Source organism: Legionella sp. PATHC035, assembly GCF_026191115.1.
Lineage (GTDB): Bacteria > Pseudomonadota > Gammaproteobacteria > Legionellales > Legionellaceae > Legionella.
The window spans coordinates 2136542-2194212 of record NZ_JAPHOT010000001.1 but is presented as its reverse complement, the minus strand read 5'-3'; the positions used below and the strand labels follow the sequence as shown (position 1 = coordinate 2194212).

The following is a 57671-nucleotide window of genomic DNA, read 5'->3' as shown; positions in this document are numbered from 1 at the left end:
AATATGTGCAAGACCAGTTGCTCGATAAAAAAGATAAAAAAATTGCGATGTTTTGCACCGGTGGGATACGCTGCGAAAAATCCACTGCGTACCTAAAAGATTTAGGGTTTGAAAATGTCTATCATTTGCAGGATGGCATTCTCAACTATATTGAAAAAATGCCCAAAGAAGAATCGCTCTGGGAAGGACATTGCTTTGTTTTTGATAATCGCGTGGCAGTTGATCATCAACTCAATCGGGTCTATCCTCAATTACCTTTGGATTACAAACACGATCGCGTCAAAGAATAAATATGACAAATAAGAAACAATCCGATTCAACCATAGTGTTGAATCGCAAAGCAGGCTTCAATTATTTTCTTGAGGATCAGTACGAAGCCGGGCTTGTACTTGAGGGCTGGGAAGTCAAAAGCCTGCGCGCTGGAAAAATTAATCTATCTGATGCACATATCATTATCAAAAACGGTGAAGCCTTTTTGCTGGGTGCCCAGATCCAACCGCTGATTACTGCCTCAACTCATTCCATTCCTGACCCAATACGTACGCGCAAGCTCTTATTAAATAAAAAAGAATTGAACCACCTCATCGGCAGTGTTGAACGTCAAGGCTATACTATTGTTCCACTTTCTTTATATTGGAAAAAAAATAATATAAAAATAAAAATAGCTTTGGCTAAGGGCAAAAAAGAGCATGATAAGCGAGACTCCATTAAAGACCGTGAATGGGAAAGAGACCGTTCGCGCATCATGAAAAAAACAGGGAGAGAGTAATGAATATAGGTGAATCGATACCCGATTTTGCATTTTCGGCAACGAGTGGAATTAATGCACATCTAAGCGATTACAAAGGACAGTATGTTGTCCTTTATTTTTATCCTAAGGATGCAACACCAGGTTGTACTACAGAGGGACAGGATTTTCGTGATGCCTACCCCCAATTCCAAAAATTAAATGCACAGATATTTGGAATTTCGCGTGACAGCTTAAAATCGCATGAGAATTTTAAAGCCAAACAGAACTTTCCTTTTGAGCTCATTAGCGATCCAGACGAACAATTATGCCAATTGTTTGATGTGATTAAAATGAAATCAATGTATGGAAAACAAGTGCGTGGAATTGAGCGCAGTACGTTCATCATCGATCCGCAGGGAAAATTAAGCAAAGAATGGCGTAAAGTAAGCGTCAAAGGTCATGTAGACGAAGTACTTAGTGCGTTAAAGTAACCATTTTATTCTTGACTGGGTCACATCCCCTAAGCAGAATGAAGGAAGCAATCAAATAAGTGTAGCCTGGTGAAGGATTGATTAACCAACATGAACCTTCGCCCCCTGGGGAAGGTGCCCGCAAGCGCGGATGAGGGGATTGGGAGTTCAAGCATATTAGCCCTCACCCCGCCGCTCCCCTGCTTGCGGGAGAGGGGATATAACTTGATAGCAGTTAGGCACCGCCTTCACCCAGGCTACACGTTTTAATCACAAGGTGAATTTATGGATAATAGCAATACCCGTCAGAAGTTGTTTGTACTTGATACCAATATTTTAATGCATGACCCTACCGCTATCTATCATTTTGAAGAACATGATATCTATTTGCCAATGGTGGTACTGGAAGAACTAGACAATCATAAAATGGGTACATCGGAAGTGGCACGTAACGTTCGCCAAACCAACCGCATGTTGGTAGAACTCATGAGTAACTCCACCCATGAACAAATCGTCTCCGGATTAGCCATACCTAATTATTTGCATTCAGATAAGAAAAAGTGCAGTGGAAAGTTATTTTTTCAAACCGATGAATTCGATCAAGTTGTTCCATCGACTCTTCCTGGACACAAAGTAGATAATACAATTCTTGCCACTGCTTTGGGCTTACAAAAAAAATACACCGGGAAAAAGCAAGTAATTATTGTATCAAAAGACATTAACTTGCGTATTAAAGCCGGGATACTGGGGATTCTTGCTGAAGATTATTACAGCGATCAGGTGCTTGATGACGTTAATCTGTTACACAGAGGCTTACATATTCTTGATACTAATTTCTGGGATTCCCATGCTAAAGATATGGAGTCATGGCAAGAAAGCGGAAAAACCTTTTATAAGGTAACGGGGCCATTAATCCATCAATGGAACCCCAATGATTGCATCAGTACGGAAGATGATCAGTTTCAAGCGATTGTGAAAAAATTGGAACATGATCATGCGGTCATCCAGCTAACCCGCGATTATACAAAGCATTCTGTATGGGGAATCCATGCGAAAAACCGTGAACAAAACTTCACCTTAAACCTGCTGATGGATCCTGAGATCGATTTTGTCAGCTTACAAGGTCCTGCTGGAACAGGAAAAACGCTACTCACGATTGCAGCAGGTTTAACCCAAGTCCTGGATCAAAGCCGTTATACCGAGATTTTAATGACCCGTGTAACCATTCCTGTCGGTGAAGACATTGGTTTCCTTCCTGGTACCGAAGAAGAAAAAATGACCCCGTGGATGGGTGCTTTAATGGATAACTTGGAAGTGCTCCACAGTTCCCAAGTGGGAGGTACTTTTGGGCGCGGCGCAACTCAAGATTTATTGCAAAACAAAATTAAAATTCGCTCCTTAAATTTTATGCGTGGCCGTACTTTTTTGAACCGATACATCATCATCGATGAAGCGCAAAACTTAACTCCAAAACAGATCAAAACTTTAGTAACCCGTGCAGGCCCTGGGTCTAAGATTATTTGTCTGGGTGATATTAAACAAATAGATACCCCCTATTTGAGTGAAACAACTTCGGGTTTAACTTTTGCCGTTGATCGCTTTAAACACTGGGAACATAGCGCGCATATGAGTCTGACACGTGGCGAACGTTCAAGACTTGCATTTTATGCAGCGGAACATTTATAGTATGTACTTTAAGGATTTACCATGACTGATCATGCCATCACTTTTGATGACGTTCTACTCGTTCCCTCATACAACCACCACGAATCAAGAAGAGTAGTGGAAACTGCCAGTACTGACAGACTGGGCAAACTAACCTTAGAGCTGCCTGTAATCAGTTCCAATATGGATACGATTACTGAAAGTGCCATGGCCAATTTCATGGGCTCTAAAGGCGCTATGGGAGCTTTACATCGCTTTATGAGCATTGAAGACAACATTGCCGAGTTTAAAAAGTGCCAAAATCGAGTTTTTGTTTCAGTAGGTTGTACTGCCGCTGAATTAGAAAGAGCCGCGGCATTACGTGATGCAGGCGCTGACTATTTCTGTGTGGATGTGGCCCATGCTCATGCCAAATATGTCGGGAAGACCCTCAAAAGCTTGCGTCAAATACTTGCTGATCGGTGTATCATGGCAGGGAATGTTGCCACCTACGCTGGAGCGGATTATCTTGCCTCATGCGGTGCGGATATCATCAAAGCAGGTATTGGCGGCGGCTCGGTATGCAGTACTCGAATTAAAACAGGTTTTGGTGTTCCCATGTTAACCTGTATTCAAGACTGTTCTCGCTCTGATCGCTCTATTGTTGCTGATGGCGGCATTAGAACCTCGGGAGATATTGTCAAAGCGTTAGCTTTTGGCGCTGATTTTGTCATGATTGGCGGCATGCTAGCGGGTACTTCACCAACCCCTGGGGAGGTCATTCAAAAACCAGACGGCAGCAAGGTAAAGCGTTATCGTGGCATGGCCTCAAAAGAAGCCCAAGAAAACTTCTTAGGACAAATGCATGAATGGAAAACCGCTGAAGGTGTGGCAACTGAGGTACCTTTCAAAGAAAATCCCGATGCCATTATTGCTGATATCGTTGGCGGTTTAAGATCAGGCTTGACCTATGCTGGTGCGGACACAATCAGTGAACTGCAACGCAAATTAAATTATGTAGTGGTCACTCAAGCCGGCCGTATTGAAAGCTTACCGCACAAATTATTAGGCTGAGAAACATTGAAACTGGATGAAGCTGTAAGCTAAAACCGGGGTTCTAGCTTTTCCCCCGGATTTCCCTCGCTTCACTCAGGCTACATCGTATTGCCCATAGTTACAGTTTGCTCTTCTGTCAACTCTTTAGAAGGAGCTGGTGTACTCGATTGAGGTGAAACACTTCCAAAATCTTCGGGCAATGATTGTTTTGCGAACGACATAGGAGACGTAGTGGTATCTGATGGAGAACTAAGTTCCATTACAGTGTCGTTCTCTTCTTCTTCTTCAAACTCATCAACCATTTGCTCATTTTCTTCGTCAACATCTTGCTGCTCTTCTTGCTGTTCGTCTTCTAGGTCTTCATTTTGCTCTATTTCATCTTCTCGTTCATTTTGTACTGTAAACTTTTCATCTGCTTCTACATTTTCAGCTTCCACTACACTACCAAGCTCTTCCTTCTTACCAATGTTATTTACTTTCTCGGTAAGTTTTTCTAAGGCCTTAACCATTGAGTCGTTGGCTTTGTCAGGAAGCGAGGTAATCGTACTCTTAGCCGAACTCAATGCATCGGTAAATTTACCCACTGCTTGCCCCACTGGGGTTTTATTGAACTCTGCAAGCTTCTCGTCTACCTTATCTGAAACTGCTTGTTTTGCTTTATCGATGAGTTCGTCTTTCTTTGCACCTATGGCATCACTTAACCCACCTAGAGCTTTTCCCAACTTAGATTCTGCAGCTTTATCCAAACCCTTACCAGCAGCTTTTTTCAAAGCACCATTGATATCGCCCTGAATTTCGTCAACCATTTGTCCGAGATCATTCAGATACTCCACCATAGGGTCTTTTTTATCCTTACCCGCTTCTTTTCCCTGACCTTCCGCTTTATTAGCTTTGGGCACTTCGGGTTCTTGCTTAGGCTTGTCGTCGTCTTTCTTAGCGGTTTGCTTTGGCCCATCAGAAACATCAGGAGCTATGACCTGTGGTTTTGGAGAAGGTGGTGTATCACTCACGTTTTGACCAGGGGTCTGACTTCCTGGTTTTGGATCGGTAGGTTCAGTTTTTCCAGTACTCATTGTCTTTAACCTCTACAATATCTACCCCTATTATATTAAAGATAGCATATCAAAAGAAACATTGCCTCTAAATAAATAGCGCAGAATCAGTATTTTCAGATACACTTAAGCATATCAGGATTCATTTTATATGAACCATATTTACTCATAATTTACACTTATTTTGCAAAGCAAATGCACTGAAATGGAATAATAAATGATGATGAAGCAAAATGATTTTCGTTATATGAGTCATGGCAAACAATTGCTGGATTTAAAAAAGGAAGATTTAGCACTGCTTAAGCCAATTAATCAACGGGGCCCCAAAAAGGAGCGAGCCCTCCTGCTTTTACATGGGTTTACCTCCACCCCCGCAGTGTATCGTTACCTGATTCCTCAAATAAATCAATACGATGCATTAGTTTGTCCTGCATTGCCTGGACATGCTGAAAGCATCGCTGCTTTTGCACAAGCCAAAGCTGAAGATTGGCTTGATTGTGCCATGCAAGAATGTGAAGCCTTATTTAAGGAATACCCAAAAGTAGACATACTGGGATTATCACTTGGAGGTATTATCGCATGCAAGCTGAGCACCACATTCACATTCAATCATATGTTCCTTTTAGCACCTGCATTAAAACTCCGTATGAACATTAATCAGAACTTGAAACTTCTTGCGGTGCTCAAAAAACTTGGATTCTGTGAACTAAGAGGACAAGCGGGGAATCTGCAAACGGATAAATATGCCGAAATATCCTACAGAAAGCTGCCAATTCCCGCGCTTATTGAACTGTTTACCTTGATTCGTACCCATCATTGGGTAGCACCAAGCTGTCCAATCGATCTTTTTTTAGGTACCCATGATGTGGTTGTTGATTCAAAAGAGATAGAGCGAATGTTTTCCCCTTTAGCGAACACCCAAATCCATTGGCTCTCTAACTCAGCACATGTTTTACCATTGGATAATGATTTGGATCAGATTGTTCAGTGCATCAATCAGCATACTTCTTTGAGGCAGAATGAGAACGCTTCACTTCGTTTGATGGACAATGCGCTGGGTATTAAGGAAATTTAACTTTTACCATTTGCGCGAGAAGCCCCTTCTCGCCCCCTCAGTCATCCTGGGCGTCATGGAACTCATTCAGTGTAACCCTGTACTCCTGCGATGAGCTCCTTGGTTCTAACTAGGCACAAGGAAGAAAGGCAAGATACTCTCTTTGCGCCCTATAGAAAAAATCACCTCTCCCGTTTCGGGTGAGGGTCAAAGAGCCCTTTTAAGGGACTTGCTTATTGTAACGAGTAAAATCCTTCAACTCTGCCTGATTCCACTCACGCATATCCAATACTGATCCATCAAAAGCCATAAAGTCCGCTCGCGTGGTTGGCAGGTTATAATAATAAATATCACTCGCATCCGTAGCTAAATTACTTTGATGTTTCGCCACCGAAATTTCTGCAACAGAATGTCCATGCGTTCTTACAAAACTACGTTGTGCACGTAAATAACGTCCTTTAAATCGAGCATTACCCCAGAGTTCCACATCAAGCCTATTGACTGCTCCCGCTAATTGAAGCGTTGCTTTCTGCTTTGCACGAACTATCAAGTTATCCGTTCTAACCCAATACAAACTAAGCCATGCATTTCCATACATGGACAAATTGGCTAAATTGGCAACCCCTTCAAGCTGAACTTTTGGGTCTCCCTGCAGATGTATCTGTAAATTTTGGCTTGCGATACCGCCAATTTGGACAAGGCCTTTACCCTTGACATCTAAGACGCGTAAACCGATTGTACCGCCTAATCTGACGCTCCCCGTTTTTACCAAATAGACATCCAAGATACTCGTATGTATCTGACTTCCCCTAATTAAAGGAACGCCTTGAGCCATTAAGCGATTAAGAAACTGGCCTCGAACATCGGCATAAACTGGACCATGCACATTACCTACAGACAAATACAGTGTATTTTGTTTGACCTCTGCTTTGACTGTGGCGAGATCACGCGCATCACCAGATAAAATCACTTGCGGCTGTTTATAGCCCGTGTGCAAATTAACACTGAGCGGTCCTTCAATAACCACCTGATTAAAGGCTGGAACTGGTCTGACTTGTTTCGTCTTTACCGCTTGTGGTAAAGGCGGTGTTATTTGTTTTTGGTGCCCATGATGCGCGCATGCGGTTAATAAAAAAACACTTAGAATCAATAAGTAAAACCGCTTTTGCATAGATTTCATTCCTAGTTTCAATAATTCCTCTACATTAGAGCAAGTTCTGGCAATGTGCAAGGTCAATGATGATGCTTCACTCTTTGAACTCACTATTGGCCTAGAAATTCAAATGATAAGACTACTTATGGGGCTAATAAGTCCATCAGCCAGGGTAGAACCGACTCAAGATTGTGTTCTACCTGATTTAGGCCTCACTGGCCTCATAAATACATGATGACTTGCTGCAGAATTTTTTGAGCGCCCATCTTGGCTATTGTGCTTACGAATTAGCTAATTCGTGGAGGGGCGGGGATCCTTGGCGTTGCTGTTTCCAGGAGCAACTAAAACCAGGATCCCTTATTAAAATCGGAAAGCATTACTTGAGCAGGACAAGTATCGTTCACTGGGGCATTAGGAGCCTCATCGATTAGAGATTCTAACGCTTCATTAAAGGGGATTAAAGCCGGCAATTGAATATAAATATCAACCAAAATACCATTTCTACAACCTAAATAAACCTTGCCAGAGTTCTTTTTTCCAAAGGCTTGAGCTACCCTCTCCCGCAAAACAGTTAATGGTACTTTCTGTCCTTGATGTTGGGTAAGATACTGTCCTAAAACTGAATTATCGACCGCTTCCGTCAATCGCATGGCTAAAGAAAAATACTCATCGGCAGACAAAATTTGACAACTGCCATGCTTATTCCATTCATGGCGCTCCAAACAACTTCCATAATTGTAACTGGGCATCAGTTTTTTCAAATTTTCCGATACTTGGGGTGATAAACTCAGTGGAGGATACGCACAATGTCTGGATTTTTGTTCTACCCCGCAGAATCCATAGCTTTGCCCACAAGCATTCTGATTAGGCCATAAGCCATGTAAGGTAAGATGCTTCGCTTGATACGAGTTTTTGGACAAGTGCATGCACTCTGGCTTACCTGCTTCATAGCCATAGGTTTGACAAAAACCAGGCTGTGAACTGAGAGCAAGCACATAGGAGTCAGACATGCCTGCATGCGTGTCACATGCTTCGCCAAATCCTACAGAAGCAACGACGTTGACAGAAAAAACAAGCAACAACAGGGTAGTGAGCTTTTTCATGAAGACACTCCAACCAGCTTCTTTTGAACATTATACATAAGATGAACCTGAAAGCCAGTGTTTCTTTTACATAAAATATTGAATTTAAATGGAAATTTATTGCCTAGAGTGTCTGATTTAAATACCAAGGATAACGCGTCGCCCGGATTATGCGAAGCTAAACTGAGCTACAAGCATTGAGCCAACAATAACCTAACAAAAATCATGCGAGTAAGTACCCGCTGGAGTATCTGTTGAGCCATCTTCACTACCCAATAAGGGTATTTTTTCACTTGCAGGCGATTCTTTACTCCACAAGGAGAAAATGAATGAACGCTCAGGTTTTGGTTGAGGCTTAGGTTCTTCAAGAAGTTTGTTACAAAACTCCGTGTATTCTTTATTATCTTCTATGTCATCGTCATTAAACTTCAACGATTCTTTTTCTTCTGGCTTAAATAAAGCATCCACCAACAACTGAGATGCGATCGCCAACGCTGCTGCCATAACAAGCATAGGTATGCCAATGCCCAGAGGCACAAACATCAAACTGGCAAAAACAACCGCAGGAACCATACACTGTATCAAGATACTGCGCACTAAATTTACAGATTGATAAACCATCATCTCTTTTTGATATTCGGCTTCTGCTTGGCATTTCTTTATTTCTAGGTAAAGTAGCTTTTTTCCATCCTGATTGAGATCTTTACTCTCTTTTAATAACTTAATTAACTCCCCAATCTTTTGAGCAGCATCCTCTTGTTGCTCTTGTCTATTTTTATAGGTTTTATAGATTTCAATGCCTCCTCTGATTGCACTACTAATAATCGTAAATGCAAGGCACAATACCGCTCCAGCAATAGCCATTGAAGCTAAAACTGGAGCTGATATCGGCATGAATGGCATGGTTAAGATCAGAAAAGCCGCCATCAAACCCACAGCGTAGGCGATATTAACAATTAAGGATACCTTTTGTAGCTGCCACTCCCTTTCACATTTTAACTTTTCCCGTTCTAATGTTTTGATTTGCATCTCAATTTGACGCTTTGCTTTTAGCTCTTCATTCTGTAGCTGGCCTAGTTTTTCTCGCTCCTGCAGCAAGTAAAGTTGTCTATCTAATCGTTCTAAATCTTCCTCATATTGCAGCATCGCTTTATTATGTTTTGTACTTTGCTCAATCAAATCCCATGATGCGATGAGAATATCAAAAACTAGTAGTGCAAGAGTAACCGCATCCCCCGCTGTACCTAATAAACCTTTTCCAGTAAGCCAGAAAAAACATACTAAATTGGCGGTTCCCCAAATCGAATCATTCAATAAAGTAAATTTTCTTTGTGACCATTGCGTTAGGAAACGTTCCTGCCAAGGGGTTTTTGCCTCTTCGTCACTCATCCATGGATGTTTTATGGTGTGCTTGAGTAATAAAAACAGATTCAGGGCAAAACGCGCGTAATACAAAATCCAGCTCAGATTTCCTGTATAAGGGTCAGGCATTCTGATCGCATCGGTTGCCTGTTTTTGATAATAAAGATCTTCTGGAACCAGGCTAATCACGGTTTTTAAGAAACTTGAGCCCCATACCCAATAGAGTCGTGCTTCATTTAGGATCCCCATATTATCTCTGATTTCTTTGGCCGTACCACCGGCTAAATCAATAATATCTTTGGCCAATAATTGGCCAATTGGAATGCCTAAATATTTTACCGGCTGCGCTGAATTAAGCTGTTCTTCGAGATGTTTTTGAATTCTAATACGGTTTTGATACTCAGGATCCAGTTCTATCAGGAATTTTGAGCATCTTTTAATGTACTCACCATATTTTTTTGCATTTTCTGTTTTTTGATAGTCAATCTCATGCTTTTGTTGCGCTGCCAAAAGCATTAGGGTGATTTTCAAATTGAATGCCAACTCTTCTTTTTGTTGGTCATTCATATAGGTAAACATCACCGTATCCGTATTATCCAATATTCCTAAATAAAACTCTAAGGAAGGCAGAAAATTATCACTGCGATGTTCCGCATAGGCGCGACCAGTTAGAGAGCGAATAGCGTCTAGCTCTTCTCCATGGGCACGTTGATATTTTTTAGAACATGCCTTTTTTAATTGCTTATATTGCTTTTGAAGGCGAAGAGATTGATGGTACTCAAAAGTCTGTGCGGTCGGATCAAGTTCTTCTGGTTCTTCCAGGAACTGAATACGTACTGTTTTTTGCTCAGCATTAATATCGACATAATAAAGCGCACCTTCCTGCAAAACGATGCCGTTATTGCCATGCAGCAATCGACTGATGGTGTCAAATTCAATGTCTTCTTCAAAATTAACCTGCTCTGGATCGATTTGGATAAGGCCGCACTCTGCTCTGTTGTACTTGAGCAAATCCTCGAAGCTCAAATCAGCAAGTTCCTTATTTTCTTTTAATGCATCTCGAAGAAAGGATTGAAGAATTGCGCTACTTGTTGCCATAGGTGCCACCTCGGTGTTCATGAATTTCGGCGACTAATTCATTTAATCTAAGTAAAAAATTAATCTGTTCTTTTTTATAACATAAAATCAATTTAAAAAACAAGATGTACATACATTGATTTACACATTTGAAACCAAAATTTTATAAAATAATGCGTTTTAAGAGGCACTTAATCCTAGTTTGAGGCGAAATAAGGTAAAACTCGGGGTAAGATGCCCCATGAAGTAAAATTCAGTGTTTGCTCTTTTAGATTGGGACTTGACCCAACAGGGAGGATCAATCTTTTTATTGGGCCAAGACCCAACTTTCTGATGACTCAATTTTTAGGAAAGATCACGGGCATAAATATCATCAAAGCGCTTAATATCATCTTCTCCCAAATAGGCTCCGCTTTGTACCTCAATGACATACAGCGGTTCATCCCCGGGGTTGCTTAATCGATGCAGCGTATTTTGGGCAATATAAGTCGATTGATTTACAGATAAGTGGATTGTTTGCGTATCATTGATTACTTCTGCTTTCCCAGAGACAACAACCCAATGTTCGGCTCGATGCTGATGCATTTGTAAGGATAAACGTGCTCCAGGTTTGACCATCAGTCGCTTTACTTTAAAGGAAGCACCTTCGGCCAAAATCTCATAATATCCCCATGGGCGAGATACCCGTTGATGGTCCTGGGTTACTTGATGATGATCTTTACTTAAAGAACTCACCAAATCCTTAACCTGCTGTGAATATTGCTTGTCTGCGACTAAAACAGCATCTTGGGTTGCTACAATAATTTGATCTTGAACGCCGATTGCAGTGACCAAAATGTCGGTACTATGAATCAAGCAATTCGTACTCTGCTGAGCAATCACTTTTCCAGTCACCGTATTTCCATCTTGATCAGGTATGTTTGCATCGGCAACTGCAGACCAACAACCTAAATCACTCCACTGCATGGAAACAGGGATAACTGCTGCTTTATTAGTCTTTTCCATAATCGCATAATCAATTGATTCTGCTTCACAACGCGAAAAGCACTCGAGATCGAGACGTAAAAAATCATGATGATGCTGGGCTTTTAAAACCGCTTGCTGGCTAAAATAATAAATATCAGGTTGGTATTCAACTAGCTCCTGAAGATAGACATCAGCACGGCATACAAACATGCCGCTATTCCAAAAATAATTGCCGCTGGCGATAAACTCTTTTGCCACCTCAATGGCTGGCTTTTCTCTGAAACTTAAAACCTGCTGCACCTTATCCGTTAGTGGCATGCCCGCTTCTATGTAGCCATATCCTGTTTTAGGGCTATCCGGTTTAATACCAAATGTGACTAAAACCTGATGTTCCAGTGCACATTGCGCCCCGACCAACATCGCCTCTTGCCATGCCTGATCATCCGCTATCCAATGATCTGAAGGAAGTACTAACATCACTGCCTCGGGGCCGGCTATTTGCGATAAATAATGAGCAGCACAGGCAATCGCCGGAGCGGTATTGCGGGCACAAGGCTCCAGCAGATAAGTCATTGACTGGGTAAAGTGATTTAATTGATCCTGGCAAAGAAAATAATGAGCATCATTACTCACTATAAGAGATTGAGTACTCACCAAGTTCTGAGCCCTTTTTACCGTTTGCTGTAATAGGGATAACTCTCCATTTAAGGCCAGAAATTGTTTCGGGTAATTTTTACGAGATAACGGCCATAAACGAGTTCCAGAACCACCAGCGAGGATAACAGGATAAAGAGTAGTCGTCATAAGGTCCCATGTTATGGCATAATTTGCAGCATTCTAACAGCATTTTTGACCTAAAAAAAGGTAACTGCTCGATAAGGCGGGACAGAAACCCTCTCTTTTTCTGAGGTTTATTGTATAGGTTATAAAATAGCTAAATTCTTCACGGAGACATTAATATTATGAAAAAAGCGGTAGTCTTACTGTCTGGTGGTCTGGATTCAACGACCTGTCTGGCTTTAGCCACATCAAAGGGTTTTTCCTGCTATGCACTGAGTTTTGCTTATGGACAAAGGCATTCTGCTGAGTTGCTCGCCGCACAGCGTATTGCGCAACATTATAAAGTGACCAAACATCATATTGTTTCTTTAGATACAGAACTGTTCCGCAATTCCGCTTTGACTGATTCCACAATAGAAGTACCAGCTTTTCAGGGGGGCTCTGAGATTCCCGTCACTTATGTTCCTGCTCGCAATACCATGTTCTTGGCAATGGCCTTAGGCCTTGCTGAATCCATAGGGGCACGAGATATCTTTATCGGGGCAAGCTCTGTGGATTATTCGCATTATCCGGATTGTCGTCCCGAATTTATCGATGCGTTTCAAACTTTAGCTAATTTGGCAACCAAAGCTGGAGTCACTGGGGATCATTTTTCGATTCACGCGCCTTTACAGCATTTGAGTAAGGTACAGACCATTCAATTAGGAACAAGCTTAGGCGTTGATTACAGCTTAACGGTTTCATGCTATCAGGCAAATGATGCTGGCGAAGCGTGCGGTGATTGCGACAGTTGTACGTTTAGACAGCGTGGATTTATCGGAGCTGGGGTTGCTGACCCTACGCTATACCGTAATTCATCAAACCGATAAGGAATATCGGTTAAAACCAGGTATTAATAGTCCCTAACTGATAACTAAAGAATCAATAGATCAATAATTGCTCTTAAAGTTCAATAAGGTAATTATTTGAACTTTTTTTAAACTATTGACTCCAAAAAATCAAATAATTTTACACTTTTGTTACAACAAACTGAGCATTTTTGGTTCACATATTGCAAAAACATTGCTATTATCCGCCGTGATTTATAACCTTGGAGTAAAACATGGCATTATTTTCACAACAAACAAAAAAAAGCATCGGAAATTTCTTCAGTGGGCTTGCCTATGCACCAGCTACTGCTTTTACCGGCATTGCTAAATTCTTACTAGGCTCTACTGAAAAAGATAAAAAAACCGGTCAAGTTACGGTTAATCGTGGTCTAGTTGGCTATTTAGTTGACGCCATCAAGCTTGTAGTTGGCTTGGTAGGGGATGGTATTAAAGCTCTTACTCGTACAGCTGCTGACTTTTTAAGTGCGCACAAGAAAGCGATTGCTGTTGCTGCTTGGGCTTCTTTAGCTGTTGCTGGTGCTGTTGCTCTTACTTTATTCTTGTGGCCTGCTGCTTTAACTGCTGTTGCTGCATTCTCAGTCTACGGTATTTCGATTGCAAGTATCGTTGGCGCTAACGCTCTTGCGCAAATCGGTCTTGCTTCTGCCGTATCTTTTGTAGCTGCTTCTACTGTAGCTTATTTAGGTGCTGCTGTTGGCAACTTTGCTAAATGGGTTTCAGGCTGTTGTAAAGAGTTTCGTGCTAAACGCCAATATTCTTCGCTCGCTTCAACTATTGAAAATGATGAGCAGGAAGAAGCACCTTTCACACCAAATTCTCCTAGCGCACTCAGCACTTTAGGTTCTTCTAAAGGTGAAAAGAAAGAGAAAGATACAACAGTACGTCACTTTCCACCACTTGGTGTAACTACTACTGATGCTCCTAAAAAACGAACAGAAGAAGATTTGCTTGGTGGTCTGGACTTAGATGCTCATCAAACTGGACAAAAGGTTGCAAGCAATATCTAGTCTACTGACTGTAAATTACGCTAAAACGCGGCCTAGGCCGCGTTTTTTTATTGGTACACGCAAAAGGGCGGCAATCCAATTAAAATTCGCCAATGCCGTGCGCATGACGCGCCTGATAGTAAAACATGCCTATCATTAAGACCCCAGCAATAACTCAGTTACCTACAGCATTTATCACTCATATGCGTTATAATCTCTCATTTTATACTAGCAGGTAACTCATTGATGGCAAAACAACGTAAAATGCTGGTAACCAGCGCCTTACCCTATGCAAATGGCCATTTACATCTTGGTCATTTAGTCGAACATATTCAAACGGATATCTGGGTGCGCACCCATAAAATGTCGGGCATCGAGTGCATCAGCATTTGTGGCGATGATGCGCATGGGACCCCAATTATGTTGAAAGCAGAGCAACTGGGGATTACACCAGAAGCGTTGACTGCTGAAATTAAGTTAAGCCATGAACAAGACTTCAAAGCCTTTGCCATTGATTATGATTGCTATCACACCACCCACTCCCCAGAAAACCAGGCATTGGCGTCAGCAATTTACGAGGCATTGCAAGCAAATGGCTCAATAATAAAAAGAACCATACGCCAGGCTTATGACCCCGTAAAACAAATGTTTTTGCCCGATCGTTATGTCAAAGGAACATGCCCCAAATGCAGTGCTAAAGATCAATATGGCGATAACTGTGAAGTATGTGGTGCAACCTACTCCCCGACGGATCTCATCGATGCGGTATCTGCTATCTCTGGTGCCAAACCTATAGAAAAAGATTCAGAGCATTACTTTTTTGATTTGCCTCGTTATGAGCATCTCTTAAAAGAATGGACCCGGAGTGGTCACTTGCAAGCAGAAGTAGCGAACAAGCTGGATGAATGGTTTGCCGCCGGATTAAAACAATGGGATATTTCGCGCGATGCGCCCTATTTTGGATTTCCTATTCCTGGGACTACCGACAAATACTTCTATGTGTGGCTTGATGCCCCTATTGGGTATATGGCCAGTTTTAAGAAATACTGTGACGAGAAGAATATCTCCTTTAGTGAGTTTTGGGATAAGGACTCCGCAACCGAATTGTACCACTTCGTAGGTAAAGACATTGTTTACTTTCATGCGTTATTTTGGCCCGCCATGCTTGCTGCCAGTGGTCATCGCATGCCCACAGCAGTCTATACCCATGGCTTTTTGACTGTTGACGGTCAAAAAATGTCTAAATCACGTGGGACTTTCCTTGAAGCGCGAACTTATTTACACCATTTACATCCTGAATACCTTCGCTATTATTTTGCTGCCAAACTCAATGGCCGTGTTGATGATTTGGATTTAAATTTTGATGATTTTATCAATCGCATCAACGCTGATTTGGTGGGTAAAGTGGTCAACATCGCCAGTCGTTGTGCCGGTTTTATTAATAAACGCTTTGATAATCGTCTCAGTGACCGCTTAAGTGATCCGCAGCTGTATGCAGAACTGCTGGAAATGCGTGCGGAGGTCATCGAATCTTTTATTTCTCGTGATTACGCACGCGCTATTCGCCACATCATGGATTGTGCCGATAAAGTAAATCAGTACATTGATATGAATAAACCCTGGGTTTTGGCCAAAGAGGAAGGACGTTTATCTGAAGTTCAAGACATTTGCACCATGGGAATTAATTTATTTCGCATCCTCATCACTTATTTAAAGCCGGTATTGCCGCTGATGGCAAAAGCCGCGGAAGACTTTTTGAATTGCGCGCCGCTTACTTGGGATGCACTTGATCATCCCTTATTGAATCACCATCTCAATACTTTCCAGCCCTTAATGGTGCGTGTTGAAAAGGAAAAAATACTAGCCATGCTGGAGCAATCCAAACAGGTGTACAATGGCCTCAGTTAAAGAAATTGACGTGCTTTTGCCCCAAACTCAATGCGGTGAATGCGATTTTCCTGGTTGCTTACCCTATGCTGAAGCCTTGGCTCAAGGGACAACCACGATTAATAAATGTCCTCCTGGAGGAGTTGCCACCGTCAAAGCGCTAGGAGCATTATTGCAGGTTGACCCAACTCCTTATTTGCCAGACGCACTTGCAAAGACTCGAGCGCCATCGGTTGCAGTCATTCGTGAAGCAGAGTGTATTGGTTGTACCAAATGCATCAAAGCGTGTCCAGTCGATGCAATCATTGGCAGTGGCAAATTAATGCATGCCGTAATCGAACATGAATGCACCGGCTGTGGTTTGTGTGTCGCACCCTGTCCGGTTGATTGCATTGAGATGGTTACTTTACCTGAGGTGCATTACGATAAAGATTTGGCACGCACACGTTTTCATGCGAAACAAACCCGTTTATTGCGCGAGGAACATGAAAAGCAACAAGCTTATAGAGAAAAACGCCAACTTGCTTTGAAAGCAGATAAAACTCAAGACATACAGGCTAAGCAAGACTACATTCAACAAGCATTGGCACGTGTAAAAGCGAAAAAATTATGAATAAGCTAAAACGTCGAGAAATTTTTGTACGCTTTCGTGAGCAAAATCCTCATCCAACGACTGAATTAGTTTATCATTCTCCCTTTGAGTTATTAATCGCGGTCATTTTATCAGCACAAGCAACGGATGCTGGCGTCAATAAAGCAACCGCTAAATTATTTTCTGTTGCCAACTCGCCTCAAGATATTCTAGATTTGGGACTGGAACAATTAAAGGAATATATTAAATCAATCGGTCTTTATAACAGCAAAGCACAAAATATTATCAAAACCTGTGCTTTGTTGGTTAAAAAGTATGATGGACAAGTTCCCAATGGACGTGAAGAATTGGAGTCTCTACCTGGAGTGGGGCGCAAAACCGCCAATGTCATTCTAAATACAGCCTTTGGTGAACCCACTGTTGCAGTAGACACCCATATTTTTCGAGTAGCAAATCGGACTGGACTTGCTAAAGGGAAAACCCCTTTAGCGGTGGAAAAAGCACTCGTAAAAAACATAGATCCTGAATTTTTAAAAGATGCCCATCATTGGCTGGTTTTGCATGGACGATACGTGTGTACGGCACGAAGCCCTCACTGCAAGACATGCATCATCCAGGAGCTTTGTGAGTACGCGGATAAGAATTTATAAGAGAATTTTTTTTCTCTATAGGGGAAGAAGAACACCCTCACCCCTACCCCTCTCCCACCTGTGGGAGAGGGGATATTGCATCATTGATGGCTGTGAACAATTACGCCACTGTCACTAAGCTAAGAGATATCCCTTCTCCCCAAGGGAGAAGGTGCCCGCAGGCGGATGAGAAATTGAGGGCGCACACCTCAGCTCTGTCCCACAAGGGGTAGAGGGAATATTGCATCATTGATGGCTGTGAACAATTACGCCACTGTCATTAAGCTAAGAGATATCCCTTCTCCCCAAGGGAGAAGGTGCCCGCAGGCGGATGAGAAATTGAGGGCGCACACCTCAGCTCTGTCCCACAAGGGGTAGAGGGAATATTGCATCATTGATGGCTGTGAACAATTACGCCACTGTCATTAAGCTAAGAGATATCCCTTCTCCCCAAGGGAGAAGGTGCCCGCAGGCGGATGAGAAATTGAGGGCGCACACCTCAGCTCTGTCCCACAAGGGGTAGAGGGAATATTGCATCATTGATGGCTGTGAACAATTACGCCACTGCCATTAAGCTAAGAGATATCCCTTCTCCCCCAGGGGAGAAGGTGCCCGCAGGGCGGATGAGGGTTGGATAAAAATATAAGTTACGGACAACAACAATGAAAGAAAGCACTAGAAACACTTTTATAAATTTCATTTTATTAAAATGTTACCAATTTTTATCAAAGGAAGATAACGTAACCAAAAGAACCTATCTGTATGATTTCGAGCAATTCACCCAGGAAATAAAACCTGGAGATGTGCTCTTGGTAGAAAGCCATACCCGTATGGGTAATATTATTCGCCTCATTTCCGAAAGTACCTGGACTCACGCTGCTTTATATATTGGGCGCCTTGAGGACATTACTGATCCGTCTTTACGTGAAATAGTACAAAAAAATTCTCCAAATCTGACTTCAGATCAGCTCATCATAGAGAGTGTCCTTGGCGAAGGAACTCGCATTTCCTGTGTTGATGAATATAAAAATGATCACATCCGCATTTTAAGACCGTCCTTACTTCTCCCCGAGGATAAAGAAAAAGTGATTGCTGCCGCCATTCATAAAATTGGCAAATACTACAGTTTAAGGCATCTTTTTGATCTGGCACGCTTTATTTTTCCTTGGAGTTTTTTTCCACGTAAGTGGCGCTCTTCTTTATTCCAGCACAATATGTTGCAACCCACAGAGGATATATGTTCTTCGATGATTGCTTATGTGTTTCAATCGGTAAACTACCCTATTTTGCCGCTGATAAAAAAAGATAAAACAGGCTATGCCTTAATCCACCGAAATCCCCGTCTTTATACCCCTAGCGACTTTGATCTGTCCCCCTTTTTTGATGTGATCAAATACCCCATCTTACCCCTGCAAAAAGGTCAAACTTATCATGACTTGCCCTGGAAGAGTCAATTAATCAGTAATGACATTGAAATCGTTGAGCTGAAAGATAAAGAATAACCCACTTTGTTTTTAGACAAATTGATCTTAATAGAATCGTAGCAACATGTTATGTTCCTGCGCTTCATGAGAAAAAGACTAGCATTTCTGAATTTTTACCCCTACAATAAAATTTCGTTGTTGCAGGGAGGGCAAACATATGAGCTGGTGGACATCTACCGTTAATGGAGCCAAATCATTTGGCAATGGAGCAACATGGGTTTGGAATAATGCACCGATAAAGCAAACCATAACCTATGCTGCGAATACAGCATTTTATGTAGTTGAGCAAGTTTTAGCTTTACGTGAGGCGATTCCTGCTGTAGTTACGCCGCCAGTGATGAAAATCGTCAATGGAGCAGGAAATATACTTTTCTATGATGTTTTACCCGTAGCTACAGTACATTTTGTCAACAACGGAATACAAAACTACGTTCGCCAGAACTATCAAGAAGATTCAACAACTGGGCTGTCACCCTACTCCTTAGTTTTACCGACTTTGGCTTTAATAAACTATGGAGTTCAGGCATATACCTACAGACAAGCACCTAAATTAATAGCACATACTTTGGCTCTTGATGTATTTGGTTCCTCAGCTTTTAATGAACACAAAGGAAAACAGACTCCTCCGCCTCCAACCCTCTGCGGCGAAACAGAAGAAGATTGTAATTTTAAACGTAAATTTAAAGGTTCTCTGCGTGAGCCTTTAGTATTGATGCTAAATGATCTCTTACTTTGGGGAATTAGCAAATTTCCTTATGGTGGCGAACAAATTTCTTGGGTATTAGCCATCTATTTTTATGGTGAATATATTACGCGTATGGCCACACCAGAACGCTGCGAGCGGCATAAGGCCATGAAGTCAGAATCGATACTGTCTTTGGGTTTAACCTACACCGCCGCGTCAACTTTGATGGATTATGGGCTTGAGTCCACGGTGGGAACTCCTCCTTATCTTTACCTCAGAACCTTACGCCATTTACTCCTTTTGACACATATTAATCTTGCATCGTACATGGCTTTACCCTTAGTTCGATCCGCAAAAGGCGCAATACCTGTCGACCCTTTAGTTATTTTTGATCGTATGAAACGATTTGCTGTTGATGTTGCGTTTGCAGGATTGATGAAAAGAATACCTATTGATTTTAAACAGCCACCAGGCTCAAAACCATTCATCCCTCTATCCACCGTTTTTAAATTCTTGACGAACATACTAGAAAGTGATTTAGAGCAAGTACAAGTCACACAACCCGGTTTTTTCAAGAAAACGGCAAGAGTTCTTTTACCCAATATGTTTCTTAGCCCTAAAAATGCAGTCAATGATCCTGTGATTAAACAATTTTGGCCTGACATACGCAGTGATTTACTCTACATTCTAGAGATAGTGGAAGCGGCAAAACCAGTTAAATCACTTACCACAGCGCATAAGCCTATTGCTGCCACTGTTAAATATACCCTTCCGGTTTTATTAAACTACCGGTTCGGCTTACCTATAAAATTATCTGAATTTCTATTATCCTTGAGTAAAAAGGAAGACTTTTGGACGTTTGTTACTGCACTTAAATTATGGCTAGAACGAAACAATGTAGCTTACGAGGTCATCTTGGCAAAAGGAAATTCGAAAGTGGGTTTACATGAAACAGGCAGGATCATTGAGCTTCCCCCTGAGTCGCTAACTAAAGTTCTGCCTCCTGCAGATGATTTGAAAACAGTAAGAGCACCCTCGGTGACAGATGCGAAACGATTAATTCCCCAAAAAACTGGGACTTTAATCACCGCCAACAGTTTATTTTCTACCAAACAGCGCCCTAAGCTCGTAGGTAATGCTGGTAGCCTACCACCGAAAAATGAAGAACTATCTGCCTCGCAATCATCACAGGAATATGCGTCACTCGAATACAACTAATCAATTAAGGTGATTAAAGAATGCCTGCAGCAATCCTGATTCTTTTCATCACCTTAATTGGAATTGCTATTCGTAGAATGAGTCATGTCATCATTCCCATTTGGCTAATAACTACGGTAGGTGCTGCATTAGCGCTATTATTGCGGCAAATCACTCCAATTCAGGCAATTGCCGCAATTGAACCGGAGGTGATGCTCTATCTGTTTGGGGTTTTTTTCATCGCCCAAGCAGCCGAAGACAGTGGTTATCTAGAACAGCTAACTGATAGAATATTTTTTCATGCCCACACAGGAAAACAGGCTTTAATCGTTATTCTGTTTATTCTGGGCTTAAGTGCTTCTTTGCTTATGAATGATACAATTGCCATCATCGGCACCCCCATTATTCTCCAATTGTGTCAATCACATAAAAAGTTAATTAAACCGCTACTTTTTGCACTGGCCTTTTCAATCACTATTGGCAGTACGCTCACTCCCATCGGTAATCCACAAAATTTATTGATTGCTGTAAAAGGAAACATGCCATCGCCTTTTTTTCAATTCATAAGACTCTTGGCATTACCCACTGTAATAAATCTTATCATTACTTATTTTTTTATTTATTTTTTATATCGAGAAATCCTAAATGAACCTATAGAAAAGCCTATTCCTAAGTCTGTCAATGATCATCATACAATAACCCTAGTTCGATTGAGCCTCATCATTTTCTTTTTTCTAATCAGTCTTAAAATAATTTTTGAATCCATACAATCACCTATCCACTTAAATTTTAGTTACCTGGCACTTATCTCATCCTTGCCAATTTTTTTTAGTAAACTCCGATGGGAACTCCTCAAACGTTTGGATTGGGGCACTTTGATTTTTTTCGCGAGTATTTTTATTCTGATGCAAAGCGTATGGGATAGTGGTTTCTTTCAAACGCGAATCAATCATGCTCAACTTTCGGTTACAGCAGTTCCTGTTATCTTGATAATCAGCATCATTCTAAGTCAATTTATTTCCAATGTGCCGTTAGTCGTCTTATATTTACCACTACTCCTGCACCATTGTGTTTCTGATTCAAGTTTATTGGCTTTAGCGGCAGGAAGTACCATTGCAGGCAATTTATCAATTTTAGGAGCAGCAAGTAATATTATTATCATTCAAAATTGTGAGAAAAGAGGTGTTAGAGGCTTTGGTTTCTTTGAATTCATAAAAATCGGCGCTCCTCTTACTCTCGTGAACATTTTAATTTATGCCTGTTTTCTATAAAAAATTCCGTTTTTAAGCCCACAGAATCCCTGCCTTAAGCAAAACTGGCCAACTATTGCCATATTAAATGCAATGGTGTTATATTTACGCGCGAATTAGTTCATTACAGGGCAATTATCAGCACAGGCCAAGGAACAATTATGGAAATCCGATAAATATGAATCAATCATTGCCTTCACAGCATTCACGCTGTTTTTTGTTTCTGACTGTAGGTGTAATTACCTCCCTGATTTTATTAATCAATGTCTCTTTTAAAATTGTACTTATTCAAGGGCTAATATTTTCTGTAAATGGTTTAATCTGCCCACTTATAGCAGGCTTGTATTTATTAGCATTAAGAAATTGCACGATTAAAGAGCAAAGACACATGCTCAATATGTCTCTAATGACCTTGTATCTCTATTGTATTGGCGTTTATGTCCTAATCAATTTACCCGCAGCGGAGTACATGCATGATAATTCGGTTTATCAAATTATTTTTGAAGACATACCTAAAAAGTTCTTTGCCACCACGATTGCTTTTGCCTTGAGCTTTTACCTGCCCCATCTCTTGGTTTATCCTAAATCCAGTAAATCGTCACCCACTCCCAAGCAATGCATGCTTCTTGCAGTATTAGGTGGCATCAGTTTTTTTGGACTGGACTTTTTTCTCTTATTTTCTGGAACCCATCTTCAAAGTTTCAAACTCATTTTTATTGATTCATTGATGATTACCTCACTGATACTGCTGCTTATCGGTGTTTTCTATCTGACTTTATTATTGAAACACCAAAACTTATTTTTTCCTGACCGCGGCAGAGAGGAGTTACCCTTATATCATTACTTTATTTGTATTGCGATTGTGGTCATGCTTATTTGTTTGGCATGCGAATACAGAATAGTAACCATTATCAATAAATATATGGTGCTCTCGGCAAGCTCATTATTTTTTCCCATTACCCTAGTAATTAGTACCATTCTCGGTGAACTTTGGGGTTATCGAGTCAATCTAAAATTATGCCTGATACTCATTGCCACCCAATTTACCTTCGATGTTTTACTGATGGGGCTTGTAGCCTTGCCCTCTCCAACGTTTTTTAATTTGAATCCTTTTTACAACTACATTATGTTGAAGAGATTACCCACTGCTTCTCTGACCTTGTTTATTGGGTTTATCAGTAATGCTATGCTGCTCCATTATTTGAAACATTCCAAATGGAGCTTTCATCGTCCACTACGTATTTTAATCGCTAATTTTTGTTCTACTTCTTTATTATGTTTGATTGACTATAGTTTACTATTCGGCGGCATCTATCCGTATGATCAAATTATTAATTTAGTAGCAAATGTTTGGCATTATAAATTATTTATGGCCTTGATTTTTTTACCATTTATTTTGTGGTTCTGTGCTTATATGGAAAAAAACAAGTCACTGGCTTTACAGTATGATTGAGGCGCGACCTCGGAGGATTTTGACGTCATCCAAGAGAGTAATCAACGTGCTACAAAGTGGAGCTCCCTCACTACTTCGGGATGACGGGCTTAGGAGTGTCATTGAATTTGGCTGGAAAGTCAGATTTTCGCTTGGGTTGAGCGCAAATCTGACTTTCCAGTCATCCAGCGTGAGCACTTATTTTTTCACCGGTCTCTTCCAGCCATAAACCGTTTTCTGTCTTGATTCAGTGAGTGTCAACTCACCAGGGGGTACGTTTTTACGAATCGTACTGCCGGCGCCTATAGTTGCATAGGCACCAACTGTTACTGGAGCAACGAGCTGAGTATCTGAACCGACAAAAACGCCATCCTCAATAATGGTTTTGTGTTTGTTCACTCCGTCGTAATTGCAGGTAATCGTACCAGCCCCCACATTCACTTGTTTTCCAAGAGTTACATCACCCAAATAGCTTAAATGACTTGCCTTAGAACCCTCATCAAATACAGCCTTTTTGGTTTCCACAAAATTACCTATCTTACAGTGTGGCGCCAATTCGGTGCCTGTTCTTAAGCGCGCAAAAGGGCCGATGGTACAATCATTCGCAATAGTACACCCCTCTAAAACACTGTTAGCATAAATCTCACAACCTGCTCCCAAACTGACATCGGTGAGTACGCAATTAGGACCTATAGAGCAGCCATCGCCAAGCACTACTTTTCCTTTAAATACACAGTTAATATCAATGAATACGTCTTTACCACAGACTAACTCACCGCGTACATCAACGCGATTGGCGTCAGCAAGCATCACCCCTTGCTGCAATAATTGTTCTGCATGTCGCACCTGCCATATGCGTTCTAATTGCTGCAATTGTAACCGGTTATTGACACCTTGAATTTCTGCGCTATCTTTTACACTCAGTGTTTTAATTGGGGTTTGACTGGCAACCGCTAAAGCAATAATTTCCGTTAGGTAATACTCAGACTGAGCATTGTCATTACCCAGTTTGGGCAGCCAAGAGGCCAAGTCATCAGATAATGCGCAACAAATCCCAGAATAAATTTCTTTTATATTCTTTTCTTGCTCATTTGCATCTTTTTCTTCTACAATGATGGAAACTTCACCTTGGTTGTCTCTAATAATACGTCCAAGACCGCTAGGATCTTCGAGATGAGCAACCAAAAGTGCCAAAACGGATTTATAGGAATTTGCTGTATTGCTGCATTCGATTAAAGCGTGCAACGTATTTGCTTGAATAAGTGGTACATCAGCAGATAAAACAAGTACTTGTGTTTGTGGTGGAATAAACGGTAAGGCTTGCATGACTGCATGTCCAGTACCCAATTGTTCTGCTTGATAGACCCAATGCACAGGTAAGTCAGGGAGTGAGTTCTTAAGTTGTTCACCACCATGACCGTATATAACATGAATTACATCAGGATTTAGTTGTTGTGCGGTTTCTACTACCCGAGTCAGCATAGGCTTCCCAGCAATTTGGTGAAGTACTTTAGGGGTACTAGAATACATTCGTTTGCCTTGTCCTGCAGCTAAAATAATAATTTGTAAGTTCATGGAGTTATGAATTCCTAGGTTAAGCACAATGACAGCTATGCAATGAAAAGTCTGTCTCAATAGTACAGGTATGATAACTAAATTACAGTTCAAGGAGTAGAGCGATGACCATATTTGTTAGAACAGTCCAAGCACTTATTGACCGCGTTTTAAATAAATCAATTGAAGATTCAATTGCTGATGATAATGGGATGTTATATGGATTTTTTCGAGATACCAAACATTCTGAGCAGCAAAGAAATATAACCCGTACTCTGCAAAAATTAGTTGCAGACTTTGTAGCAAAAGATACAGATAAAGAAAATTTAACCGCTTTGCAGGGACTCATTAGCGACATAGATAGCGCAGTTGAAGGGATGCGTGCAAAAAAGTCATGGAGCCGCGGTGATTTGAATAGCACCTTAGCTAACCTTAATTCAACCCTGGATCGATTCTACCGTTGTCTCGTAGAGAAATCTGAGAAAAATGAGAAAAGTGAAAACGGTGAAAAATCCTTTACTTTTATCGATGTCGCTGATGATGATGATCCGTTTAATCTACTGTGCGCTCATGCAGCCTATTATTTGGGCGAACATATTATTTGTCCACCAGAAGAAGGGATGCTCGCGAAAATATATGAAAAAGTGACCAATTCCATTAGTAACTCTACAGCGATAGAAATCAGAGCCAAAAAAGAAGAGTGCCTGATGAAAAATATTCTCATCTGTAAGAAAAAACTCGGGGGGTTAGATCCAGACAAACCGGATTATAAAAGTTTACGTAAGACATTTGTTATTGAAGCAATACAAGCTATTCATAGAGAAAATGCTGAAATTTGCGAAGAATCCAAACCCATTGACTCGATACCGGTGCAAGTCACTTTGATCGCTGTTGCACGTGTCAAAGCGCCCACGATAAAACCAAGTCGTGGGCGATTAAAAGTTGCAATGGACAATGCATTTGAAGAAATTGAAGCCCGAGCCCACGATAAAAAAGAAAAGGAAGAAGAGAAAGTAGCGCTAACAATGTAATTTGCGGCGTTAAAAATCCCATCTCTCCGCTGGGAGATGGGAAAATTTTGAATCGTTTGGTAGCCTGGATAGAAAATTATTTAGCTAAGAAGTCAATTCACCGCAAAGATCGGTTTCCATCAGCTTTTTTATTTCTAAAATTTCTAATCGTTTACTCAGTAAATACAATAACTTACAATGAGCTGCTTCTGGAGTCATATCATGGCCGCTGATCACTCCAGCTTTCTTTAAAGAATGTCCCGTCGCGTATTGGCTCATTTCCACACCACCTTGTTGGCATTGGGTGCAATTGACAATGATTACCCCTCGGGCGCAAGTATCCTTCAGCAATTTTAAAAAACGAGGATCATTATTTTGTGCATTCCCTGCGCCGTATGTCTCGAGAATCAAACCACATAGGGGCTGATTTAAAATGTAAGTCAAAACCTCGGTAGCAAAGCCAGGGAATAATCTAAAATTGGCAATAAACTGTGGCTCTATTGTTTGTAAATGAAACGTTTTTTGCGGTCGTTTCAGCAACAAGCTTTTCTGAACTTTTATTTCAATCCCAATAGATGCTAGATGGGGATAATTCGGAGAGTCAAACGCTTTGAACCCTTGTGAACTAATTTTTTGTGAGCGATTCCCGCGTAATAGATGTTGGTTGAAATAAATACATACTTCATGGATAGGCTGATTCGCACAAAGCCATAAGGACGTGATCACATTATCGATTGCATCATTACGCACTTCAGATAATGGAATCTGCGAGCCGGTTATCAGTACCGGTTTACCCAAGTTCTCCAACATAAAGGATAAAGCCGATGCAGTATAGGCCATAGTATCTGTGCCATGAAATACCACAAAGCCATCAAAATTGGCATAATTGTCCGCTATATCACGTGCTATTCGATTCCAGTCGTAGACCGTCATATTCGAAGAATCAAGCAGTGGGTCGTATTCTTTTATCGAATATTCAGGCATGTCTTCATGTTTGAGCAAAGGAATTTGTTGCAAAGCAGCTTCTACATAGCCTGCAGCGGGCTCATAACCATTTTCTGTCTTAATGCTACTAATAGTCCCGCCCGTATTGATGATTAAAATTCTCTTTTTCATATGCTTTAAACTCAAAATATTTGTTCCAATTATATACGTTTATTGAATCGAGGGTAGAGTCATGCATACAGAGGGATTACAATCCATTGATATGACCTTATACACCGGCCGAAAATCTCGCGCCATTTGGTGAGTATCGAGATGATTCGTAATTGTCACTCTTGAGACTATATCCAAGCCATACTTTTTAGGGTACGGATGCGGACAGGCGCCGTTTATGTTAAGAGAAATAAGACAGATTTTGTTGAGTAGTTACCTTTTTTCAATAATAATTACAGATTTAATTGCCAAGCTCTCGCAGTTTATGGAAAAATCAAGCTATTAGCGGTTTAATCTAAACAGTGACATCATGGTGATTGATCGTGCCGGTTATCGGTTGAATGTAGGTATTATCCTTGTCAACGCACAGAATAGGGTTTTTTGGGGTAGAAGGACTGGTCATGATGCATGGCAATTTCCGCAGGGCGGTCTGGCTGCGGGTGAAACATCGTTAGAAGCAATGTTTCGGGAATTGCATGAAGAAGTAGGTTTGGATAAGGAAGATGTTGAAGTGATTGGCTCTACCAAACGCTGGCTCAAATACAGACTTCCTAAACAATATCTGCGTCATGGCAGCGAACCTTTAGTGATAGGACAAAAACAAAAATGGTATCTGTTAAAGCTCGTTGCCAGCGAGCAGAAAGTCAAACTGGATTTGAGTGACTCACCAGAATTTGACAGCTGGCGATGGGTTGATTTTCATGAGCCAGAAGGGCAGGTTATTTTTTTTAAACGCCAAGTGTACACTCAGGCGCTAAAAGAATTAGAGCCTTTGTTGAAAAAAAATCGTCGTTCCCCCTATGGCATTAAACGAAAAAAGAGAGCATAGGACAGCTGCGATTTAAAAATGTTGGTGAACGATTGAATTTGAGCATAGATTGAACGAAAATCGCACGGGAGTATTTCTCGCAGCGATTTTATTCAAGATATACTCCGTACGGCCGTTCCTTGATAGGGTGACCATTTACAAAAGAGGTAATCAAAGGCATAGATGCTCAAAGTACTTAAACGGATAGTTCAAGAAGTCACTACAGCAAAGCAGCTTTCTGAGGCGCTTGTTATTTTAGTGCAACAAATAAATAAAGCCATTAATGCAGAGGCCGCTTCCGTTTACCTCATTGATACCAAACACGCTGAATATGTCCTTATTGCAACAGAAGGTTTAAACAAGCAAGCACAATTTCGAGTCCGTATCTCATTTGATAGTGGCCTTGTAGGCCTTGTCGGTCGGCGGGAAGAGCCTATAAATCTTGAAGATGCCCCTGCCCATCCTGATTTTTATCATAATCCGTTATTGGGCGAAGAGCATCTCAAAGCATTTTTAGGCGTTCCAATTATTCAGCATAGAAAACTCTATGGCGTCCTGATTGTCCAACAAACAGAGCAACGTTACTTCGATGATACAGAAGAATCCTTTTTAATTACCTTAGCAGCTCAACTTGGGGGAATTATCGCTCATGCAGAGGCAACAGGCGAGTTAGCGGAACTAACCCAGCCCAAGCCTATGGGCGTAACTAAAAAAATTGAATCCAGTACAGCCGCTCTAGCAGGGATTGGCTCAGTCCCTGGCATTGGGATAGGTACCGCAGTGGTTGTATATCCGCAAGCAGATATTGATGCAGTGCCACAAAATCCAGTTGAGACATTGGATGAGGAAATTAATGCCTTTTACGAAGCTCTGGAGTCGACTCGTGAAGACATGCACCGCTTAAGTAGGCGCATGAAATCGGTTGTCGGGGAAGAAGAACACGCCCTGTTTGACGTTTATTTACGTATTTTGGATAAAGACAGCCTAGGTGTTGAAGTAGAACACATCATTCGTAAAGAAAAAATTGGAGCCCAGGCTGCTTTAGCGACCGTAATTAAAAAACACATAGCCCAATTTGAAAATATGGAGGATTCGTATCTTAGAGAGCGAGCCAGTGATTTCCGCGATTTGGGCCGTCGTGTTTTAGCCGCATTACAGTGGTCACAACAAGAAGAGATTGTATACCCTAAAAGGACCGTTTTGGTTGGCGAGGAAGTAACTGCAGCAGCCTTGGCTGAAGTTCCTGAAGGATACCTGGCTGGAGTTATATCAGCCAAAGGTTCCAACAACTCGCATGTTGCTATTTTAGCGCGCGCCTTAGGGGTACCCACCGTCATGGGTGTTCGTGGTTTAAAATTGGATTCAATTTCCCGACGCGCCATAGTTGTTGATGGATATTATGGACAAGTTTATATTTCCCCATCGAAATCCGTACTTGCAGAATTCAAACTCCTGGAACAAGAAGAACAAGCACTAAACCAGAGTCTAATCAGTTTACGGGATAAGCCTGCGGAAACTACTGACAACTATAAAGTTTCTTTGCAAGTAAACACCGGTTTAGCTATGGATGCTGGTTTATCGATGAGCGTTGGAGCTGAGGGTGTCGGTTTATACCGTTCAGAAGTGCCTTTCATGAGTCGGGATCATTTCCCTTCAGAAGATGAGCAAACGATTATTTATCGGCAAACATTGAAAGCCTTCGCCCCCCGCCCCGTAACCATGCGAACTTTGGATATTGGTGGCGATAAAGTACTCCCCTATTTTCCTGTAGAAGAAGATAATCCCTATTTAGGATGGAGAGGAATTCGGGTTACACTGGATCATCCCGATGTCTTCTTGATGCAAGTACGTGCGATGATGCGTGCAAGCGAAGAGTTGAATAATTTGCGGATTATGTTACCTATGGTCACCAATTTAAGTGAAGTTGAAGAAGCTTCTTATCTGATTGATCAAGCATTTACAGAGTTGTTAGAAGAAGGTTGTGCCATCGAAAAACCAAAGTTAGGTGTCATGATTGAAGTTCCGGCCGCAGCTTATTTGGCACGAGAAATCGCCAAGCGAGTTGATTTTATCTCTGTAGGCAGCAATGATTTGACCCAATACTTTCTGGCTGTCGACCGGAATAACGCTCGTGTTGCCGGCCTTTATGATTCCATGCATCCTGCGATGTTGCGTGTTTTGCTGAAAGTAGTGGAAGGAGGTCATGCAGCAGGGGTCGAAGTAAGTATTTGCGGTGAAATGGCCAGTGATCCTTTAGCAGTGATCTTATTGGTCGCCATGGGTTTTGATACCCTAAGTATGAACTCTTCCAGTTTACCACGCGTGAAATGGGTTATTCGTAATTTAGCCATTGCTAATGCACGCAAGATTCTTGCTGAAGTATTGGAGTTCGAACATCCAGCGCAAATACGTTTTCATTTACAAAAGGCACTAGAGGAAGAAGGATTAGGTGGCCTAATCCGCGCTGGTAAGTCCCTATGAATAAGAACCTGATCGCACCATGTGCGCCTGGGCGCAAAAGTAGAAAAAAAGGAACTTAAAAATATGCTAACCTTTCCGTACATTAATCCTGTAGCATTTTCAATAGGTCCAATACAAGTTCATTGGTACGGCTTAATGTATTTGATTGGCTTTGTAAGTGGCTGGTTACTCGCTCATTGGCGGAACAAGCACTATCATCTGGAGTGGACTTCAGAACAAATCAGTGATTTGATTTTTTATGCGGCCCTAGGGGTCATTATTGGTGGCCGAATCGGTTATATGCTTTTTTATAATTTCCCGGAATTGATGCATGATCCCCTCTCTTTATTTAAAATATGGCAAGGAGGAATGTCCTTCCATGGTGGCTTGCTTGGTGTTGTTGCCGCTCTCTGGCTCTTTTCTCGCAAAAGTAAAAAATCATTCCTGGAAATAGGCGATTTTATTGCCCCCCTGGTCCCTATCGGTTTAGGTGCTGGACGTATCGGCAATTTTATTAACGGTGAGTTATGGGGGCGAGTGACCGATATGCCTTGGGGTATGGTATACAGTCATGTCGATAATCAGCCTCGCCATCCTTCTGAGTTGTATGAATTCGGTATGGAAGGAATTGGTTTATTTCTCCTTGTTTGGATTTATGCGCGTAAACCGCGCCCTGCTGGACGGGTGTCCGCAGTTTTTTTAATGGGGTATGCCGTGTGCCGTATCATTGCTGAATTGTTCCGACAACCTGATCCACAGCTTGGCTACCTAGCGTTTGGATGGTTGACTATGGGACAAATTTTATCTATCCCCATGTTATTACTTGGATTTTGGTTATGGTGGCTTAAACGATGAGAACTTATTTAAATTTATTAGAACATATTTTACAACACGGGACCCAAAAAACAGACCGCACAGGAACCGGAACCTTATCGGTTTTTGGGTATCAGATGCGATTTGATTTACGCCAAGGATTTCCTTTAGTGACCACCAAAAAATTGCATACGCGCAGTATTGTGCATGAATTGCTTTGGTTTTTAAAAGGAGATACCAATGTAGCTTATTTAAATGAGAATGGGGTCACTATTTGGGATGAATGGGCTAATAGCGATGGAGATTTAGGGCCTATTTATGGAAAACAATGGCGAAATTGGCCAACCCCAGATGGCCGTACGATTGACCAACTCAGTGAAGTGGTGCAACAAATCAAAACCAATCCTGACTCACGCCGTTTACTGGTCAGTGCCTGGAATGTTGGCGAGTTGGATCAAATGGCGTTAATGCCTTGTCATGCTTTATTCCAATTTTATGTGGCAGACAAGACGCTTTCTTGCCAATTGTATCAACGCTCGGCGGATGTGTTTTTAGGTGTACCTTTTAATATTGCATCTTATTCGCTACTCACTCACATGGTTGCTCAGCAATGCAATCTCAATGTGGGCGATTTTATATGGACTGGCGGCGATTGCCACCTGTATCTTAATCATTTAGAACAAGCACGCACTCAATTAAGCAGAGAACCATTACCCCTAGCTACCTTAAATATTAAACGTAAACCACAGTCATTATTTGCCTATGTTTATGATGATTTTGAGTTCTTAAATTATCAATCTCATCCCGCAATCAAAGCGCCAATTGCGGTTTAAATAAGCAATGAATCAAATGATGAGGTACTCAAGCGGGCAAAAAATATCGTTCTGAACTGGTAACTATTCTCGATAGTCGGTCCGCTCGAGTGCTATTGCAAATTGTTGCTTCGCAAAGAAGGGTAAATTTATTTAGATGCATAATAATTATAACTAATAATATAAACACCCACTCCAATAAGTAGAGTACCTATAAAAATCTTTACTGTAAGCGTTTCACCCAAAATAAAGTAGGACGAGAGCGCTATGAGTATATAGACAAATGAGGATACAGATAATGCCAGATATAAAGGCATAGTTTTTAAGATACTCATCCAAATAAAAAAGGAAATGACCAAAGTTGCATAGCCAGCAACAATATAACCATTGACATAGTGGTCTTGAGCAACGGCAACTAAAGCGCCTTTTTTAATTAATAATTGAGTAACCGTATCACTTATGATCAATGAAACCCAGAGCAAAAAAGCGTTCATATGCACCTAATCCTTTTGGAGTGAGTTTTAATAATTCTATTCGAGAGCAGCATGAGTACTCGAGTTAGTTTCAAAGGCTTAGTCCAAATCTTACAAGGAATTGCAGAAAATCCTAATGCTCTTTTAGATTCCCCACTACCTTGCCCTGCAACATACCACTGAAAACCTTGTTTCTTTGCCCAATCTAATATGTAGAGCATGCTCATTGAGTAAAAAGAGAATTGATACGCGAGCGCAGGGATACTCCCTATATATTTATCAAAAATCATCTGATCTTTGAGGTAGAGTAAAGTAAAGGCAAAAGGTGTATTATTATGTTCATAAATAAAGATTTTACAGTGTTCATTCCGCAATGCGGCCAGATAAAAGTCGATGGTCAATTTTTCTAATTTTAATACGGCCTTTTGCCAGGTATGTTCATAAGCGGTCATGATGAATGAAATATCATTAGGGGTTGCTTCCCTTACCTGTACCATTTTTTGAAAACGCATCCATCTATTTTTTAATCCCCTTCGTCTCCCTTTTGATAAGGTAAAGAAAAATTCATCCAGGCTCATAGGCACTTTATAATACCAAATTGGATCATGCTCAATGGGGATAAACTCTCTTTTTATTAAGCTTTCCTCAAGAAAATGACCATCAGGTAAATCTTTAACCGCAATAGCAGAGACGTTCTGGCTTTTAGCAAGGTTAAATACCTTTTCAATTTGCATTTCAATTTCATTCGTACTGTTGCAAGCGGGAAATAAATCGGTAATGGGATTACCCCAAAAAAGCACTGACAAGGAGGGGAGTGGAATAGATGTTTCAAGTAAATTTGATAAATTCACTTTTCCCAAAAAAACATAAGTAGAAGAATTATCTTCCAGGTTGATTTCTTGAGGCAAGAATTGAGGGTCGGGATGTTTTAAGTAAAGGGAAAGCCAATCCCTGCCTTCAAAAAAATTTGGAAGTTGTCTGTTCATCATATTGTCAAGTCCTATTCCAGTAAAACTATCCCCATTATGATCATTCCCACACCGATCCATTGTGCGAAATTTATTTTCTCTTTTAAAAAAAGACAAGAAAAAAAGATAACAATAAGTTGTTGTATTCCGGTTAGTGGGAAGGCAATATTTAAGGGCAGATGTCTCAATATAAACACCCAGGCTATAAATTCCATTAAAAAAAGCGAGACGCCCATGAATAAATAAATATTTTTAAAAAGGCTCAAATAATAATCAATGCCTGCTAAGGAGGAGCTTGCAACTGCACATTTTTTAAAAGCCAGCTGACCGAGCGCTTCGAGTAAAGAGCAAAATAAAAATAACGGAATCCATTCAAGCACCATCATTTAATTTGACTCCTAACGTTTCCATAATACGTTGGTTCAGCTCATTAGGTTTTAATCGATTATCATCCTCAATTGCCCGCAACGTGGGATGCTCCCAGTGCGACATGGTCCGTTTAATAAAGCTCTTATAATGAACAGGCTCCGTTCGCTCCCCGCTTATATCAGCGCCTATAATTCGATATTGAGTTAACAAAGCTAACATTTCAAAAAAATCATTTATTTTTAGAATCCCTTGATCCCAATCTGTATCAACCTCTTGGGCTGAGAACACATCTTTATCGATACTAATGTATATTGGTAAATCGCTATCAATTTGTTGTAATGCATTTTGATAACCCTTCATTCCTTGACTCTGCACATCTTGTGCTGAAAACGCAATGAAGTGTTTTTTTCGTATTAATTGGTTTAAACCGAAGAGCCGATCAAACCAGTAATATCCATTTGTAGCACCAATATGAAGGATCTTTTTGCATAGCGACAGCTGCGCCGCGGTGTAAAGCCAATTACCACAATGAAACCTTGGAGGCATGAAACTACAATCGGTATGATTATCAAATACAATTAAATTGAAGGGTTCTTTAATTCGTTCTAACAAAACATAAGAGAGATGATGAAAATCTCCAGAACCTAATAGTGTAAATAGGGCTGTCTTAATGTCTAGGTTATTGATTAATTCGCGAAAAACATTAACGCTTTTATTTGTGGTGTAAAAACGCAATGACTCTTCATAACCAGACAGATCAATTTTGTGTAACGTATCACTAAAAATGAGTGATCTCGACGGTTGTTGGTGCTGAGACTCAATACATAAAATCTGCATAAGTTTATTCCATCACCTAAAACTTATACCATTGAGTATAGACTTAAATTGATAAAACAACGTCGTTGCTAATTTCTAGCGAGATTTTATTTAAAAATTCTACGAATTTTATCAGGTAAAGGAACCGATTTATTTTGCGTATAATCCACCCAGACAATTTTACAACTGCCTTGGGCCATCAATAGTTCATCCTGGTATAAATCGTGGCTCATCATCATGCTGGAATTTCCCAGACTGTGAATTTGGGAACACAAAGTCACTGTTGCCGGATAAATGACCGGTTTTAAAAAGGTGCATGCAACATGAATTACTACGGGCCCTGTATTTTCAGTCATACTAATCTTGAGTTCTCGTAACCAATCAATACGGGCTTCCTGAAAATAATCAAAATAGCGCGCATTGTTTACATGCCCCAGTGCATCCATATCTCCCCAAGCGATGGAAAAAATTTTTTTATGTACTTCAATTTTCGACTCAGCCACTTCTCGACCTCCTTCAAGATAAATCCATAGGATCCACATCCACATTCCACCGCACACCATTACTTAATTTATTTCCCATAAGCCATTCTCGTAATTGGGTTAACACATTTTTTAATTTTTTTCGCGATGAGGATTTAAGTAACAGTTGCATCCGATATTGATTGGCTTTACGTGGCATAGGAGCAGGTGCTGGACCCATCACCGTGATCGAGTGTTCTAGCATTTGCTCTTTCGCTGCATGTAAAAACTTTAATACACTCCCTGCAACTTTTCCTTGTGCCCTAATCATGGCCAAATAGTGAAAAGGAGGAAGTTGCGCTTGTTGGCGGGTAGTTAATAATGCATCCGCAAAAGCATCATATCCTTGCTGAATCAATAAATTAAGTAAAGGGTGGTTGGGTAAATGCGTTTGAATCAAAACCTGGCCATCTTGGTCTGCACGCCCTGCACGCCCTGAAACTTGCATTAATAGCTGCCCTAAATGCTCTAGAGCTCGGAAATCCTGATTATAAAGTCCCGCATCTGCATCAAGAATAACCACTAAAGAGAGACGAGGAAAATGATGTCCTTTAGCTAACATTTGGGTGCCAACGATTAACTGGGCCTCGCCTCGATGAATTTTGTGTAGATGCTCATGTAAAGCGTTTTTTTTACGTACGGCATCACGATCAATGCGCACCACTTCCGTATCCGGGAAGTAAGCGCTTAGAAACTCATGGATGCGTTGGGTTCCTGCCCCAACTGGAATCAATTCCATGCTATGGCAGCTGTGGCAATGACTTGGAGTTTTTTGGGTCAATCCACAATGATGACAGATCATCTGTCCTAACTGTTTATGCAAAGTTAAATGGCTATCACAAGCACGACAGTCAGCCATCCAGCCACATTGATGGCATAACAAAACTGGGGAAAACCCACGACGGTTGATGAATACCAGTACCTGATTTTGTTTGCGTAAATGCTCTTTAATGACGTGTAACGTTGTTGCTGCCAAACCATGCTGTAATGTTTGCGAACGTAAATCGATGAGTTGATAATGCAACGGAGTAATTGAAAGCGCTTTATGATTTAAACGTACTAAGGTGTATTTCTTTTGCTTCACATTATGCATGCTTTCAAGACTAGGGGTTGCTGAGCCTAAAATAATAGGGATGTTGGCCAAATGCGCCCGCATTAGGGCCGCATCTCGGGCAGAATACCGTACACCTTCCATTTGCTTCAATGATGCATCATGCTCTTCATCAATGACAATGAGTCCTAAATTGGGCATCGGAGTAAACAGCGCAGCCCGCGTTCCAATCACCATTTGTACTTTGCTTTCCTTGGCCAATTGCCATGCAACTTGTCGCTCCGTTTCATTCAAACTGGAATGAATTACAGCAATTGGCTGCTTAAAACGCGCGGTAAAACGTGAGACTAATTGCGGGGTTAATCCGATTTCGGGGACTAGAACCAAAACTTGTTTTTGCTGTGCTAATATTTGCGCGATGACCTGCAAATAGACTTCTGTTTTGCCACTGCCGGTAACCCCTTGTAATAAAAAGCATTGATATTGAGGTAATGCTTGCGTGATTACCGCTACAGCCGCAGCTTGTTCGAGATTAAGTGTTAAGGGGGATGATAATGACGCCTCTGTGTTTTCTGGCAGCATGATGTGCTGGGACAAAGAAATAACTTGTGCTGCAAGCAAGTTGCAAAGTTGCGTGGAATTAAATCCCTGCTCGGTTAAACGATGTTTCGCCACGGGTTCCTTTTGGGCACTCAAGAATTCGATAAGCTCCAGTTGCTTACGCGCACGGGCAGGGATACGCTTTTGGGCCTCATCCAAAGGTAATGCTAATTGATAAAAATCCCCCATAGGTAATTGGCAAGGTTCTCCTAATCGATATTTTTTAGGTAAAGCCAGGGGTAATACTTCAGATAAAGGCGATTGATAATAATTGGCAATCCAGGAGCATAAAGCCAACATGGCTTCATCGATTAAAGGTTGCTCATCAATAACCGCACCAATACTTTTTAGAGAAGTCACATCATACGAAGAATTGACTTTACCGATGACCACCCCTAAGCGAGTTTGTTTGCGAAAAGGAACCCACACTCGAGCACCGATACAGGGGTTTAAACCTTCTGCGACATAATCAAAACCATCTCGATGGGTGTGTGGAATGCAGACTTGATAAACAGTCACGTTGTCCTGGGGTTTGTTCTCAGAGCGTTCTTCATCGACACACTCTAAGGAGATATCATGAGTTGTTGACACCGAATTTTTCCCACTAGAATGTTCGCGATCGCTGTTATTCATGCACTCTTTGCCATTGATGGCTCGCTGATTGTCCCGGAGCGGAAAACACCTTAACTACCACTTGTTCAATACGATGTCGATCCAGCTCTGCCTTATCTTTAATTAACTCATTCACAAACCAACGTGATAACTCTTCAACGGTAATATTCGTTACGGGCAATAAAGTCACATCTTCTTTAAGAAAAGGGATTTTTTTGTGGTTAAACGTAAAATAATAATATTCTTTATCTTCAGCATATTCCAGAAAAGGAGAAAATTGCGGCATCAGAAAGGTTTGATTTAAATAACGACATAATTTATGAATACGTTCTTTGTAATAACGATAGTCAAAAGTCATCCCATTTTCTTCAACCCACGTGGTGAGTGCCAAATAAACGCCATACATATGGCCGTGTAATGGTTCTCGTTCAGTTGCAGAGAAAATGGTCGTGTGGCCAGCAGAAAATTTCATGGACTCTTTTTGTAATTCCACTGTGGTTAGGTATTTTTTTATCTTCATAAACTCACTCGTTTATCATTTAATAGAAATCCGTTTAAGGAAACTTCTACATTCTTACTCAAGGCGATTACTTTAAATAACTCCCCCATTTCACTAGGATGGGTAAGCTGTTTTATTGCTTGCTTTGCCCGTAATTGCTCTAACTCGTCATCTAATGTATTCAATAAGCTTAGCAAACCGTTAGCCAGCAAAAAAGAGGCTTGGTTCGTAAAACCCGCAATATGAAAGCCCACTTGTTGTCCGGCTTCTGCTACATGGGTAAAATCCACATGTGCAGTAATGTCTTGCGCTCCCGGATGTAATAAAGGATCCGGATGACTGTGATGTTGATAATGACACATTAACGTTCCTTGATTACGATCTGGATGGTAATACTCATGGCGGGGGAAGCCGTAATCAATTAAGAACACCACCCCTTGCTTTAACATCTGATAAATATTCAGAATCCAGTCATCAATAAAAAGATTCACTTCAGAGAGATAAGGCGCATCAGGCAACGATAACCTGTTGTTAATATAATCCAACAAGCGTTGATTATGGCAAGGTTCGAACCGCTCAGTTAATTGCTGCTGCTCATTCAGAGTGACATAACTTTCCATAATCCCTTCTTGGGTTTTCATAAAACGATGTACTGGCATCGCATCCAGGACTTCATTCGCCAGTACCACCCCATTAAAAGGGACTTCCGGCCAGCGATCAAGCCAGATAACTAAATGGGCTAAATGGGGAATCTTTTGTGCGATAAGTTCGCGTTGGCGATGCTGTAAATTGGCACTGACTTCCAAGATGTAATATGCTTCTGGCAAAGCATTTTGCGCTTCGAGCTGTTCTAAAACAGCGACACAAAGAGCCCCTGAACCCGCACCAAATTCGAATAAAACAGGAGACTCAAGCGTCATGAGCACCTGTTGGCATTGATTCGCTAAAGTTTTACCAAATAAAGGAGTTAACTCAGGAGCGGTAATAAAATCACCATGTGCGCCTAATTTTTGTAAGCCAGAACTATAATATCCTTCGCTAGGAGCGTACAATGCACACTGCATGAATTCCACAAAGGGAATTGACTGGCGTTGAGCCAGTAAGGTATTTAAAGTTTGTAATATACTCATAGTTAGTCATTTAAAAAATTGCAGATAAAAACCTGGGCAACCCCGCCATGCGCAAATTATTCCCCTCTCCCCTTGTGGGGAGAAGGTGCCCGTCAGGGCGGATGAGGGCCTCGCCCCTGCTCATCTCCCACAAAAGGGAGAGGGGCTTCTTTTGAATAGGTAAAACCCAGGATAATCTAAAAAATAGGGAACATACATTGAATCCGACAAACAAACAAGAAGCAAAGGTTGCTTTAGTCACTGGCGGAGCACGTCGTATTGGTGCCGCAACAGTCAAAACACTGCATGCAGCAGGATATAGAACAATCATTCATTGCCATCATTCATTGCAAGAAGCTCGTTCTCTTGCAGCAAGTTTAAACGAGCAACGACCCAACAGCGCCTTTGTTTTACAAAGAGAAATAACCGAAGCGTGTGCAGCAGATGAGATCATTACCTCCATACAAGATTGGAGCGGTCGTTTGGATTTATTAGTCAATAATGCCTCCGTTTTTATCCGTACTGAATTTACTGCATTTGTTGCAACGGATTGGGATGCTCTTTTTAATGTCCATGTTAAAGCACCTTTTTTACTGAGTCTTGCAGCGCGTCCATTACTGGCCAAACACTCAGGAGCCATTATCAACCTAACGGATACCCATGCAGAAAAACCATTGAAAGGGTACTCAGTGTATTGCCAAAGCAAGGCTGCTTTGGAAATGCAAACGAAAAGCTTGGCCCGCGAATTTGCTCCCGAAATCAGGGTCAATGCCATTGCTCCAGGTGCAACCGCCTGGCCTGAGCATTTCAATACGCTCACTCCAGAAAAAAAAGACGAAATTATTGCGAAAACACCATTAAAAAAACATGGAGATCCAGAATATGTAGCCCAGGCGGTTTTAGCTTTGGCTGAAAACCCCTATATCACAGGGCAGATACTTAAGGTGGATGGCGGGAGAAGCTTGCTAGGCTAAATAAATGATTCTCTCATTGCTTAATGAAGAAACTTATTAAATAATAGTTAAAAACACAAGGAGACCGTGACTTTATGAAAAAAACAGGAGCTTTGCTATTTATTGCCTTAAATACCAGTTTGCTGCATGCTGGGGCTATGGGGGTAATCAAACCCTCTTGCGAAACTGATGATGTTACCGTTCCCTGTCCATGCAATGCATGGGAAATAGGTATTAGCGCTTTATATTTACAACCAAACACTAATTCAGACTTGCTCAATCCTACATTGACTATAAATCATTTCCAAACAGATGGCACAATTACCCAGACGTTCAATACGATTAAATCCTCTTGGGATTGGGGTTTTTTGCTGGAAGGAGGCTATCATTTTAATACAGGAAATGACCTGAATTTAAATTGGTTGCACTTTAGAGGAACGCATTCCAGTAGTGTTCTTACCTACATCAATGAAAATCCAGCGGTAAACCCATTTATAGCAGATATTACTACTAATTTGCGATTTGACACTTATTTTGATGCGGTCAATCTTGAATTGGCACAAAGCAGCTCCTTCGGTGAAAACACAAATCTTCGTTTTTATGGCGGAGGACAATATGTCAACTCCAAGATTAAACGCGCTGAGTATGATTTTGAAAATGTCATTTTCTTCCCACCAAATACTCTGACACAAGAATCAGTGGCTCATACGAAATTCCAAGGTGCCGGCCCTCGTGTGGGAATAGACATGGCTCATAACCTGAACCATGGTTTTGCTGTATTTGCTCAAACTGCTACCGCCATACTCCTTGGCGAAAGAAAAGCAAAATTATCAGGGGCGAATATAAGCGGACCCAATGTTTTTCCTTTTAGCGCCCAAGCCAAAGGCACCCATATCGTTCCCGAACTGGAAGCACAATTAGGGTTAAGCTATCAATGGGGTAGCTGCAGTAGCGGGCAACTTACCTTAATGGGCGGTTGGATGTGGCAACATTATTTTGATATGTTTCTTCTTCCTCCCGGAGGGAACTCTAATCCTTCAACCGTTGTAACCCAGAATGATTTCTCCCTGGATGGTCCTTTTATCAAAGCAAAATGGCTTTCTTGATGTTAAAGTCCTTTGCTCTTGGCACTACCCTTATCCAATCATGCATGTGCCGCGGGTTATCCGCGGCATCTCTGAAGGCCGATCCAAATGGCCTTCCACAGATAGGCCACAGCACGTAGGCAGGGGGTGAGTTATTACGTCGCGTCTTCATCAAATGGTAGGAGCCCTCTTTTTCCTTCTGCTGATCGCATCGTTTCTGTTTAAAGGAACAAGCGATTATTCTATTTTACTGATCAGCTACAGCTTGATGCTCGTAGTTCTTATGAGTTCTATTGGTTTTAATTGGCCTGCAAAATCGATTCAATCATCCACCTTAACCTTGTGGCTGGCTCTCTGGCTTGGGTGGACAACTATCCCGCCGCTGCTGGGCTGGGTTCCCAATACCGCTTTTTTCGGCATTTTCCAGTGTACGGCCTGGGTTTTTGGATTTTTTTTAGTGGCTCAAAATTCTGTTGCTGAATGGCTATGGCAAAATTTGCTAAGGATACTCTGGGTTTTGGGTTTGATCTGTGCGGTGTATGCGCTGATGCAACTCTTGGTTAGAAATGCAATGCCTACTGGATTTTTTGCAAGTAAAAATACTGCCGCAGCCTTTTTAATGATGGTTAACCTGTTATTAATGGGAAAATTCTTTAGCTTAAATCATCATGAATTGATTGAGATAACCCCATCCAAAGTACACAAGAGCCTTCATAGGGCTTCTCTTTTAATCAGTATATACATCATCGCCTTTGCTTTATTCGCGGCATTAAGCCGCGGTGTTATCCTTTGTTTTATTTTTTTCACGGTACTAGAAATTGCGTTGTCTCGTCATGCGATAAAAATAAAAACGATTTTTCAATTATCCGCAGTTCTGGTTCTGGCCTTAATCACTTTGTATCTCTTGGCTCAACCTGCCATACATCATCGGCTGGATTTACTTGCTCATGAGAAATCACGTCTGGTTATTTGGCAAGGTGCATGGCATTTATGGCAAATAACCCCTTGGTACGGTTTAGGTATTTTCAATTTTAAACAGTACTATCCTGCATTTAGTTTACCCGGTGATGGCTCAAATCTCGAATACGCTCACAATGACTTTTTACAAATATTGATTGAAACAGGAGTTCCTGGTGTTGTTATTTTACTTGGGGTGATGGTAACTTTCGTTGTTTATTTAAGCCGCTACTTAAAAAAGGAAAATAAAAATCCCACGAGCTGTATCCAAGCGATGGCTTGTTTTGCCGCATTAGGTGCTTTAATTTGCCATAGTATTATTGATTTCAACTTCTACGTATTTCCCATGAATCTGCTCATGGGATGTTGTTTAGGATATCTCTATTTTTTCTTTAAGAAAGAGGGCTGTGTCCGTATTTATTCCTTGTCAGCTGGAAAAAGTATTTGGATTTTACAAAGCAGCCTCATGATATTTCTTTTATTATTAAGCAGTTATTTTATCCGTTTTTTAATCCTGGAACACTATATAGGGAAAACGGAGACCGCCCTTCAGGAAAAGCAATTTCGCCAGGCTGTTCATTACAGCAACCAGGCTTTAAAGTCATTTCATTTTGTAGAAATTCAAAGTCTGCAAATAGATGCTTACCTCCAATTGATCCAGAGTGCAAGCTCGGAGCACCTACGTCATTCTTGGACAGAAAAAGCGGTACATGCGATTAATCAGGCAATCGCCATGAATCCCTACTTTGCCCGTTCTTATTTTCAAATGGCCTTGCTACAAAGCTTAGTCTTTAATGAGCCCCGGCAAGCAAAAGCATATTTTCTTAAGACGCTAAAAAATAATCCCCATTTTTGTTTGGCTCGACTTACTTTTGCCCGCTTCTTAGTAGAGGAAAAAGAACTGCTTTCCGCGCAGCAAATTTTGGAAGCCGGCCTTCATTATCCTATTCCTCCGGATTATATAGAGCTTTATCTCAATTATCTGGCTAAACTTCGTTTTGAAAACGGTGATCAGCGAGGAGCCCAAAAAGTAGCCGAACGATTACAACATCTGCATGTTTATCAACAAGATTATAGTGATCTCATCTAATGGTTATCTTCAAATGTGCCAGCTTCAATTGAATTGAACAAAGAGCATTTTTGTGATAGCCATTAAATAATTACTGTATCTGGGGTAAATAGAGCAAAGAATTGATGTATTTTTTCTAGAGAGTCCAATTGATAAAAGCGTTGCAACAATGACGCATCAAACATTGAGCGAAAATAGTAACGTACTAAAGATTTACTTTGCAAAATTGCTTTATATTCATTCTCTAAAGCAGCAAGACCCTGTAAGTGGTACATAAATAAATTAATTTTTTCATCGAGGCTCACAGCACCGTGGGATTGTTGCAGTAACTCCTGATAAAGCCAAGGCTTACCAGTTCCTGCGCGCGATATCATGTACGCATCACAACCACTTACTTCGATTGCTCTTTGTAAACTGGTCACATCGTGAATATCGCCATTGGCAATCACAGGAATAGTAATGCCGCGTTTGATTTGCGCGATTTGCTGTAAATCAGAGGCCACATCGTAGTCGTCAAGCCAACGCCGCCCATGCACAATCAGGGCATCCGCTCCCGCTTCTTCAATTTGCTTCGCCAGTACAAGATCCTGTTTATTACCTTGTATTCGAATTTTAATCGTTAAAGGAATAGTAATTGCAGCGCGAACTTCTTTTATAATTTGAATCAATCGCTCTGGAACTTCCAGCAAGGCGCTTCCCGCCCCCTTTTTACGTATTTTAGGTTTAGGACATCCACAATTTATATCAATGATATCGGCGCCATGGAGCTGCAACCGTTGAGCTGCTTGTGCCAGAATGTGCGGCTCGGTGCCTGCAATTTGATAAGCAAGAATCTGTTCCTCGGGCGCTCGGTAAATGTAACGTGAGTTTGCAGAGTGTCTATACAGAATATCTGTTGCAGAACTCATTTCAGTAACACAATATGCAGGTGACGCATATCGATTAAATAAGATTCTGAATGGTGCACAGCTATAACCAGCCAAAGGACCTTGAATTAATCGATTGCCTAGAGTCAAAGAACCTAATTGCAAAGAACTATTAAGAAAAGCGTGCATCAATTTATTTCATGGATATAATGAGGGCCTATTTTAACATACTTGAACCTAAAAAAAGCAGTTAAAATCACTGCGCAAGCTAAAGGTACCGAATTAAACAGGAACAGCTTTTTATGGACAAACGTTACTTATCCCCTCTGGAAATGCTCAATATTGCAACACAACATGCCTATGCAGCAGATTATCTGTTACAACAAATTACCGATTGGACCTTTCGACAAGCCGATCCACTTGCCGTATTAACCCCTGTTACTTCGCTGATGTACCAAGCGTTTCAACTGACATTAAAAGCTTATTGTTTGCATGAACACCGTCCTGTTAAAGAACACAAGAAGCTTATGGAGCTGGTTGAATTAAATAGCCATTTGGGTTTTTCTCGCCAAGAACTTGTTTTATTAAAGACACTAGCAAAGCAACAGGTTTTTCTTAAGGGAACGGATTACGATTTATGGGAAAATCAACAACAGCTCCATGTTTTTTGTGAAGAAATTCTCTCGCTTTATCAAAAGCTACAAACGATGATGCCACTAGAACTTCATCCTGATTATCAGCAATAATCGATACCGGATGAAACGAGACTTAGCGTGAGACCTCTGATGTCATCCTCAGTGCAGCCGCCATCACTCCGACAAAGGCCTTATCATCCCTCGCGATGCTCGGGCTGACGAGAATTCAGTTGTTCTTCCCCACTTGGCAGCGGGTACAATTCACGTTAGGATAAGTTCTCTTAATTTGATTCTTCGATGTTTTTTATATTAAGGTAGAAATTATGGAGCAGGTAGAAGACAATAAGACTGGAAATGCTGTGCAACACCAAATATTACAGTTAAGTCATCGCTTAAATTCGCAAATTTTAGGCCAAAATGAATTAATCTCTCGTTTGCTCATTGCCTTACTTGCTGATGGCCATTTACTAGTAGAAGGCGCCCCCGGATTGGCAAAAACCAGGGCGGTTAAAGAGTTATCTGATGGGGTTGAAGGTAATTTTCATCGTATCCAATTTACACCTGACCTATTACCTGGCGATTTAACCGGTACGGATGTATATCATCCACAAAATGGTTCTTTTGTATTTCAACCAGGCCCTATATTCCATCATTTGCTTTTAGCAGATGAAATTAACCGTGCCCCAGCAAAAGTTCAATCGGCCTTACTTGAGGCAATGGCCGAAAGACAAGTGACTATAGGAGGCAAGACCTATCCTCTGCCTGAATTATTTTTAGTTATGGCAACACAAAACCCTATAGAGCAGGAAGGAACATATCCTTTGCCTGAAGCCCAATTGGACCGATTTTTGATGTACGTAAAAATTAGTTATCCTGATGCCAAAGTAGAGCACGATATATTGGCCTTATCACGTAAAGAAGCCTTAGGCGCTGCAATGGCCACCAAACCAGCCTCATCAGAGAAATTATCACAAAAAACATTATTTGAAGCACGGAAACAGGTACTTAATGTGCATACAAGCGAAGCATTGGAAAACTATCTGGTGCAATTAGTGGTAGCAACACGTAATCCTGGTATTTACAGTGAAGAACTAGGCCGTTGGTTGCGTTTTGGTGCCAGCCCACGCGCCACCATTGCTTTGGACCGCTGTTCCAAAGCCCATGCCTGGCTTTCTGGTAGAGATTACGTCACTCCAGATGACATTCATGTCATTGCGCATGATGTATTACGCCATCGAATTTTGTTAAGTTTTGAAGCTGAGGCGGAAGGGATCCACAGCGATGATTTTATTGACTCTTTATTACGTTTAGTTGCTGTTCCATAGCTTGGGGTTTAGGACTCTACCATTAATTCCCCTCATGCTTGGGCTGGCCCAACAAATGAATAGCCTTGAATTTGGTGGGTTCAACCCCCATTTTCACAGCACTTGAGGTATATGAGGTTTTTATGGCTAATGGCGTTATTGCAGAATTAAATGAGTTAATTGATTTAAGGCGATACGTGCAATCCGTTCATTATCACCCGGAGGGTAAAGCAATACGCTCCGGCAATCATTTATCCAAATTACGTGGTCGTGGTATGGATTTTGCGGAAGTTAGGAATTATCAGGCAGGTGATGAAATACGCCATATGGAGTGGCGCGTTACTGCACGTACCGGTAGGCCGCATGTCAAAATTTATCAAGAAGAGCGTGAAAGACCAGTGGTCATTCTTACCGATTTTAATCCTTCCATGATTTTCGGTACCCGCATTGCGTTTAAATCAGTGATTGCTGCCCGATTAGCAGCGCTTCTTGCTTGGACAGTAATTAAGGAAGGCGATAGAGTAGGTGGTGTGTTCTTCTCTGCCACCGATCACAGTGAATTCACTCCTCGCAGCCGTGACATGGGTGTACTGCCTTTGTTAGCTTCTTTGAGTCGCTATACCGATCAGAGCGAAGAACAAAGAGAAGCCAAACCCCGATTGCTTAGTGATGCATTAGCACGCTTACGGCGCGTGGTGAGACCAGGGAGTATCCTGGTGCTGATCAGTGATTTTTACTCTATGGACAATGAATGTGAAAAGCATTTAAATCGATTACGCTACCACAATGATATCCTGGCCTATCATATTTGTGATCGAGTGGAACTTTCTCCACCAAAACCACAGCAATATGCGATAACGAATGGGCAGCAAGAAATAATACTTGATACCAGCTTACATTCAGTGAACACGGCTTATGAGCAATATTGCCAACAACGTATAGATCATTTGCAAAATCAATTACGACGCTTGTGTATTCAATATGTACAGGTTACAGCCGATGTAAATTTAGCCCAGGTTGTGCGTCAAACGTTTCCCAGGAGGTCTCGTGGCTAACACTGATCCCCTGGCACAGTTAAAAGACATCCATCTTCCTACCCCGATTGGTTGGTGGCCATTGGCCCCTGGATGGTACATTCTCATGGGACTCATTTTATTTATAGCAATCCTACTCGCTTATGGTGCTTATAAAAGACATCGCCATGCATTGGCTAAGAAACACGCTTTGCTTTTGTTGAATGACTATCTAAAAAACTATGAAAAAGAACAGAATAGCTCGTTGGCCAGTGCTCGTATTTCAGAATTGTTACGCCGGGTCGCTCTTGTCTATTATCCAAGGGAACGTGTTGCCAGTTTGCATGGGGAAGAATGGCTTGAATTTTTAAATGAAACCAGCAAAGGACTTGATTTCAATTTGGTAAAAGACATGTTGTTAGCTGCTCCATTTAAAACAGGGGAAACCATGGATCTCAAACCCTTGTTCACCACCGCACAACTCTGGATTAAACAAAGGAGAGTGCCATGTTCGAATTAGCCAATCCTTGGGTTTTAGTCCTGTTACCTTTACCCTTACTCTTTTGGTTTTTAATACCAAGAGCCAAAGTACAATTGCCGGCGGCCTTGAAAGTCCCTTTTTTTGCTGATATGGTCCTGATCGCCGATCAAGAGAAACGTTCTGTTTCAGCACAATACTCACTCATAATTCCAGCGATGGTGTGGTTGTTATTGGTTATTGCTTTAGCTGGACCTCGTTGGATTGGTGCTCCCAAACCCATTGAGCGTGAAGGTTTTAACATCATGCTGGCTTTGGATTTATCTGGCAGTATGGAAATTCCGGATATGCTCCTCTATGGACGACCTGTAAGTCGTTTAAGCGTCGTAAAAAGTGCTGCGGAGCAATTTGTGCGCGATCGGTCAGGAGACAAAATTGGTCTGATCCTCTTCGGAACGCGCGCCTACTTGCAGACACCACTGACTTATGACCGACATACCATTCTTTTACGTCTTGAAGATGCCACCGCTGGTCTTGCAGGGAAAACCACCTCCATTGGCGATGCCGTTGGTCTGGCTGTAAAACGGTTGGATGATGTTCCCAAAAAAGGAAGAATTCTGATTTTATTGACTGACGGAGCAAATAATTCGGGCATACTAGCCCCACTAAAAGCAGCTGAACTCGCAAAAGAAGAAGGAATTAAAATCTACACCATAGGCTTGGGCTCTGAAGCCGATTCAAGAGCCTTAGTGGGTGATTTTATCATGCAAAATGCTTCCGCAGATTTGGATGAAGAGACCTTAAAAAAAATGTCTGAGATGACTGGCGGTCGTTATTTCCGCGCTACAGATACTGAAACATTACATTCTATTTATAAAACCATTAACGAGTTGGAAACCGTAAGTCAAGAACAAGCGACTGTGCGCCCCCAAAAAGAATATTATCCCTGGTGTGTTGGTATGGCGCTATTACTTTGTTTCTCTTGGCTCATTAGCAAAGCAGACCTGACCTTGAGAGTAAACTCTCTGGTATCAAGTCGGGGGGCATTAAAATCATGATTGCAGATTTTCATTTTTTGAGGCCTTGGTGGCTTTTAATGATTTTGCCTTTATTAGGATTAATTTTCGTTTTATGGCGACAAAAACCGAAGTTACATGCTTGGTCAGAAGTATGTGATTCCCATCTACTGAGTCATCTACTGCAGAGAAAAAGCCAAGGTCGACGGATGAGTTCGATGCTGTGTCTGTTTTTAAGTATTCTATTTATGATTTTGAGCATCGCCGGTCCTGTTTGGTATAAACTGCCCGTAGCAACCTATAAGCCCATACAGCCTCGAGTTCTCGTTTTAGATATGTCAGAAAATATGATGGCTAACGACTTAACACCTAACCGCTTAAGCCGAGCAAAATTTAAGTTGCATGATTTGTTTGCTCACAAGGAGGTAGGGCAATTCGGTCTTGTCGCCTTTACCAGTGAGCCTTTTGTTGTTTCACCACTGACTGATGATGGGCAAACTATTTCATCCCTACTTTCTTCACTCACCCCAGATATCATGCCGGTAACCGGACAGAATCTTGAGAGTGCCCTGAATGAAGCCAGTAAACTCATCAAACAAGCAGGTTATAACCAAGGACAAATTTTGGTATTAACTGCAGATACCCCCTCCGATGAGGCAATTGCTCTCGCAAAAAAATTAGCGGAATCCGGGATTTATTCTTCGATTATGCCAGTCAAAGCAGATAAAAATCTGAATCCCCTTTTTGGACGTTTCGCTGATGCAGGTGGAGGACAAATGGTACAATATACCCCTGACTCCCGTGACTTAGAACAATGGCTCAATTCAAGTAATAATAACGAATATGTTTTAAGCCAGGACGATGACATACCCCTTTGGCGCGATGAAGGACGCTGGTTTTTAATTCCTGCGTTATTGTTGCTTTTGCCTGTATTTCGACGTGGTTGGATACAGAGGATCGTTGTATGATGCGTTACTTTATTCTTTTATGCTGCTCATTTATGTCTTTAACGTCCCATGCCTTTAGTTGGCAGGACTTATGGTCTACCGCGGATCAACAAGGTCGAGACTTAATGGCAAAAAATCAATTCAAACAAGCCAAAGAAACGTTTACACGCAATGATTGGGCTGCTGCTGCGGCATATCGTGCTGGCGACTACCAGAAAGCGGCTGAGTTGTATCAAGCATTAAAAAATGAACAAGGCTACTATAACCAAGGTAATGCCTTAGCGCATATGGGGCAATATGAAGAGGCAATTAAAGCTTATGATAAAGCATTAGCGCTCAATTCAGCAGATCAAGACGCCCTTTATAACCGTAAGTTAGTTGAAGATCTTTTGAAACAAGATAAAGAAAAGAAACAAAACAAAGATCAACAAAATAAAGATCAGCAAAACAAAGATCAACAAAATAAAGATCAACAAAATAAAGATCAACAAAACAAAGATCAGCAAAACAAAGATCAGCAAAACAAAGATCAGCAAAACAAAGATCAGCAAAACAAAGATCAGCAAAACAAAGATCAACAAAACAAAGATCAACAAAACAAAGATCAACAAAACAAAGATCAACAAAGCAAAGATCAACAAAACAAAGATCAACAAAACAAAGATCAACAAAACAAAGATCAACAAAACAAAGATCAACAAAAAAAAGATCAACAAAACAAAGATCATCAAAACAAAGATCAACAAAACAAAGATCAACAAAACAAAGATCAACAAAACAAAGATCAACAAAACAAAGATCAACAAAACAAAGATCAACAAAACAAAGATCAACAAAATAAAGATCAACAAAACAAAGATCAGCAAAACAAAGATCAGCAAAACAAAGATCAGCAAAACAAAGATCAGCAAAATAAAGATCAGCAAAATAAAGATCAGCAAAACAAAGAAAAGGATAACCCAAGCAATAGCGAAGCTCAGTCTGAAGCAGAGCGAGAAAAACAACAAGCAAAAGAACAGTGGTTACGTTTGATTCCAGATGACCCTGGTGGGTTAATGCGAGAAAAATTCTTACGTGATCATTTACGAAGGGAACGCGGATGGTATCAATGAGACAATTAATAATTATTGGTTTTTTTTATTTATTCAGTACATTAGTTTATGCTGAAGTACAAGTGCAGGTTGAGCCCTCTCAAATAAGTATCGATGATTCATTCAGATTAATTCTGACTCAAGATAATTTACAAAATGGGGGTATTCCTGACCTGACCCCCTTACAAAAAGATTTTATGATCCTTGGCACCGAACGCCGCATGAACTATTCGATTATCAATGGGCAATCTCAATCATCCAGCGAATGGACGGTCACCTTAAAACCCCAAAAACAAGGTAAATTAACAATCCCAGGGATTAAAATCGGCAATGAATATACAAAACCATTAACAATTGATGTCGCTGCAGGAACCACTCAAAACGCACCGACTTCGGTAAGCCCGCAGCGAAATCAAGATCTTTATTTAACGGCACAAGTTGATAAAAAAAATCCTTATGTAAACCAACAAATTATCTATAAAGTTACTTTATACAATTCCAAACATCTTTTAGATGCAGATTACCAAGGCCCTCAAGTAGAAAATGCCTTGATTGTTCCTTTAGGTGAAAACAGACGCTCTCAAATCCAAAAAAATGGGGTGACCTTTATTGTCGAAGAACAAAATTATGCTATTTTTCCTCAAAAAAGTGGCCCTCTAAAAATTAAGCCCCCAGTTTTTACCGCTTTGATTTATGACTTTAATCCCGAACGAGTTAAAGCTACGGACAAAACGATTCGTGTCGATGTACAACCCATACCCAAAGAATTTTCAGGTAAAACATGGTTGCCCGCCAAAGGAGTTAAATTATTCGAACACTATGAAAATTCCGCTCCAACCATCCCTCAAGGCAACACATTAATTCGTAACGTCATTATTGAGGGCGTGGGTGTTCCTGCACAACTTTTACCTACACCCAATTTTGCTGAAACAGATGGGGTCAGTGTTTACCCGGAGAAAGGTAAAGACAAAAATAGGGTAACGCAAGGAGAACTGATTGGCCGTACTGAGATTAAGATTACCTATTTATTCAATAAAGCAGGAAAAATAACCATCCCAGAATTAAAACTCCCTTGGTTCAATACAGAAACAGGAAAAGAAGAAGTAGCCACCTTGCCTGCAAAAACACTTGAAGTGACCCCCTCGAATACCGTCCCCGTCCCTGCGGCAAATCCTAATCAAACTGCAGTCAGCAAAAATCAAACGATTACCCAACCCACCCAAAACACGGTGGAGTCCACGTCAGCAGCACCATTCAATTGGGCCTGGCTAGTGGCTGCACTTTTTGCATTGGCCTGGCTGTTTACTATGGCGCTATGGGCTTGGCAAAGACGTAATAAAAATACGGGAAAGGGTCGATACAAAACCGCATTAAACGAACTTCATAAAGCCTGTACACAAGGAAATCCTCAACGAGCGCGTGATGCCTTATTACAATGGGCTAGAATGCATTGGCCAGATGCCCCCATATTGAATCTGACTGACTTAACGCGTCTTACTGCTGATGCGCCTTTTAAAAAACAAGTGCAAATTCTGTCGCAAGTATTGTACAAAAGCAAAGAAAAAGTCTTGTGGCGTGGGGATGAATTGTGGCGCAGTCTACAACAAATGAAAAAAAATAATGCAAGTAAACAAGAAAGAAAAAATGAGCTCCCCCCTATTAACCCCTCTTGAACAGTTGCTTTTTAGAATGTTTCATTGCCTGCAGGCTCCGATATACTGCACCTCAGGTGCAGTATGTCCGCATTGAAATTTTTACCTAGAGCTTTATTTTGTGACTCTCGCTCATGCGGATCAACATGACTGGGGGCATAGTCATTTTGATCCTTTAAATGAGTGTCTCATGTGTGTGTATTCGTGTCCTTGCTGGGTACTCTCATTGCATTAAATTGTTGTGCTCCTTATCATTTTGCTCTTTTATACCCTCACTTTCTTCATCATCCTCATCCTTTTGGGACACCGGTTTAAATAGCGTTTCGGAAATAAGGGCATGCGCCGATTGATCGGGTTGTGTTCCTGAATGAGTGATTGGCTCGCTCGCTACGGTGTGTTCTAATCGCTCTGCAATTTTTTCTATGTCAGGCATATCCCTTTTAACTCTTTTAGCCGAACTATCAAATTCGGATTCGGTCAGAGCCTCTTTCTCTGCTGGCTCCTCATTGTCTTGTTTAGTAGGTTCAGATTTTCTCGTTGAATAATTTACTATTTTATTTGCAAGAGACTTGAACAAGGGAAAGGTCAGTCGTGCAACCGTGTAGGCAATTCCCAAAGACGCGGCTACCGCAAGTATTCCAAGTCCTGCAGGAGGAGCGATTAAACTGACTATTGCTCCAATTAGTGCGAGTGAAGCAAAGGCGACGCCAGCTGATTTATCCCAAACAGCAGTGGTACGCAACTTTTCTAATTTTTGCTCGCAGCGTACTTGATCATTAAGTAATTCTTGTAATGAATTAAATTGCTCTTTAATGGTAATTCGTTCACTTTCAATTTTTGATTCTAGGGTCTTGTAATCCTCTAATTTTCCATCTTCCTTCGCCTTTTTGGCATCTGCCTCTAACTTTTCTAAATAATTTATTAGACTCTTGAGCCGATTTTTTTCGGTCTCGACTTGTTGTTTTGTATTGACCAACTTGTCTTCCAGTTCAAAACGTTTGTAATAAAGTTTAGTCAGTGTAATGAGACTTAAGCCCAATGCAGCGATTGAAGTAACCAAAGCAATAATAGGGGCTGCTGGAGGAAAAGCCAAAGCAGTTATTGTAAGTCCCAAAACTACTGTCGCATACACAAAACGGGCATTACGCGACAAAGTGAAAGGTACTTTTTGATTGGTGATATAAGCACCAAAATAAATAATCGGAACCACCACAAAATCAGTGATGCCCGTCAGCAATTTAATGATGTGAAACCCCTCAGCTGCCGCGGTTGTAGCATGATTTACAATGCCTTCTGCCATGACCAAGCGATTAATCGTACTCCCGGCGCCCTCTAAAGAATCAATAAATTTACTCGCAAAGGGAAGCATTCGTAATATCGCCAAAGCAATCGACTGTTTTGGCGCTTTAATTCCCTTCATAGAGTTTATTTTTTTTCTTAAATGCACTACGGAATCAGCTTCTAGCTGTTCAAATGTTTCAATATCAGTCTTAAAGAACATTGCTTATCTCAATAAAATTTATCCTCATATCAAGTATAACAATTAATTATGATGTAGAGATGAATAGAAAAAGGATGGTTTAAAGCTTATCTGGATAAATTCAGTTAAATCGTTTCAGCACCTTGATTGCATTTTTTGGCTAAAAATGCAGGCCATATTGGGACAATCAAGAAAAAAGTGTATAATTCCTCTTTTTGTTTCACAAATATTGATCAGTCATGAATCTTGAAAAATTATACGATGTTATTGTAGTAGGTGGTGGACATGCGGGCACAGAAGCTGCTCTGGCAGCAGCACGAATGGGCGCACAAACATTATTACTGACTCATAACATGGATTTGCTCGGTCAAATGTCGTGTAATCCAGCCATCGGCGGTATAGGAAAAGGACATTTAGTCAAAGAAATTGATGCCTTGGATGGGGCGATGGCAAAAGCAGCGGATAGAGCCGGAATTCAATTTCGAACGCTTAATGCCTCTAAGGGACCTGCCGTGCGTGCGACTCGTGCACAAGCCGATCGCGTCCTTTATCGACAAGCCATTAGAGAACAACTCCAAACTCAAGAAAATCTGACTCTGTTTCAGCAAGCTGTTGATGATTTATTGATAGAAGGAGGCCGTGTAACCGCTGTAGTTACCCAAATGGGCCTTACCCTACGCGCTCGCGCGGTGGTCTTGACTGTTGGTACTTTTTTGGGGGGTAAAATTCACGTAGGAATGAACCAATATGCTGGTGGGCGAGCAGGTGATCCCCCAGCGATTGCTTTAGCTAAAAGCTTACGTGATCTTGATTTACCGGTGGGACGATTAAAAACTGGAACGCCGCCACGTATTGATCGTCGGTCCTTGGATTACAGCCAAATGACAGTGCAACCTGGTGATACACCCACACCTGTTTTTTCCTATCTGGGGCATGCCAGTGATCATCCACAACAAGTGCCTTGTCATATTACCCATACAACAGAAGCGACACATGAAATTATTCGTAATAATCTGCATCAGTCACCGATGTATGCGGGAGTTATTGAAGGAGTAGGACCACGCTATTGTCCCTCTATTGAGGATAAAATTGTTCGTTTTGCGGATAAATTATCACATCAAATCTTTGTCGAGCCTGAAGGTTTGACCACTGAAGAAATTTACCCCAACGGTATTTCTACAAGCCTGCCCTTTGAAGTTCAAGTACAGTTTGTGCGTACGATTAAAGGTTTTGAGAATGCCCATATTACTCGTCCAGGATATGCGATTGAGTATGATTACTTTGACCCTCGTGGATTAACTTCGTTCTTGCAGACGAAACCCATTCCCAATTTGTTTTTCGCGGGCCAAATCAATGGAACAACCGGCTACGAAGAGGCCGCAGCACAAGGAATCATTGCCGGGATGAATGCTGCCCTACAGGTTCAAGAAAAAGAACTTTGGTGCCCACGACGTGATGAAGCGTATATCGGTGTACTCATTGATGATCTCATCACCTGCGGAACTCAAGAACCTTATCGAATGTTTACTTCTCGTGCCGAATACCGTCTGCTTTTACGGGAAGATAATGCAGATTTACGCCTAACGGCAAAAGGTAGGGAACTAGGTTTAGTTGGCGAAAAACGTTGGCAACATTTCTCTACTAAAATCGAAGCGATAGAATCTACCCAGGCGCTACTGCATAACACTTGGGTGCGTGTAGGACATAATGAGCGCTTAAAAGATATACTGCTCAATCCCATGCAACACGATAATCGTGCCTCTGAGTTTCTTAAACGGCCGGAGATAAATTATCAGCATTTATTAATGCTCGACGATTTAAACTTGCCTGAATTAAGCACTGAAGTGAGCGAGCAAATCGAAATTCAAAACAAATACGCAGGTTATATCGACAGACAACAGCAAGATATAGAAAAAATGCGTAAACACGAGAATACGAGATTACCTGAGTCGCTGGATTATAGGGATGTCAGTGGATTATCCAATGAAGTAATTCAAAAACTGACACAAATTAAACCTGCTACTTTAGCCCAGGCTGGTCGTATTTCTGGCGTCACTCCTGCGGCCTTGTCGCTTCTTTTAGTCCATTTAAAAAAACAGCGAATTGAGGCATGAAGGAATCAATAGCAAGAATACAACCACAACTCGCAGAGGGTTTGCAGCAATTTAATTTGCAGGCACTGATCCCCTCTTTATCTGATTACTTATTCTTACTTAATAAGTGGAATGTAGCTTATAATCTCACAGCCATTCGTGATCTTGAGTCTATGGTTGGTAAGCATCTATTAGATAGCCTGGCTATTTTACCTTGGCTTAAAGGCAATCAAATTATTGATGTAGGAACCGGTGCAGGCTTGCCAGGTATCCCACTCGCTTTAGCCAGACCCGATTTTAATTTTGTTTTGTTGGACTCTAACGGTAAAAAAACCCGCTTCTTGCACGAGGTAAAACGACAGCTGAATTTAAAAAATGTTGAAATTGTACAATTTAGAGTCGAAAACTACCACCCAACTCAAGGTTTTGATACAGTAGTAAGTCGAGCTTTTAGTAGCCTTGAACAAATGATTCAGTGGACGCAACATCTTATTGCTGATGAAGGAATCTGGCTGGCAATGAAAGGGCGTTATCCTGATACAGAATTGAATGAAATAAAGCAAAACTGCACGGTAAAACATTATACTGTCGCAGGGGTTGAAGGCGAACGCTGTTGCGTCATTATTGAAAATCAACCTAAGAAGAGTGGGGTCAACTAGGACTTAGATTTCACTATCTTGAGCCAAAATGGCCTAATTTTCGAGCACCGAAACGCAGCATACACGAAGTATGTGAGTATCGGGGCACAGAAAATTAGGTCATTTTGGCCGAGATAGAAGAAAGGTAAGCTCTAGTTCACTGCTTTTCTGGTTTAACCAAGGAATAAATCATGGCAAAAGTTATAGCCATTGCCAACCAAAAAGGTGGGGTAGGCAAAACCACTACAGCAATTAATCTAGCTGCTTCCTTAGCAGCAAATCGACAACACGTTTTACTTATTGATTTGGATCCACAAGGTAACGCAACGATGGGTAGTGGCGTGGATAAAAGTCACTTGGTACATACCACCAATGATGTTTTGTTACATGATTGTCTTGCAGAGCAGGCATGTCTTGCCACCACATGTGGTTATGATTTAATCCCTGGAAATGATGATTTAACTGTAGCTGAAGTCAGCCTGATGGAACGCAATCATCGTGAAACCTTCTTATATAAAGCATTACAGCCCATTCACAATAATTATGACTTTGTCTTAATTGATTGCCCTCCCGCGTTGAATACTTTGACCATCAATGCGTTTGTCGCTGCAGACTCAGTTCTTATCCCTATGCAATGCGAATACTACGCTCTTGAAGGCTTGGCGGCATTGCTATCGACTATCGAACAGGTTCGAGCCTCAGTAAATCCTCGTTTGCACCTTGAGGGTGTGTTACGAACCATGTACGATGCGCGTAATCGATTGTGTTCCGAGGTATCAAAACAACTTATGGAACACTTTCCAACTAAGGTCTACAGAACCGTAGTACCACGAAATGTCAGACTAGCTGAAGCACCAAGTCATGGGTTGCCTGCGTTGCAATACGATAAAACATCACCTGGCGCAGCAGCCTATATGGTCCTTGCTTCCGAGTTAATTAATAAACAGACTGTAGTAGGATAAATGGGGTAATTTATGACAGTAAAACGTAGTAGTTTAGGGCGTAATTTATCCGCTTTATTAAGCCAATCAAATGGTATTCTTTTAAATGAGAAGCCCCCCGCTGAAAGCCTAAAGCTTTCTATAGATTGTTTGCAACCAGGAAAATATCAGCCTCGAGGCGAAATGGAAGAGGCGCCTCTAATGGAACTTGCTCAATCGATTAAAAAGCAAGGCTTGCTTCAACCGCTATTAGTTCGTGAATTGAGTAGCGGGCGTTATGAAATAATCGCCGGTGAGCGTCGCTGGCGAGCCAGCCAATTAGCAGGACTTACCGAAGTTCCAGTGATTTTAAAACAAGTTGATGA

52 protein-coding genes and 1 pseudogene (2 of these 53 running past the window's edge) are annotated in these 57671 nt (G+C 41.3%); 35 read left to right on the top strand and 18 right to left on the bottom strand.

Going from position 1 to position 57671, the window contains the following annotated elements; genetic code table 11:
* The 5 genes from OQJ13_RS09675 to OQJ13_RS09655 all read left to right on the top strand — a co-directional run.
* Positions 1–290 carry the end of a rhodanese-related sulfurtransferase gene (locus OQJ13_RS09675; protein ID WP_265711922.1) on the top strand. It extends 475 nt beyond the left edge of the window, so 290 of the gene's 765 nt are visible here — the last part of the coding sequence; its start codon lies beyond the left edge, outside the window; the stop codon is at positions 288–290.
* Between the two features lie 2 nt (positions 291–292).
* Complete coding sequence (smpB, locus tag OQJ13_RS09670; protein ID WP_265710642.1) at positions 293–769, top strand: SsrA-binding protein SmpB; 477 nt, start codon at positions 293–295, stop codon at positions 767–769.
* Positions 769–1221 (top strand): peroxiredoxin, encoded by a 453-nt coding sequence (locus OQJ13_RS09665; RefSeq protein WP_265710641.1) that lies wholly within the window; start codon positions 769–771, stop codon positions 1219–1221. Before smpB ends, OQJ13_RS09665 begins: the two co-directional genes overlap by 1 nt.
* 264 nt (positions 1222–1485) lie before the next feature.
* The gene (locus tag OQJ13_RS09660; RefSeq protein ID WP_265710640.1) at positions 1486–2886 is read left to right on the top strand and encodes a PhoH family protein; all 1401 of its coding nucleotides are present in this window, start codon (positions 1486–1488) and stop codon (positions 2884–2886) included.
* 21 nt (positions 2887–2907) lie between these two features.
* On the top strand, positions 2908–3918 hold the full coding sequence (locus OQJ13_RS09655) for a guanosine monophosphate reductase (RefSeq protein ID WP_265701882.1): 1011 nt from the start codon (positions 2908–2910) through the stop codon (positions 3916–3918).
* An 80-nt stretch (positions 3919–3998) separates the two neighbouring features.
* Here the strand turns inward: OQJ13_RS09655 and OQJ13_RS09650 are convergent, their stop codons facing one another.
* Positions 3999–4973 (bottom strand): hypothetical protein, encoded by a 975-nt coding sequence (locus OQJ13_RS09650; protein WP_265710639.1) that lies wholly within the window; start codon positions 4971–4973, stop codon positions 3999–4001.
* Positions 4974–5175: 202 nt separating this feature from the next.
* On the opposite strand from OQJ13_RS09650, the gene OQJ13_RS09645 reads away from it, so the two are divergent.
* Entirely contained in the window at positions 5176–6027 is an 852-nt protein-coding gene (locus OQJ13_RS09645; protein WP_265711920.1) for an alpha/beta hydrolase, read from the top strand.
* Between the two features lie 199 nt (positions 6028–6226).
* On the opposite strand, the gene OQJ13_RS09640 is transcribed toward OQJ13_RS09645, so the two are convergent.
* From OQJ13_RS09640 to OQJ13_RS09625, 4 genes are all read right to left on the bottom strand, one after another.
* On the bottom strand, positions 6227–7177 hold the full coding sequence (locus OQJ13_RS09640) for a GIN domain-containing protein (protein WP_265710638.1): 951 nt from the start codon (positions 7175–7177) through the stop codon (positions 6227–6229).
* A gap of 323 nt (positions 7178–7500) precedes the next feature.
* Positions 7501–8262 carry a ribonuclease T2 family protein gene (locus OQJ13_RS09635; RefSeq protein ID WP_265710637.1) on the bottom strand — a complete coding sequence of 254 codons (762 nt, stop codon included), beginning with the start codon at positions 8260–8262 and terminating at the stop codon, positions 7501–7503.
* Between the two features lie 192 nt (positions 8263–8454).
* Positions 8455–10701, bottom strand: coding sequence for a hypothetical protein (locus OQJ13_RS09630; RefSeq protein WP_265710636.1), 2247 nt, complete (start codon positions 10699–10701; stop codon positions 8455–8457).
* Between the two features lie 324 nt (positions 10702–11025).
* Positions 11026–12450, bottom strand: coding sequence for a mannose-1-phosphate guanylyltransferase/mannose-6-phosphate isomerase (locus tag OQJ13_RS09625; RefSeq protein WP_265710635.1), 1425 nt, complete (start codon positions 12448–12450; stop codon positions 11026–11028).
* A 158-nt stretch (positions 12451–12608) separates the two neighbouring features.
* Between OQJ13_RS09625 and queC the strand changes: the two genes are divergently transcribed.
* The 9 genes from queC (at position 12609) to OQJ13_RS09580 (ending at position 23479) form a co-directional block, all read left to right on the top strand.
* Positions 12609–13295 carry a 7-cyano-7-deazaguanine synthase QueC gene (queC, locus tag OQJ13_RS09620; protein ID WP_265710634.1) on the top strand — a complete coding sequence of 229 codons (687 nt, stop codon included), beginning with the start codon at positions 12609–12611 and terminating at the stop codon, positions 13293–13295.
* Between the two features lie 233 nt (positions 13296–13528).
* Positions 13529–14323: a hypothetical protein gene (locus OQJ13_RS09615; protein ID WP_265710633.1), complete on the top strand. Its 795-nt coding sequence runs from the start codon at positions 13529–13531 to the stop codon at positions 14321–14323.
* A 225-nt stretch (positions 14324–14548) separates the two neighbouring features.
* Entirely contained in the window at positions 14549–16210 is a 1662-nt protein-coding gene (gene metG, locus OQJ13_RS09610; protein WP_265710632.1) for a methionine--tRNA ligase, read from the top strand.
* A complete protein-coding gene (locus tag OQJ13_RS09605) occupies positions 16197–16802 on the top strand; it encodes an RnfABCDGE type electron transport complex subunit B (protein WP_265710631.1) in 606 nt (201 codons plus the stop codon). Before metG ends, OQJ13_RS09605 begins: the two co-directional genes overlap by 14 nt.
* Positions 16799–17431 (top strand): endonuclease III, encoded by a 633-nt coding sequence (gene nth / locus OQJ13_RS09600; RefSeq protein ID WP_265710630.1) that lies wholly within the window; start codon positions 16799–16801, stop codon positions 17429–17431. Before OQJ13_RS09605 ends, nth begins: the two co-directional genes overlap by 4 nt.
* A gap of 641 nt (positions 17432–18072) precedes the next feature.
* Positions 18073–18912 carry a YiiX/YebB-like N1pC/P60 family cysteine hydrolase gene (locus OQJ13_RS09595; protein WP_265710629.1) on the top strand — a complete coding sequence of 280 codons (840 nt, stop codon included), beginning with the start codon at positions 18073–18075 and terminating at the stop codon, positions 18910–18912.
* A 139-nt stretch (positions 18913–19051) separates the two neighbouring features.
* Complete coding sequence (locus OQJ13_RS09590; RefSeq protein ID WP_265710628.1) at positions 19052–20797, top strand: hypothetical protein; 1746 nt, start codon at positions 19052–19054, stop codon at positions 20795–20797.
* Between the two features lie 20 nt (positions 20798–20817).
* On the top strand, positions 20818–22047 hold the full coding sequence (locus OQJ13_RS09585) for an SLC13 family permease (RefSeq protein ID WP_265710627.1): 1230 nt from the start codon (positions 20818–20820) through the stop codon (positions 22045–22047).
* 157 nt (positions 22048–22204) lie between these two features.
* Positions 22205–23479, top strand: coding sequence for a VUT family protein (locus OQJ13_RS09580; protein ID WP_265710626.1), 1275 nt, complete (start codon positions 22205–22207; stop codon positions 23477–23479).
* 177 nt (positions 23480–23656) lie between these two features.
* On the opposite strand, the gene glmU is transcribed toward OQJ13_RS09580, so the two are convergent.
* Positions 23657–25033 carry a bifunctional UDP-N-acetylglucosamine diphosphorylase/glucosamine-1-phosphate N-acetyltransferase GlmU gene (gene glmU / locus OQJ13_RS09575; protein ID WP_265710625.1) on the bottom strand — a complete coding sequence of 459 codons (1377 nt, stop codon included), beginning with the start codon at positions 25031–25033 and terminating at the stop codon, positions 23657–23659.
* Positions 25034–25137: 104 nt separating this feature from the next.
* On the opposite strand from glmU, the gene OQJ13_RS09570 reads away from it, so the two are divergent.
* Entirely contained in the window at positions 25138–26043 is a 906-nt protein-coding gene (locus OQJ13_RS09570) for a hypothetical protein (RefSeq protein WP_265710624.1), read from the top strand.
* Between the two features lie 84 nt (positions 26044–26127).
* On the opposite strand, the gene ansA is transcribed toward OQJ13_RS09570, so the two are convergent.
* On the bottom strand, positions 26128–27138 hold the full coding sequence (ansA, locus tag OQJ13_RS09565; RefSeq protein ID WP_265710623.1) for an asparaginase: 1011 nt from the start codon (positions 27136–27138) through the stop codon (positions 26128–26130).
* 352 nt (positions 27139–27490) lie between these two features.
* On the opposite strand from ansA, the gene OQJ13_RS09560 reads away from it, so the two are divergent.
* From OQJ13_RS09560 to thyA, 4 genes are all read left to right on the top strand, one after another.
* Complete coding sequence (locus OQJ13_RS09560) at positions 27491–28006, top strand: RNA pyrophosphohydrolase (protein ID WP_197718078.1); 516 nt, start codon at positions 27491–27493, stop codon at positions 28004–28006.
* 162 nt (positions 28007–28168) lie between these two features.
* The gene (ptsP, locus tag OQJ13_RS09555) at positions 28169–30466 is read left to right on the top strand and encodes a phosphoenolpyruvate--protein phosphotransferase (protein WP_265710622.1); all 2298 of its coding nucleotides are present in this window, start codon (positions 28169–28171) and stop codon (positions 30464–30466) included.
* 63 nt (positions 30467–30529) lie between these two features.
* Entirely contained in the window at positions 30530–31300 is a 771-nt protein-coding gene (gene lgt, locus OQJ13_RS09550) for a prolipoprotein diacylglyceryl transferase (RefSeq protein WP_265710621.1), read from the top strand.
* Positions 31297–32091 carry a thymidylate synthase gene (gene thyA / locus OQJ13_RS09545; RefSeq protein ID WP_265710620.1) on the top strand — a complete coding sequence of 265 codons (795 nt, stop codon included), beginning with the start codon at positions 31297–31299 and terminating at the stop codon, positions 32089–32091. Before lgt ends, thyA begins: the two co-directional genes overlap by 4 nt.
* Before the next feature lie 128 nt (positions 32092–32219).
* Here the strand turns inward: thyA and OQJ13_RS09540 are convergent, their stop codons facing one another.
* From OQJ13_RS09540 to OQJ13_RS09505, 8 genes are all read right to left on the bottom strand, one after another.
* On the bottom strand, positions 32220–32564 hold the full coding sequence (locus tag OQJ13_RS09540) for an EamA family transporter (protein WP_265710619.1): 345 nt from the start codon (positions 32562–32564) through the stop codon (positions 32220–32222).
* Positions 32561–33532, bottom strand: coding sequence for a GNAT family N-acetyltransferase (locus tag OQJ13_RS09535; RefSeq protein ID WP_265710618.1), 972 nt, complete (start codon positions 33530–33532; stop codon positions 32561–32563). The genes OQJ13_RS09540 and OQJ13_RS09535 overlap by 4 nt, the downstream gene beginning before the upstream one ends.
* Positions 33533–33543: 11 nt before the next feature.
* On the bottom strand, positions 33544–33897 hold the full coding sequence (locus OQJ13_RS09530; protein ID WP_265710617.1) for an EamA family transporter: 354 nt from the start codon (positions 33895–33897) through the stop codon (positions 33544–33546).
* Entirely contained in the window at positions 33884–34717 is an 834-nt protein-coding gene (locus tag OQJ13_RS09525) for an arginase family protein (protein ID WP_265710616.1), read from the bottom strand. The genes OQJ13_RS09530 and OQJ13_RS09525 overlap by 14 nt, the downstream gene beginning before the upstream one ends.
* A gap of 86 nt (positions 34718–34803) precedes the next feature.
* On the bottom strand, positions 34804–35199 hold the full coding sequence (locus OQJ13_RS09520; RefSeq protein ID WP_265710615.1) for an acyl-CoA thioesterase: 396 nt from the start codon (positions 35197–35199) through the stop codon (positions 34804–34806).
* Positions 35200–35212: 13 nt separating this feature from the next.
* The gene (locus tag OQJ13_RS09515; protein WP_265710614.1) at positions 35213–37501 is read right to left on the bottom strand and encodes a primosomal protein N'; all 2289 of its coding nucleotides are present in this window, start codon (positions 37499–37501) and stop codon (positions 35213–35215) included.
* Positions 37494–38000 (bottom strand): 6-pyruvoyl trahydropterin synthase family protein, encoded by a 507-nt coding sequence (locus tag OQJ13_RS09510; protein ID WP_035901344.1) that lies wholly within the window; start codon positions 37998–38000, stop codon positions 37494–37496. Before OQJ13_RS09510 ends, OQJ13_RS09515 begins: the two co-directional genes overlap by 8 nt.
* Complete coding sequence (locus OQJ13_RS09505) at positions 37997–39109, bottom strand: class I SAM-dependent methyltransferase (protein ID WP_265710613.1); 1113 nt, start codon at positions 39107–39109, stop codon at positions 37997–37999. Before OQJ13_RS09505 ends, OQJ13_RS09510 begins: the two co-directional genes overlap by 4 nt.
* Before the next feature lie 197 nt (positions 39110–39306).
* On the opposite strand from OQJ13_RS09505, the gene OQJ13_RS09500 reads away from it, so the two are divergent.
* The 3 genes from OQJ13_RS09500 to OQJ13_RS09490 all read left to right on the top strand — a co-directional run bounded on the left by OQJ13_RS09500 (position 39307) and on the right by OQJ13_RS09490 (position 43173).
* Positions 39307–40062 (top strand): pteridine reductase, encoded by a 756-nt coding sequence (locus OQJ13_RS09500; RefSeq protein WP_265710612.1) that lies wholly within the window; start codon positions 39307–39309, stop codon positions 40060–40062.
* Between the two features lie 74 nt (positions 40063–40136).
* Positions 40137–41147 (top strand): Lpg1974 family pore-forming outer membrane protein, encoded by a 1011-nt coding sequence (locus OQJ13_RS09495; RefSeq protein WP_265710611.1) that lies wholly within the window; start codon positions 40137–40139, stop codon positions 41145–41147.
* Positions 41148–41409: 262 nt separating this feature from the next.
* Entirely contained in the window at positions 41410–43173 is a 1764-nt protein-coding gene (locus tag OQJ13_RS09490) for an O-antigen ligase family protein (RefSeq protein WP_265710610.1), read from the top strand.
* A 62-nt stretch (positions 43174–43235) separates the two neighbouring features.
* Here the strand turns inward: OQJ13_RS09490 and OQJ13_RS09485 are convergent, their stop codons facing one another.
* Positions 43236–44207, bottom strand: coding sequence for a tRNA dihydrouridine synthase (locus OQJ13_RS09485; RefSeq protein WP_265710609.1), 972 nt, complete (start codon positions 44205–44207; stop codon positions 43236–43238).
* A 113-nt stretch (positions 44208–44320) separates the two neighbouring features.
* Between OQJ13_RS09485 and OQJ13_RS09480 the strand changes: the two genes are divergently transcribed.
* The 7 genes and pseudogenes from OQJ13_RS09480 to OQJ13_RS17090 all read left to right on the top strand — a co-directional run.
* Positions 44321–44764, top strand: a complete 444-nt coding sequence (locus tag OQJ13_RS09480; RefSeq protein WP_028382441.1) for a hypothetical protein — start codon at positions 44321–44323, stop codon at positions 44762–44764.
* Between the two features lie 212 nt (positions 44765–44976).
* The gene (locus OQJ13_RS09475) at positions 44977–45978 is read left to right on the top strand and encodes an AAA family ATPase (RefSeq protein WP_028382440.1); all 1002 of its coding nucleotides are present in this window, start codon (positions 44977–44979) and stop codon (positions 45976–45978) included.
* A gap of 122 nt (positions 45979–46100) precedes the next feature.
* Complete coding sequence (locus tag OQJ13_RS09470) at positions 46101–47012, top strand: DUF58 domain-containing protein (RefSeq protein ID WP_265710608.1); 912 nt, start codon at positions 46101–46103, stop codon at positions 47010–47012.
* Entirely contained in the window at positions 47005–47490 is a 486-nt protein-coding gene (locus OQJ13_RS09465; protein WP_265710607.1) for a DUF4381 domain-containing protein, read from the top strand. Before OQJ13_RS09470 ends, OQJ13_RS09465 begins: the two co-directional genes overlap by 8 nt.
* Positions 47478–48506 (top strand): VWA domain-containing protein, encoded by a 1029-nt coding sequence (locus OQJ13_RS09460; RefSeq protein ID WP_265710606.1) that lies wholly within the window; start codon positions 47478–47480, stop codon positions 48504–48506. Before OQJ13_RS09465 ends, OQJ13_RS09460 begins: the two co-directional genes overlap by 13 nt.
* Complete coding sequence (locus OQJ13_RS09455) at positions 48503–49432, top strand: vWA domain-containing protein (protein WP_265710605.1); 930 nt, start codon at positions 48503–48505, stop codon at positions 49430–49432. The genes OQJ13_RS09460 and OQJ13_RS09455 overlap by 4 nt, the downstream gene beginning before the upstream one ends.
* Positions 49429–49734, top strand: a pseudogene (locus tag OQJ13_RS17090) (tetratricopeptide repeat protein); the annotation flags it as partial. The gene OQJ13_RS09455 and the pseudogene OQJ13_RS17090, both read left to right, overlap by 4 nt.
* 13 nt (positions 49735–49747) lie before the next feature.
* On the opposite strand, the gene OQJ13_RS17085 reads toward OQJ13_RS17090, so the two are convergent.
* A complete protein-coding gene (locus tag OQJ13_RS17085) occupies positions 49748–50374 on the bottom strand; it encodes a pentapeptide repeat-containing protein (protein ID WP_416209921.1) in 627 nt (208 codons plus the stop codon).
* Positions 50375–50519: 145 nt separating this feature from the next.
* On the opposite strand from OQJ13_RS17085, the gene OQJ13_RS09445 reads away from it, so the two are divergent.
* Positions 50520–52175 (top strand): BatD family protein, encoded by a 1656-nt coding sequence (locus OQJ13_RS09445; protein WP_265710604.1) that lies wholly within the window; start codon positions 50520–50522, stop codon positions 52173–52175.
* Positions 52176–52377: 202 nt separating this feature from the next.
* On the opposite strand, the gene OQJ13_RS09440 is transcribed toward OQJ13_RS09445, so the two are convergent.
* A complete protein-coding gene (locus OQJ13_RS09440) occupies positions 52378–53655 on the bottom strand; it encodes a hypothetical protein (RefSeq protein WP_265710603.1) in 1278 nt (425 codons plus the stop codon).
* A gap of 218 nt (positions 53656–53873) precedes the next feature.
* On the opposite strand from OQJ13_RS09440, the gene mnmG reads away from it, so the two are divergent.
* The 4 genes from mnmG to OQJ13_RS09420 form a co-directional block, all read left to right on the top strand.
* The gene (mnmG, locus tag OQJ13_RS09435; protein WP_265710602.1) at positions 53874–55748 is read left to right on the top strand and encodes a tRNA uridine-5-carboxymethylaminomethyl(34) synthesis enzyme MnmG; all 1875 of its coding nucleotides are present in this window, start codon (positions 53874–53876) and stop codon (positions 55746–55748) included.
* Positions 55745–56386 carry a 16S rRNA (guanine(527)-N(7))-methyltransferase RsmG gene (gene rsmG / locus OQJ13_RS09430; protein WP_265710601.1) on the top strand — a complete coding sequence of 214 codons (642 nt, stop codon included), beginning with the start codon at positions 55745–55747 and terminating at the stop codon, positions 56384–56386. Before mnmG ends, rsmG begins: the two co-directional genes overlap by 4 nt.
* A 170-nt stretch (positions 56387–56556) precedes the next feature.
* On the top strand, positions 56557–57327 hold the full coding sequence (locus OQJ13_RS09425; RefSeq protein ID WP_265710600.1) for a ParA family protein: 771 nt from the start codon (positions 56557–56559) through the stop codon (positions 57325–57327).
* 12 nt (positions 57328–57339) lie between these two features.
* A protein-coding gene (locus OQJ13_RS09420; protein WP_265710599.1) for a ParB/RepB/Spo0J family partition protein crosses the window boundary here: on the top strand, positions 57340–57671 show its 5' portion. The gene runs 544 nt beyond the window's last position; the window shows 332 of its 876 coding nt (coding positions 1–332); its start codon is at positions 57340–57342; the stop codon falls past the right edge of the window.

Excerpts from the sequence above, each read along its gene's own strand:
- OQJ13_RS09580 (WP_265710626.1), top strand. The coding sequence starts at position 22,205 with ATGAATCAATCATTGCCTTCACAGCATTCACGCTGTTTTTTGTTTCTG.
- OQJ13_RS09660 (WP_265710640.1), top strand. The coding sequence starts at position 1,486 with ATGGATAATAGCAATACCCGTCAGAAGTTGTTTGTACTTGATACCAAT.
- OQJ13_RS09425 (WP_265710600.1), top strand. The coding sequence starts at position 56,557 with ATGGCAAAAGTTATAGCCATTGCCAACCAAAAAGGTGGGGTAGGCAAA.
- OQJ13_RS09440 (WP_265710603.1), bottom strand. The coding sequence starts at position 53,655 with ATGTTCTTTAAGACTGATATTGAAACATTTGAACAGCTAGAAGCTGAT.
- OQJ13_RS09510 (WP_035901344.1), bottom strand. The coding sequence starts at position 38,000 with ATGAAGATAAAAAAATACCTAACCACAGTGGAATTACAAAAAGAGTCC.
- thyA (WP_265710620.1), top strand. The coding sequence starts at position 31,297 with ATGAGAACTTATTTAAATTTATTAGAACATATTTTACAACACGGGACC.
- rsmG (WP_265710601.1), top strand. The coding sequence starts at position 55,745 with ATGAAGGAATCAATAGCAAGAATACAACCACAACTCGCAGAGGGTTTG.
- OQJ13_RS09645 (WP_265711920.1), top strand. The coding sequence starts at position 5,176 with ATGAAGCAAAATGATTTTCGTTATATGAGTCATGGCAAACAATTGCTG.
- OQJ13_RS09585 (WP_265710627.1), top strand. The coding sequence starts at position 20,818 with ATGCCTGCAGCAATCCTGATTCTTTTCATCACCTTAATTGGAATTGCT.
- OQJ13_RS09490 (WP_265710610.1), top strand. The coding sequence starts at position 41,410 with ATGAGTTCTATTGGTTTTAATTGGCCTGCAAAATCGATTCAATCATCC.
- queC (WP_265710634.1), top strand. The coding sequence starts at position 12,609 with ATGAAAAAAGCGGTAGTCTTACTGTCTGGTGGTCTGGATTCAACGACC.
- metG (WP_265710632.1), top strand. The coding sequence starts at position 14,549 with ATGGCAAAACAACGTAAAATGCTGGTAACCAGCGCCTTACCCTATGCA.
- OQJ13_RS09540 (WP_265710619.1), bottom strand. The coding sequence starts at position 32,564 with ATGAACGCTTTTTTGCTCTGGGTTTCATTGATCATAAGTGATACGGTT.
- OQJ13_RS09485 (WP_265710609.1), bottom strand. The coding sequence starts at position 44,207 with ATGCACGCTTTTCTTAATAGTTCTTTGCAATTAGGTTCTTTGACTCTA.
- OQJ13_RS09535 (WP_265710618.1), bottom strand. The coding sequence starts at position 33,532 with ATGATGAACAGACAACTTCCAAATTTTTTTGAAGGCAGGGATTGGCTT.
- ptsP (WP_265710622.1), top strand. The coding sequence starts at position 28,169 with ATGCTCAAAGTACTTAAACGGATAGTTCAAGAAGTCACTACAGCAAAG.
- OQJ13_RS09455 (WP_265710605.1), top strand. The coding sequence starts at position 48,503 with ATGATTGCAGATTTTCATTTTTTGAGGCCTTGGTGGCTTTTAATGATT.
- OQJ13_RS09570 (WP_265710624.1), top strand. The coding sequence starts at position 25,138 with ATGACCATATTTGTTAGAACAGTCCAAGCACTTATTGACCGCGTTTTA.
- OQJ13_RS09480 (WP_028382441.1), top strand. The coding sequence starts at position 44,321 with ATGGACAAACGTTACTTATCCCCTCTGGAAATGCTCAATATTGCAACA.
- mnmG (WP_265710602.1), top strand. The coding sequence starts at position 53,874 with ATGAATCTTGAAAAATTATACGATGTTATTGTAGTAGGTGGTGGACAT.
- OQJ13_RS09590 (WP_265710628.1), top strand. The coding sequence starts at position 19,052 with ATGAGCTGGTGGACATCTACCGTTAATGGAGCCAAATCATTTGGCAAT.
- OQJ13_RS09640 (WP_265710638.1), bottom strand. The coding sequence starts at position 7,177 with ATGCAAAAGCGGTTTTACTTATTGATTCTAAGTGTTTTTTTATTAACC.
- OQJ13_RS09650 (WP_265710639.1), bottom strand. The coding sequence starts at position 4,973 with ATGAGTACTGGAAAAACTGAACCTACCGATCCAAAACCAGGAAGTCAG.
- OQJ13_RS09635 (WP_265710637.1), bottom strand. The coding sequence starts at position 8,262 with ATGAAAAAGCTCACTACCCTGTTGTTGCTTGTTTTTTCTGTCAACGTC.
- glmU (WP_265710625.1), bottom strand. The coding sequence starts at position 25,033 with ATGAACTTACAAATTATTATTTTAGCTGCAGGACAAGGCAAACGAATG.
- OQJ13_RS09475 (WP_028382440.1), top strand. The coding sequence starts at position 44,977 with ATGGAGCAGGTAGAAGACAATAAGACTGGAAATGCTGTGCAACACCAA.
- OQJ13_RS09595 (WP_265710629.1), top strand. The coding sequence starts at position 18,073 with ATGAAAGAAAGCACTAGAAACACTTTTATAAATTTCATTTTATTAAAA.
- OQJ13_RS09470 (WP_265710608.1), top strand. The coding sequence starts at position 46,101 with ATGGCTAATGGCGTTATTGCAGAATTAAATGAGTTAATTGATTTAAGG.
- OQJ13_RS09530 (WP_265710617.1), bottom strand. The coding sequence starts at position 33,897 with ATGATGGTGCTTGAATGGATTCCGTTATTTTTATTTTGCTCTTTACTC.
- OQJ13_RS09445 (WP_265710604.1), top strand. The coding sequence starts at position 50,520 with ATGAGACAATTAATAATTATTGGTTTTTTTTATTTATTCAGTACATTA.
- OQJ13_RS09515 (WP_265710614.1), bottom strand. The coding sequence starts at position 37,501 with ATGAATAACAGCGATCGCGAACATTCTAGTGGGAAAAATTCGGTGTCA.
- OQJ13_RS09505 (WP_265710613.1), bottom strand. The coding sequence starts at position 39,109 with ATGAGTATATTACAAACTTTAAATACCTTACTGGCTCAACGCCAGTCA.
- OQJ13_RS09615 (WP_265710633.1), top strand. The coding sequence starts at position 13,529 with ATGGCATTATTTTCACAACAAACAAAAAAAAGCATCGGAAATTTCTTC.
- ansA (WP_265710623.1), bottom strand. The coding sequence starts at position 27,138 with ATGAAAAAGAGAATTTTAATCATCAATACGGGCGGGACTATTAGTAGC.
- OQJ13_RS09605 (WP_265710631.1), top strand. The coding sequence starts at position 16,197 with ATGGCCTCAGTTAAAGAAATTGACGTGCTTTTGCCCCAAACTCAATGC.
- lgt (WP_265710621.1), top strand. The coding sequence starts at position 30,530 with ATGCTAACCTTTCCGTACATTAATCCTGTAGCATTTTCAATAGGTCCA.
- nth (WP_265710630.1), top strand. The coding sequence starts at position 16,799 with ATGAATAAGCTAAAACGTCGAGAAATTTTTGTACGCTTTCGTGAGCAA.
- smpB (WP_265710642.1), top strand. The coding sequence starts at position 293 with ATGACAAATAAGAAACAATCCGATTCAACCATAGTGTTGAATCGCAAA.
- OQJ13_RS09665 (WP_265710641.1), top strand. The coding sequence starts at position 769 with ATGAATATAGGTGAATCGATACCCGATTTTGCATTTTCGGCAACGAGT.
- OQJ13_RS09625 (WP_265710635.1), bottom strand. The coding sequence starts at position 12,450 with ATGACGACTACTCTTTATCCTGTTATCCTCGCTGGTGGTTCTGGAACT.
- OQJ13_RS09630 (WP_265710636.1), bottom strand. The coding sequence starts at position 10,701 with ATGGCAACAAGTAGCGCAATTCTTCAATCCTTTCTTCGAGATGCATTA.
- OQJ13_RS09495 (WP_265710611.1), top strand. The coding sequence starts at position 40,137 with ATGAAAAAAACAGGAGCTTTGCTATTTATTGCCTTAAATACCAGTTTG.
- OQJ13_RS09655 (WP_265701882.1), top strand. The coding sequence starts at position 2,908 with ATGACTGATCATGCCATCACTTTTGATGACGTTCTACTCGTTCCCTCA.
- OQJ13_RS09460 (WP_265710606.1), top strand. The coding sequence starts at position 47,478 with ATGTTCGAATTAGCCAATCCTTGGGTTTTAGTCCTGTTACCTTTACCC.
- OQJ13_RS09525 (WP_265710616.1), bottom strand. The coding sequence starts at position 34,717 with ATGCAGATTTTATGTATTGAGTCTCAGCACCAACAACCGTCGAGATCA.